Source organism: Paractinoplanes atraurantiacus, from assembly GCF_900215205.1.
Lineage (GTDB): Bacteria > Actinomycetota > Actinomycetes > Mycobacteriales > Micromonosporaceae > Actinoplanes > Actinoplanes atraurantiacus.
The window spans coordinates 64,233-119,922 of sequence record NZ_OBDY01000024.1; the positions used below are offsets into that span (position 1 = coordinate 64,233).

Consider the following 55,690-nt stretch of genomic DNA (forward strand, 5'->3'; position numbering starts at 1 on the left):
GGGCGAGTTGGTGTTCACCTCCCTGACCAAGGAGGCGATGCCCATCATCCGCTATCGCACCCGCGATCTGACCCGGCTGATGCCCGGCACCGCGCGCCCCACCATGCGCCGGATGCAGAAGATCACCGGTCGCTCGGACGACATGATCATCCTGCGAGGGGTGAACCTCTTTCCGACCCAGATCGAGGAAATCATTTTGCGTACGCCCGGACTCGCCCCCCACTTCCAGCTGGTGCTCACCAAGCGCGGCCGCATGGACCACCTCGCCGTGCAGGTGGAAGCCCGCCCCGACTGCCCCGGCGAGCGGCGCGACGCCGCCGCGGCCGAGGTTTCCCAGACGGTCAAGGACACCGTCGGCACCAGCGTCGAGGTGGTCGTCGTCGAGCCCGAGACCCTCGCCCGCTCCGCCGGAAAGATCCAGCGGCTGGTCGACCACAGGGAGCGCTGAATGGCGGTATTCCGCATCCTCGAGGCCACCGCGCGGCCCGGCGCCGTGGCCCGCCTGTCCGACCTCGTGGTCCGGCAGGAACAGGACATCGTGGCCCGGGCGCCCGGCATTGTCTTCGTCCAGTCGCTGCGCAGCGGTGACCGGGTGATGGCGGTGTCGAGCTGGGCCAGCGTCGAGGACATGCAGCGCTACCTCGACCGGCCCGAGACCGGCGACTTCTACCGGGCGCTGCCGGAGCTGCTCATGGGTGTGCCCAGCGTGCGCACCTACGAGGTGATCAGCCCATGAGCTGGTACTACCCGAAGGGCTGGACCGACTCCGGCGACGGGGTCGAACAGGTCCTCATCCATTACGCGGCAACGCCTCCCGGCCAATGGCCGGACTGGAGCTGGGGCCACGAGGCGCGGGTGCTCCAGGACCTCGGCGGGTTTCCGCGGCAGCGGCTGAAGGTGCTGCGGATGCCGCGCTCGGTCTGGGACATGGAGAACAACCGGTCCACATCGGAGTACCGCTTCCACTACTACTTCGAGGTGTTCCAGGGCGGCCACCGCTGGACCACCGACCTGTTCTCCGAGGACATCGTCTACCGCGACCTCGTCTACACCGACGAGAACGGCTGGATCACCAACATCTGCATCTACTGGTCGGTGGGCGACTGGGTCGCGCCGGTCTACAGCCCCATGGAGGACCCGCGCATCCCCGCGGACAGTGAGTTCCAGGCGAGGAACTATTACACGTACGACGACAAGGACCGTTTCCACCACGAGAAATACCAGATGTTGTACGGGCTGGACCTCCCGCACCGCTTCCAGTCGCGGATGTGGGGGCCCCGCGGGGCGACCCTCGTGCAGCAGTACCACGTCGGGCGCATGTATCCGCCGGAGGAGAAGAACGAGACGTGGCTGGGGCCGGACGGTGCGTCGGCGCCGGGAGGGGGCAACTGTTGGTACCACCACCTGTGAGCGTCTTCGGCCTGCGCAAGAACTGGACCGACCCCGGGCCGGGCATCTCGCTGGTCCAGGCGCACTACGTCTGCTCACCCACGGGCGCGCCGCCCGACTGGGCCGGGGCCGAGCAGGTCGTGCTGGCCGTCGAGCAATGGCCCGCACGGACGGCGGTCTTCGAGATTCCACGGACGGTCGACGGGTCGGCGGAGTTCTCGCTGCACCACTTCTTCTTCGTGGTGGGCACGAACGACCGTACGACCTCTCCGGTCTTCACCGAGGACATCGTCGCGCGCGAGGTCGTGTTCGACGACGCCGCCGGGACGTACACCTCGGTGGGTTTCGTCTGGAGCACGGTGGAGGCGCCGGTGCCCAACTACACGAGCGGGGCGATGGACGGTTTGCCGTTCGAGTCACCGGGTACGGCGCCTTCCGAGGGTGACGTCTACGAGTTCGTGCGCGCGCAGCCGCTGCCGCACGTGTTCCGGGGGATGGTGTGGGGCGTGCGCGGAACCACCATTCGCTACGGCTATCACCTGCTGCGGCAAGGGTTGCCGGACCCGGCCTCGAACGACGAGCGCTGGGACGACAACGGCGGTCACGGCTGGACCATCTCCCTGTGAGGCGCTATGACCGGCCGTTCCGGTGGGCCGGCCGGGGCTTGATCCGCTACACCGGGCCTCTGTCCTTTCCGGTGCTTCATTACGGGTACGACGGCTGGTCCGCCCCGCAGGACCTGCCCATGCAGCGCGACGACGCCGGTTGGGTCGCCGCGATCCCCACGGCCGGGCGCCATGTCGTCGACTGCGTGGTGCGCTCGGCGCGCTCGCAGGAGTGCGACAACAACGACGGGGCCGACTACCGGCTCTGGATCGGGCTCGACCCGGTCGACGCGCACACGCACGTCCGCGCGCCCGGCGGCGGCACGCTGGGCTTCGACAGCCTGCGCACGGCCGCCTTCTCCGGCGGCATGACGCACGCGCTGGTCTCGTGGACCGACAACGACCTGGTCGAGATCGTGGCCGAGGCGACGCCGTGGCTCACCCCGCTCGTCTGGGTGCGCCCCGGCGGTCCCGATCCGGCCGATGTCCGGCGCCGGCTCGCCGCCGGCGGCGCCGGTCTCAAGCTCCATCCGGCGTACGACGGATATCCGGCCGACACTCCGGGGCTGGATCCGTATCTGCGAGTGGCGCAGGAGGCCGGGGTGCCGGTGACGGTGCACAGCGCGCCCGGCCCGGCCGATCCCGACCTGATCCGGCGCCTGGCCGAGCGGTTCCCGGCGGTGCGGTTCGTGCTCTACCACACCTATCTGGGGCCACCGGAGGGCCGCAAGCGCGCGCTGCGGCATGCCGCGGCGCTGCCCAACCTCTACCTGGAGACGTCCTGGTGCCGGTCGGCCGAGGCCGAGCGGCTGCTCGACGAGCTCGGGCCGGACCGGGTGCTCTTCGGGTCGGACGCGGCCACCGACGGGCCGGACCACTACGTCCGGCGTCCGCCGAACATCGAGATGACGGAGAACTACAACACCGGGTTGCTACGGCTGGCTCAGCGGCTTGCACCTGACGTCTTCCGGGCGTTCATCTCCGGAAACGCGCGCAAGCTGTTCTCGCTCCCGCCCGCCTACCCGCAACGACGTCGGCGTCTTTTCCGGCGGCCGTCACTCTGACGTGGCGGTGTGGCGCGCCGGGCAAGATCTCCCATGAGTCGCTATGTTGGTACGCATGACGACGGCCGACGCACGCAGGATGCTCCTGCTGCGTTCGTTGCTGTCCATTCTGCTGTTCGTGTTGCTGGCGCAGGTCGCCACGCCGCAGCGGTCGTCCGCCGCTTCACCGCCCCGGGCCGCTGTTTCCTCCTCCGCCGTTCCTGAGTCCTCGTCGCCGGAAGAGTCCGGCGAGGACGCGGAGTTCGAGCAGGCGCCGCTTGACCGCGCCACCGTCCTCAGTACGCAGTTCACCGCGGGTGTCCGCGGTTCTCGCGCGCCTCCGGCCGCGTCCCTCTGATCACTTCTCAGTGATCGCAGCCCTGTTGCGAAGAGTGGACGTGCCGACTGGACGGATTGACCATCATGAATGTTGTAGCGGAAATGCTCGTTTCCTCGCCGGCGCCGGCGGCCATCTGGGCCACGCTGATGCTGCTCACCCTGCCGGCCCTGCTCCTGCTGGGCAGCCCGCAGGCGATGCGCCACCCGCGGAGGGCGGCGCAGGAGACCGTCGCGGCGCTGCGGGCGCACACGGTGGCCAAGCAGCAGAAGGCGACGGAAGCGGCCCGGGCGGCCCAGTTCGCCTCGGAGATCGAGGTGGCGGCCTCGCGGGCGGCGGCGAGCGCGGCCCGCTGGCAGGAGGTCTGGGAGCAGGCGTCGGCCGCGGTGAACACGGCGTACGACGCGTGGCTGGAGGCGGACGCCCGGGTCCGGACGGCGGCCTCGGCGGCGGCGTGGGGCACGCCGTGGTCGGTGCGGACCTGCGAGGAGTACGCGGCCCGGGAGCGCTTCCTGCACCAGGCGGTCTCGGCGGCGGTCAGCCGCGGTGAGCTGCCCGCGTCGGCGATGGCCGACGTGATCGCCGGCGCCAACGGCTGGGACGCCCGGCTCCACCCGGTCGACCAGGAGCTGGTGATCGCGCGGGCCTCAGCCGCGTGGCTGCGGCAGCGCTACGAGCTGGCGGTCGAGGCCGAGGCCACGGCCTGGCACGACGCCTCGCTGGCCCAGCGCGCCGCGAGCAGCCTGCGCGAGGAATCGCAGGCGGCCGCGGTGCTGGCGGCGGCCCCGGCCCCGGTGCGGGGGAACACCGAGGTCCGGGCACACCGCCGGGTCGTTTTCGGCGAGCTCGCTCAGATCGCGATGCGCTGACCCGGGAAGATCAGGTTCGGGTCGTCGATGATGCTCTTGTTGAGCTCGGCGAGCCGCTCCCAGCCACCGTCGATCTGGTAGCGGTTGGCGATCTTGGCCAGGGTGTCGCCGGCCCGGACGACGTAGAAGTCACCGGTCGTCTTCGTCGTCGACTTGTGGGTCGTCGTGGTGCTCTTGGTCGTCGACTTGTGCGTGGTCGTCGACTTCTTCGAGCTGGTCGACTTCTTGGCGGTCGACTTGTGGCTGCTCGACGACTTCTTCTCCGAGGCGCCGCTGGTGTTGGTGCCCTTGTAGCTCTTCGACGAGCCGGCCTTCTTGCCGCAGACCGGCCAGGCGCCGATGCCCTGACCGTCGAGGACCTTCTCGGCGATCGCGATCTGCTCGCTGCGGCTCGCCTTGTTGGCCGTGCTGGCGTACTTGCCGCCGCCGTAGGCCTTCCAGGTGCTCTTGGTGAACTGGAGGCCGCCGTAGAAGCCGTTGCCGGTGTTGATGCTCCAGTTGCCGCCGGACTCGCACTGGGCGACGGCGTCCCAGTTGACGCTGCTCGCGGCCTGGGCGGGCTGGGCCGCGCCGAAGAGGGCGAACGCTCCGGCCACGCCGGCGGTGGTCAGGCCGAGCGCGACGGTGTGCTTACGGGTTTGTGCCATGGAAGAACAACCTCCACGCCTACGAGGTGAGCTGTCGGGTTCGGGCTGAGGTGCCCGGCCGCGCGTGGCGGCTTCACCCCGAGGCACGCGCGGTGGCGTGCCGAGGAACGTGTGGGTCCCCCGCTCCATGCCTGAGTTGAATTCCGTCGGGCGGCGGCAGGACTCGGCGTTCCGCCCGCGGTGCCCACGATCGTGGGACCGGCCGACCGTAACCACGCCCCGCGACCCTCGGCAAAGCCCCGAAGGGCGATCGTGACGTTGTTCTCAGTACGCCCGGGCGGGGAATGTGCCCGGTTTCGCCCCACTTTGCGGCGGTGATTGATCAAGGCTGCGACCAGGCCCGATCAGTCCGGCGTTACCAGGCCCTGGAGGCCGACGACAATCGCGATGATGCCGAAGATCGCCAGCAGCAGCCCCCGCCCGAACGGCGCGGTGCCCGGTTCGACGGGTTTGCGGCCGGTCAGGCGGTCCCACAGCAGGGCCACGCCGACGGCGATGCCGACCACTTCGAAGTGGAAGACGTGCGGCCCGTCGAACAGGTGCACCAGCAGGTAATACCCGCCGGCGACCAGGGCCACGACGCCGACGATCCAGCCCCACGGCCCGACTTTGCCGGCGAAGCCACCGATCCCGCCGCCGACGCGCGGAATCTGCCGCAGCAGCGCCGCGGCCAGCAGCAACCCACCGAGAATGTTCGCGAGATCCAGCAACAGCGCCATGAGCATGCCTCCCACGTACCCATACGGGAGCGCTCCCATGTCCGGTTCAGCGTCAGCGGATCGAACAGTCGGCACACAGACGCTGATGCGGGATCGTGAACGCGAGACAACAGGTCCGGCGGCGGACCCGCTCGGCGTTCCACTCGACCAGCCCCTCCACGCCGAGCGTCCGCAACACCTGACCGGTCATCTCCCCCGGCGGCATCCCGGCCACGACGGAGGCTCGCTGGGCCGCGTGGGCGACCCCGGCCGAGAGAGACCCCAGCAGCAGGCGGCGACTGACCCGGGTCGCACCCAGGACCGTGTCGAGCAGGGGCGTGACATGCTCGTCGAGCAGCGTCCGGCGCAGGGTCGCCAGCAGCGCACCCTCGTCACCGGCCACGCAGACCCGCGGCTCCCCGCTCCCGGCCAGCGGATCGCCCGGCAGCACCGACACCGGCACGTCCTCGCGCAGCCCGAGCCGGGCCGGCGCGTACCGGTCGTCGAAACGCACCAGCACCTGCGCCATCGTGAGATGAGGCACCCGGCGCGCCGCCACCCAGCCGAAGATCGCCGGAATCCCGAGCCAATAGGAGTACGCCTTCCACATGAGCGCCGCCGACACGTGCGGCGCCGCCGCCGGCCACCGCCGCCGGCCCGCCTCGAGCAGCACCCCGACACCGTCGGCGGCCAGGCTTTCCGCGGGAATCCAGCCGTCGAGATCGCTCACCAGCAGATCGGCCGCGAGCCCCGGCACCCGGCTGCTGGAGCCGAAGCCGCCCGCGATCGCGGCGAGGATCGGCGCGTCCACGAGATCTCCCACCACCGCTGTATACCCTCCCGGCCGCTTTTCAGTGCTGCGTCCGGAGTGGACGGTAGGGTGGGCCCGGTGAAACTGGGTGTGAACCTGCCGCAGACCACCACGTACGACCTCGCGCACGACGTGACGGCGTTCGCCCGGGAGGCGGAGCGGATCGGCTTCGACAGCCTCTGGGCGTACGAAAGAGTGCTGACACCGCAAGACCAGAGCGGACCCCACGGGTTGTACGGAATTCCGGGCGTGCCGTGGCCGGACAGGTACGGCTACACGACGGATCCGCTGGTCACGCTGTCGATGGCGGCCGCCGTGACGTCACGGGCGGAGCTCGGCACCGGGGTCCTGGTGCCGCCCCTGCACCTGCCGGTCCGCCTGGCCAAGACGCTGGCGGCCCTCGACACCGCCAGCGGCGGCCGCCTGATCGCCGGCCTCGGCGCGGGCTGGTCGATCGACGAGTTCGAGGCCACCGCCCCGCGCCCGCTGACCGAGCGGGGAGCGGCGCTGGACGAGTTCCTCGACGTGGCCGAGGCGGTCTGGGGCCCCGACCCGGTGTCGTTCGACAACGGCCGATACGCCATCAAACCATCCCGTATCAACCCGAAACCGGTACGCCGCATCCCGATCGTCCTCGGTGGCCGCGGCGAGCCCGCCCTGCGCCGCATCGCCCGCCGAGCCGACGGCTGGCTTCCCACAGCCACACCGGCCGACCAGGTCGGCGAGACCCTGACCCGCCTGCGCGACATGGCCGCCGCCGAGGGCCGCGACCGTTCCGCCATCACATGCGTCTTCCAGCTCGGCGTGGCCACCACCCCGGCGATCCCGAAGATCGTCGAGGAAATCGAAGCCCTGGCCAAGGTAGGAGTGGACCACGTCTACGTCACGCTGCCGTCGGCCCTGTCGTCGCTGAACGAGCTGATCGACACCGCGGTCGCCCTGATGTCCGCCGCCGAGGACGCCGGCCTCCACTGACACGCCGCACCGGCGCCGCACTCCCCCACCCATCACCGCGCCGTCCCCTAAGGCGTCACGCCCCGCCACCGCACCACGCCCTCCACCGCGCCGTCCCCTAAGGCGTCACGCCCTCCGCCGCGCCACGCCCTTCCACCGCGCCACGGCCCTCCACCGCCACGCCCCTCCACCGCCACGCGGCCCCTCCGCGGAAAGCGCGTCTGCGCCCGCGCGTCCGATCGGCGACGCTGGCGGACGATGATCGCGATCGGGGCGGGGCGCAACGGCGCGCGCGTCCAGGACGAAGCGCAAGGGCGCGCGGGCACGTCGAGGCGCAAGGGCGCGCGCGGCAGGGACGAGGCGCAACGGCGCGCGCGGTCACGGCAAGGCACAACCGCGGACGCGGGCACGGCGAGGGCGCGACGGCGGGCGCGGGCACGGCGAGGGCGCGACGGCGCGCGCGGGCACGGCGAGGCACAACGGCGCGCGCGGGCACGGCGAGGCACAACCGCGGCGCGGGCACGGCGAGGCACAACCGCGGCGCGGCCGCCGCGAGGCGCAACGGCGGGCGCGGGCACGGCGAGGGCGCGACGGCGGGCGCGGCCAAGACGAGGCACAACCGCGGGCGCGGCCAAGACGAGGCACAACCGCGGGCGCGGCCAAGACGAGGCACAACCGCGGGCGCGGCCAGGACGAGGCGCGACGGCGGGCACGGTCGCGGCGAGGCGCAACGGCGGGCGCGGCTAGGACGAGATGCGACGGCAGGCGCCGTCAGAGGGGTGGGTTGCGGTGAAGGCGGCGCATCGCCAAGGCCACCTGGAGGCGCAGGCGGCCTTGGGGGTCGCGCGGATCCCAGCCGAGCAAAGGGTGGGAGTGGGCGAGGCGGTCCTGCAGGGTGGAGTGGTGCACGCGCAGTGCGGAGGCGGCCGCGCGCAGGCTGGCGGCCTCGGCGACAGCGTCGAGGGTGCTGAGCATCCAGGGCGCCGCGGCGGCGGCCCTTTCGAGGGCGCGCAGGTCGGGGTGCGGCTCGGCGCCGGGCAGGATCGCCGAGGCCAGCAGGACCAGTCCGCCGAGCTGATCGGCGTGGACGATGCGACGGCCGGGGTCCCGCTCGTCGCCCTCCGCGGTGAAACGCAGGGCGATGCGCGCGGCATCCCAGGAGTCCGGCAGGTCCTTGACCGTGACGGCGGGACCGATTCCGGCTCGCCCGGCGACGTCCGGCGCGGACTCGGCATGGAGGAGACGTGGAGTGCCGTTGTCGAGCGCGACGGCTCGTACACAATCGGTGGGCTGGAAACCTAGGCGGGCCGCTGCTCGGAGACGCAGGGACTCGGGGGCCTCGCGATCCACGACGAGCTCGGCGGAGGCGGGGTCGGTGCGGGAGGCGTGGCCCCGGGTGCGGTCGAGGACCGTGCGGGCAGCCGCCGCGGCCCGTTCGAGGACCATCGCCTCGATCTCGCCGGGGGTGCCGGGGCGTTCCAGGGTCAGCGTGGCGGCGGCGTCGATCGGCGCCGACATCCAGGCTTCGTCCGGAGCTTCGCCAGCGGTCGTGGAGGAGCCGTCCGGCTCGACGCGGACGCTGACGTGGCGCTCGTCGTCGCGCAGGCGGGCCGGGCAGCCGGCCAGGACGGCCGCGCCGCGGACGATGGCCCGCAGCCCGGCGCGTTCCTCGACGAGACGGTCGAAGTAGGCGATGACGCGCAGGGCCGCCCCCGCGTCGGGGTCGAGGGCGGCCAGCCGGACGGCGAGGTCCTTCACCTCGTCATCCTCCCTCGCGTCACCGGTGGTGGCTAGGCGCCGAGGAGGCGCTTGAGCCAGCGCAGGCGGGCGGCCCGGGCCTCCTGGGAGATGGCGGCCTGTGGGGCCAGGCCGTCGAAACCGTGGAAGCCGCCGGGCCAGACGTGCAGCTCGGCTCGGCCGCCGGCCTGCCAGATGCGGCCGGCGTAGGCGACGTCCTCGTCGCGGAAGGTCTCGGCCGAGCCGACGTCGATGAAGGCCGGGGGCAGGCCGGAGAGGTCGGTGGCGCGGGCGGGGGCGGCGTACGGGGACACGTCCGGGCCGCCGCGGGCGTCGCCCAGCAGCGCCGTCCAGCCGGTGTCGTTGGCGGTGCGGTCCCAGACGCCCAGGCCGGCCATCTGCACGGCCGACGGGGTGTCGTTACGGTCGTCGATCATCGGGCAGAGCAGCATCTGGCCGGCCAGGGTGGGGCCGCCCCGGTCGCGAGCCATGAGGGCCACCGCCGCGGCCAGGCCGCCGCCCGCGCTGGCGCCGGCGATGACGAGCTGGGCCGGGTCGATGCCGAGCTCGCCGGCGTGGGCGGCGGTCCAGACCAGGCCGGCGTAGCAGTCCTCGACCGGGGCCGGGTGCGGGTGTTCGGGGGCGAGCCGGTACTCGACCGACACGATGACGGCGGGAACCTCGGTGGCCCAGTCCTGCAGCGCGTCGACGCCGGAGCGGTTGTTGCCGACGACCATGCCGCCGCCGTGGGTGTGGTAGAGGCCGGGCAGCGCGGTTCCGGCGCCGGCCGGCGTCAGAATGAGCAGCTCGATGTCGGGGTCGCCGGCCGGGCCGGGCACGAGGCGGCGGTCGACGGTGAAGGCGCCGTCGCGGGCCAGCTGCTCGTCGGTGAGGTCGGCCATCACGCTGCCTTCGCGCATCGGCTGGATCATCTCGGCGGTCAGCGCGGACGGCAGCTGCTGTCGGATCACGTCCAGCGCGGCGGCCAGCTCGGGATCGAAGGGTGGAGGCGGCAGAACGGTCGTCACGAGGACCCCCATTTGTTACGGAGATGTTTCGACCATCCTCAGGTCCGGCGGCCCCGATTTCGAGCGCCGGGCGGCGGAACTTTCCCGCCACCCGGCGGACGGGTCTCATGGCGGAACACGCCTTCGGGGTCGTACGCGGCATGAAGCCGCCGAAGCCGGTCGGTGTTGGCCAGGTAGTACGCCTCGGCGCCGAGACCGGGCTCGGGAAAGTTGGGATAGGCGCCGCCCGTGCCGTAGGGGTGGGTCAGCGCGTACGAGTCGTCCAGCCACGGCCCGGGGCGCCGGCCGGCCCGTACGGTGGCGGTCTGTTTGAGCAGGAATCGTGCGTCGCGGTGCGGGAACGCGGTCGCGCCGGCCGGCGGCCGGTTGTAGGCGCCGCCCCAAGGGGTGAAGTCGAGCTCGCGTTCCTCGCCGGGCCGCCGGTCTGCGGTGAGCCGTTCGAGCAGCTCCGGCGCGGGAACCGTGGTGCGGAAGAACTCCGAGTGCAGATGGGCGAAGCGCGGATCGGCGCTCTCCGGCCCGGCCAGCCACCGTTTGACGACCGGCAGGGAACCGTGGTGCCGGTCGTCCGCGCTCGGCCGCTGCCCGAGCCGGCGGCGCAGGAGGACGACGGCGCCGTCGTCGGGCGCGGCACCGAAGACAGTGACGCGCGGGGACTCGCCCGCGACGGTGACGGTGAGGCTGGGTGCGGTCGCCTCGTCGAGACCGGGCAGCGCGTGCTGCCAGGCGTCGAGGAGGTCGGCGGCGCCGGCGGCGGGATAGCCGAACCGGAAGGCCGTGCGGGAGGGCGCGGGCACGGTGGCGAAGGTGAGGGAGGTGACCACGCCGGGCGCGCCGCCGCCCCGTAGCGCCCACAGCAGGTCGTCGTCCGCTTCGACCGTCCGGCCGTCGGCGCGGACCATTGTCGCCGCGAGGAGGCTGTCGCAGGTCAGGCCGTACTGGCGGCCGAGGATCCCGAGTCCGCCGCCGAGCGTCAGTCCGGTGATCCCGACGGTGGGGCCGCACCCGGCCGGGAGGGCGCGGCCGTGCGCGGCGAGCCGGTCGTAGACCTCGGCGAGGCGCGTGCCGGCGCCGATGACGGCACGGTGGCCGTCGAGCCGTACCCCGGCCATGGGTGTCGTGTCGATCAGGACGCCGGTGGTGCTGGACCGTCCGGCGAAGCAGTGGCCGCCGCCGCGGACAGCCAGGGGAAGGCGTTGCCGTCGTGCCGTGGCGAGGGCGGCGGCGACGTCGGCGGCCGTGGCGCACGGCAGCACCGCGGCCGGCCGGATGTCGGCGAAGCGCGGGAGAACCACGGCTATCCGATGTGGCGGGCCCAGTTCGGGCGGCGCCCGTCGACGTCGTACAGGCCGTAATGCTCGGCGAGATCCCACGAGGTGAGGACCTCACCCGCGCGGTCGGCGACCTTCGGATCGGCGGCGAGCGCGCTGATCGCGCGCCCGATGTAGCGCGGCGTCTCGGAGGCCAGGAAGTGGGGATCACGCTCGCCCCCGTCGCGCCAGTTGTCCTCGGTGACGCCGAAGATGTCGAGCATCGCCTCGGAGCGCAGGAAGCCCGGCGTGACGGCCAGGGCGGTGATCCCGTGCTCGCGCAGCTCCTCGGCCTGGGCCAGCGCGATGCGGTTGACGGCGGTCTTGGCCAGGTCGTAGGCGAGGTTGCCGCGGTACTCCCGGCCGAGCCCGTCGGTCACCTCGACGATCAGCCCGGCCCGATGCCGCATCATGAGCGGGACGGCGTGCCGGCTGGTGATGAGATGGGTCAGCACCGCGCGGTCCCACATGGCCCGGAGCTTGGCCAGGTCGAGCTGCCAGAACGGTGTGCCCCACTCGGTCAGCGGGTCACCGCCCCAGATGTCGTTGATCAGCACGTCGAGCCGCCCCTGCTCGTCGCCGACGCGGCGCATCAGCTCCGCCACCTGGCGCTCGTCGCTGTGGTCGCAGCGCACGGCGATGCCCTGCCCGCCGGCCGCGGTGACCAGTTCGGCGGTCTCCTCGATCGTCTCGGGCCGGTCCATGTCCGACCGCCCGTTCCTCCAACTGCGCCCGGTGACGTAGACCCGGGCGCCCGCGGCGCCGAGTTCCACGGCGATGCCCCGCCCGGCCCCACGGGTGGCCCCAGCCACCAGGGCGACGGTGTCTGTCAAAGTCTGCACGGGGTTAGTGAACCACGATTTACTAATGCGGGCGACCCGCTATCGTGCAGCCATGGCTCGACCGCGGACCGTCTCCGACGCCGCCATCCTCGCCGCCGCGGCCGACGCGGTCGCGCACACCGGCCCCGCCAACGTCACGCTCGCGCAGATCGGCGACCGGGCCGGGCTGACGGCGGCCGCGCTGCTGCGCCGGTTCGGCTCGAAGGACAGGCTGCTGCTGGCCCTCGCCCGCGACGCCGCCGAGGCCGTGCCGGCCCGCCTCGCCGCCGCACAGGCCGCCGAGCGGCCCTTGGCGGCGCTGATCGACGCCTTGGTGGCGATGGCGGGCACCGTCCGGAACGCGGCCGAGTTCGCCAACCACCTCGCGTTCCTGCTCATGGACCTCTCGGTTCCGGAATTCCAGGAGGTCACCCGGCAGTACGCGGCCGGGGTCGAGAACGCCATCGCCGCGGTGCTCCGGGCCGCCGCGGCCGCGGGCGAGCTGAACGGCGACCACGCCGGCCGCGAGACGGCGGAGGCGATCCACGCCGCCTACAACGGCGCCCTCATCACCTGGGGCATGGGCGGCCACGACGGCAGTCCCGCCGAGCACGTCCGGCGGCATCTGCTGCGGGTCACCGGCCCCCTGGTCAGCTGAGGGCGATCTCGGCGTCGGTGAAGGGCGTGACGGCCGGGTTGACGTCGGTTTCGCCGGCGCGGCCGTCGCAACCCCGGTTGGGGTCGAACAGTAGGTAGGTGCCCGCGCCGCAGGCCGAGGCCAGCTCCGCGTCACCGCCCACGACGACGGAGCCGGAGAGGTTGGCCCCGCCCTGGATGAGGGCGTTGTCCTTCACCACCGCGTTGCCGCTGACGCGGGCGCCGGAGTTCACCCACGCCAGGCCCTCGATGCGGGCGTTGCCGCTGACGGTGCTGGAGCCGTAGACGGCCGCGCGCGGGCCCACGTAGGCGGTCGAGGCCACCGCGGCCCGGTTGTCGACCCAGCCGCCGCCGTTGCTGTGCCAGTGCCCGCCGCCCGTCGCGGCCGGTTTCGTATATCCGGGCTCGAAACCCGAAGGCACGGCGCCGGCGAGGGCAAACTCGTACGGATAGTGATAGTTCCTGGTGTATCCGTCGAGGAAGCCGTAGTGATGGACCGCCGCGGGCGCCCCCAGCACGACCAGGTAGAGCTCCCGCTCCCCGCCCTGGAGCGTGAACGAGATCTGCCCGTCCGCCGCCGTCGACACCGGCCCGTAGCGCGGCACGCCGTTGTTCACCGCGACGAACCCGTAGCTCCAGCCCGATCCGGCGGCCGCGTTGACGTGGCCCTTGAAGCGCATCCGCACGGTCGAGCCCGACGGCACGAGCTTGATTTTGTTGTAGCCGTAGTCGGAAGGCGCCAGCGCGGCCGGGATCGCGTAGTGGTTGCCGACCGCCTGCACCGGCACCCCGTTGTAGGCGTTGATGAATCCCGCGCCGTAGACCGTGTCCACGAAGCGCTGGAAGTGGCTCTTGTTCGTGTAGTCGTAGGTCACCTGGCGCTGGGCGTAGCCGGCGAGGTCCGTGTTCAGCTGCTGCTGGCTATATCCCATCAGACGCCGATAGGTCTCGAGCGGGTGCTCGCCGCCGCGCGCCTCGTTCCACAGCCGGTTGAAGATGGACACGCCGCCGTTGCGGTCGACCAGATATTGGATGAGCATCCAGGCGCCGTAGTGGTGCCGGCTCGACGAGTAGGCCAGGTTCTCGGTGCGCAGGAAGCGGGTCAGGTCGCCGGCGCCACCGTCCGGATAGACCTGCATGGCCATGTATTCGGCGCTCGCCTCCCAGAACGTGCCGGCGGAGGCGTCGGTGAAGCCGTACCCCGGCCGTCCCAGGAACGTCAGGTTCTGGAACACGTGGCCGAGCTCGTGGGCCAGCCCCCACGATCCGGGCAGGGCCGCGGCCGGCGCGATGTTGATGACGCCGACCTTGCCGTCGGCGCTGCCGCCGGTCGCCCACGCGTTCAGTTCGGCGCGGTTCCAGGTCTGGGTGACTATGACATCGATTTTGTACGTCGCGAGCGCACCCGTCTCCGGCGTGAACTTCATCGTGTTCACGTAGTACGCGTACAGCGATTCGAGCTGGGACAGGATGTTGTCCGGGTCGAAGTTGTACGGCGAGGGCGCGCTGACCGGGTTCGTGCCCGACTTCTCGCCCCACAGCAGGATGAAGTTGGCCGACTCCCGCGTGCGGTCCTGACTCCACGGCACCTCGCCGGTGCTCTTCCACGAAGCAGGAATGTAAACCGTTTTCGCGGCGGCCGAGGCCGGCTGCGACAAGCCGGCGACGGCAAGGATCACGACGGCGAGGAAGACGAACACGCGGGACATGGGGTAGCCCTTCAGAACAGAACAAAGGCCCCCACGACGGCCATCGAGCCGCCATCATCCACCCATCAATCGACAAGTGTCAATGCGGCTTCGGTCGCCCGGTCGGCGATCTCGTCGAGTGGGCGGTCCTTGAGCGCGAAGAACCCCTCGGCGAACAGCGACACGTAGCCGTGCGCCACCGCGAGCGTCGCCTCGAGCAGCCGGGTCGCCGCCGGATAGCCGGCCGCCGCCGACGCCAGGTCGAGCAGCGTCGTCATCAGCGCCCGCGTCTCCGAGCGGCGCGCGTCGTCGGCCACCTCGTACAACTCCGCCGCGAAAATGACGCTCATCCCGGCGCCCGTCCGCCCCACATAGCGCACGTAGGCGCCGGCCACCGCCGCCATCCGGGCTCCGGGTTCCTCTGTTTCAAAGACAACGGCTTCGATTGCCGTACGCAGGTCGCGCGCGGCCGCCGCCGAGACGGCGCTCAGAAGATGGGCGCGGTCGGGGAAATGCCTGTACGGCGCGGCGGTGCTCACGCCTATGCGCCGGGCCACCGCCGCCACCGAGAAGCGCTGCAATCCGCACTCGGCCAGCACCTCGAAGCTCGCCTCGACCAGGGCGGCCCGGAGATCGCCGTGGTGATAGCGCGTCACGGTTGCCTCCATGTAAGGGGCCTCTTACATTACCAAGTGAGAGCCCTCTTACATCTCATGCGCTCCGGGAGACATCGTGACCATCCGGCTCGGCTACCAGATCCCCAACTTCACCTATCCCGGCGTGCCCGTCGAGAACCTCTTCGACACCGTCGCCGCCCAGGCCCGGGAGGCCGAGGCGTCCGGCTTCGACACCGTGCTGGTGATGGACCACTTCTACCAACTGCCCGGCATCAACACGCCGGACAACCCGATGATGGAGGCCTACACGACCCTGGGCGCGCTCGCCGCCTCGACGTCGACGGTGCAGCTCTCGACCCTGGTCACCGGTAACACGTACCGGAACCCAGCCTTGCTGGCGAAGACCGTGACCACCCTGGACGTGATCGCGAAGGGCCGGGCCATCCTCGGCATCGGCGCCGGCTGGTTCGAGCGGGAGCACCACGACTTCGGCTTCGAGTTCGGCACCTTCGGGCAACGCTTCGAGCGGCTCGAGGAGGCGCTGACCATCATCGCGCCCATGCTGCGCGGCGAAGAACCCACAGTCGAGGGCAAGTGGTACACGGCGCGCGGCGCCATGAACCACCCGCGGCTGCGCACGATCCCGATCATGCTGGGCGGCGCCGGCGAGCAGAAGACGTTCCGCCTGGCCGCCCGCTTCGCCGACCACATGAACATCATCTGCGACCTGGACGACCTGCCCCGCAAGGTCTCCGTGCTCCGGCAGCGCTGCGAGGAGATCGGCCGCGACCCGGCCACGCTGGCCACCAGCTTCCTGGCCACCGGCGTCGTCGGCGAGACCGATCAGGAGGTCAAGGAGCTCGACGCGACCCTCGACGACGCCCGCCGCGCCCGCGCCTTCGTCGGCAGCCCGGCCCAGGTCGCCGAGAAGATCCAGGAGAAGGTGCTGGGCGCCGGCATCGACGGCATCTGCATCAACCTGATCCGCAACGGCCACCGCCCCGGCGTGGTGACGGCGGTCGGCCAGGCGCTCAAGCCGCTAGTGACTGCTTGACGAGAACCCGGAGGTTGTCTGCCCCGACAACCTCCTGAAGGAACACCACGCGGTAGATGACGTAGCCCAGCCAGGCCTGGGCGGTCAGGTGGACGGGGAAGTCGGGCGGCAGCTTTCCCGTTGCCACCGCGCGGTCGAGGATCGTGACCAGGCCCTCGAACCAGGGGTGCAGGATGTCGCGCAGGTCGGCCAGGCCGGCCTCACCCCGGGAGCTCATCGCCCCGGCGACCACGCTGGCATCCCCGTACAGCGTAAGGGTTTGCAGTAAAGCCTCCAGTTGCGCCAAAGCGTCGGCCGCGATGTCTCCGGTGTCGGGAACGGCAGTCGGCGCGAGGCGCGTGCGTACGGCGTCCGTGACCACCGCGGCCTTGTTGGGCCACCAGCGGTAGAGGGTCATCTTGGCGACGCCGGAGCGCTCGGCGATCCGCTCCATGGTGACGCGGTGGTAGCCGACCTCGTTCAGCAACTCCTCGGCCGCGGTCAGAACGGCCCGATGGGCTTCGGGGTCACGCTTGCGGCCCGCTCCAGGGCGGGCTCCTCCTGCCGGCATACCGCCATTCTTCCCCAGAGGCGCAGATCACAGGATCCTGAAACCTATACGAGACGTATCGTTTAAGTATCAACAGGTTTTCGGGAAGGAACGATCATGGCTCGACTGGATGGCAGGACCGCGCTCGTCACCGGCGGCGCGAGCGGCATCGGCAAGCAGACGGCCCTGCGGCTCGCGAGCGAAGGTGCGAACGTCGTCGTCGCCGACGTGCAGGACGGCCTCGGCGCCGAGGTGGCCACCGAGATCGAGAAGAACGGCGGCGAGGCGCTCTTCCTGCACCTCGACGTGACCGACGAGGCGGCCTGGACCGCGGCCGTGGAGACGGTGAAGGAGAAGTTCGGCGGCCTCGACATCCTGGTCAACAACGCCGGGATGGGTCACGCCGACACTCTCGAGGAGACGTCGCTCGCGCTCTACGAGAAGATCGTCGCGGTGACACAGACGAGCGTTTTCCTGGGTACGAAGGCGTTCGCCCCGCTGCTGAAGGCGTCATCGCACGGCGCGGTCGTCAACACCAGCTCCATCTTCGGCGCCTCCGGCGGCTTCGGCGTATCCCCCGCCTACCACGCGGCGAAAGGCGCCGTCCGTACGCTGACGAAGAACATCGCCATCGAATGGGCGCCCCTGGGCATCCGCGTCAACAGCGTGCACCCCGGCTTCATCGAGACCCCGATGATGGGCGACACCGACCAGGCCCCGTACATCGCCACCACCCCGCTCGGCCGCGTCGGCCGCCCCGAGGAGATCGCCTCGGCCATCGCCTTCCTGGTCAGCGACGACGCCTCGTTCATCACGGGCGCCGAGCTGTTCGTCGACGGCGGCTACATCGCCCGCTGAAGCTGTCTCACACTGAGACACCATCCCGCCCGCACGGCGAGTGAGATGACCGTATGGAAGCGACGACGTTCGGCGAGGTGGCCGCCCTGGTCCTCCGGCTGGGCCTGCTGGGAATCCTGGTCGCCGTGCTGAACGCCGTCGCCCTGCGCGTGGTCCGCATCGACGAGGTCCCGGGCTGCGCCCGGGGCCGCATCCGCTGGTGGGGAGCCCACAACCCGGCCCTGTTCCTGAGCAGCCTGGTAATGACCCTCTTCGGCCTGGCCGGCGTGATAGCCGCCTGACGGCGTCGCCCGAATACGATGATCGTCATGGCGGGACGATCACCGCGTCCTGTCCACGCTGGCGGTGGAGGTCGTCCGGCGCCACCACGGCTTGATCTCCCTCGACGGGATGCTTCCGGTGCCGGGCCCATACGAAGGAAGCGACGACCGCTCCCGGGCGCTGATCGCGACGCTTCCGGGCCGCTGGCACGAGAGAACCAGAACTCCTATCACGTCGTCGACGTGGAATTCCTCAGCGCATGGCTCAAGCACCCACATTTCCGCATGGTGAAGTAGGCCGCCGGTCAGAGGATGAAGGTCTCCAGCAGCAAGTAGGCGTTGAGGCCGATGATCAGGGCGGCGGCGGTGGCGGCGGCCGCGTTGGTGGCGCGGTTGTTGACGAAGACGCCCATGATGTCTTGGCGGCGGGTCAGTAGCAGCAGCGGGATCAGGGCGAACGGGATGCCGAACGACAGGACCACCTGAGAGATGACCAGGCTGTCGGTGGGTGGCAAGCCCAAGCCCAGGACGACCAGCGCGGGGGCCATCGTCACCGCTCGGCGGATGAACAAAGGGATGCGGCGGCGGATGAAGCCCTGCATCACGATCTGGCCCGCGTAGGTGCCCACGCTGGACGACGACAGGCCTGAGGCCAGCAGGGCGACCGCGAAGGCCAGGGCGGCGCCGCCGCCGACCATCGTGGCCAAGCCGTCGTGGGCCGACTGGATGGCGTCGCCCTCGGCGAAGGGGACGCCGTTGTCGTGGAACAGGGACGCCGCCACGACCAGCATCGACAGGTTGATCAGGCCGGCCGCGCCCAGGCCGATCAGGACGTCCAGGCGCTGGAAGCGGAGCAGCTCGGCCCGTTCGGCGTCGTCCTTGCAGGCGACCCTCGACTTGGTCAGGGCCGAGTGCAGGTACACCACGTGCGGCATGACTGTGGCGCCGATGATGCCGCAGACCAGGAGCACGCTGTCGCCGCCGGCCAGGCGGGGGATCAGGCCCGCGGCGATGCCGGCGGGCGAGGCGCCGACGACCAGGAGGTCGTACAGGAAACCCAGCAGGACTATGCCGAGCAGGCCGATGATGGCCAGTTCGAAGCGGCGATAGCCGCGCTGTTCCAAGGCCAGGATGGCGAAGGCGACCACCGCCGTGATCAGGCCGGCCGGGAACAGCGGCACGCCGAAAAGCAGGTACAGGCCGATGGCCGCGCCCACGAACTCGGCCAGATCCGTTGCCATGGCTACGATTTCGGCCTGCATCCACAGGCCACGGGACACCGGCCGCGGAAAATGAGAACGGCACAGCTCGGGCAGGTCGCGGCCGGTGGCCACGCCGGCCTTGGCCGACAGGTACTGCACGAGCATGGCCGTCAGGTTGGCGGCGACGATCACCCAGATCAGGGTGTAGCCGAACTTGGCGCCCGCCGTGAAGTTGGTGGCGAAGTTCCCCGGGTCCACATAGGCCACCGCGGCGACGAAGGCCGGGCCCAGCAGCGCGATCGTGCCGCGGACCCGGCCCCTCGACAGCAGCACCCGCAGGTCGGAGGAGGCGACCGGTGCCATTCTCCTAGCCGACCGACGGTCCCAGGCCCAGCGACTGCGGGGTGCTCGAGTCGGGCGACGGCTGGCGCAGGCCCTCGTCGAGCTCGCCGATCTCGGTCATCAGGGCGGGACTGCCGCCCCACGGCGTCTGTTCCTCGGCGACCAGGGTGTTGGTGGTGAGCAGCAGGCCGGCCACCGACGCGCCGTTCTCCAGGGCCGAGCGGACCACCCGCAGCGGGTCGACCACGCCCATCTCGATCATGTTGCCGTAGCGGCCCTGCAGGGCCTCGAAGCCGTCGTCGCGGCCGAGCTCGGCGATGCGGGCGACGGTCTCGGCGCCCGAATATCCGGCGTTGGTGGCGATCAGGAAGGCCGGCTCGGTCAGCGCTCGCCGCACGATCTCGACGCCGATGCCGTAGTCGTCCTTGAGGTCCATGCCGTCCACCGCGTCCTGGGCGTGCAGCAGGGCCGCTCCCCCGCCGGCGACGATGCCCTCGGCCATGGCGGCCCGGGTCGCCGACAGCGCGTCCTCCACCCGGTGCTGCAGCTCCTTGAGCTCGGTGTTGGTCGGCGCCCCGACTTTGATCAGGGCGACCTTGCCGGAGAGGGCGCCGATGCGCTCGGTCAGCACGTCCTCGTCGGCGCCGAAGGTGGCCCTTTCCAGCTCGGCCCGCATCTGGGTGAGCCGGAACGCGACGGCCTCGGTCGAGCCGCCGCCGCCGATGATGGCGGTGTGCTCGGCGTCGACCCGCACCTGCGTGGCCCGGCCCAGCTGGTCGAGCGTCATGGTCTCGAGGGTGAAGCCGGAGTGGCGGCTGTGCACGGCGCCGCCGGTGATCGCGGCGATGTCCTCGAGCTTGTGCAGGCGGCGGTCGCCGAAGCCGGGTGCGCGCACCGCGACACAGGTGAACACGCCGTTGACGTGGTTGTGGGTGAGCATCGACAGGGCGGTGCCCTCGACGTTCTCGGCGATGATGATCAGCGGCCGGGGCGCCCGCATGATCTTGTCGAGCAGGGGCATGAGCTGCTGGACCTTGGTGATCTTCTCGCTGCTGAGCAGGATGTACGGGTCGTCGACGACCGCCGTGAGCCGGGCCGGGTCGGTGACCATGTAGGGCGACAGGTAGCCGTTGTCGAACTCGAAGCCCTCGACGAAGTCGACGCTCATCCCGTTCAGCGGCGACTCCTCGACCGTGACGATCCCCTCGTCGCCCACAGTGTGCAGCGCCTTGGCGATGACCGCGCCGACCGTGTCGTCGTCGTTGGCCGAGATCGCGGCCACGCGCGAAAGCTCCTCTTCGGTGTTCACTTCACGCGCGACCGAGCGCAAACGCTCAACCAGACGTTCAACGGCCAGGTCAACCCCTCGCTTCACCAGTACGGGGTTGGCGCCCGACCCGATCGCGCTCATGCCCTCCCGCACGATCGCCTGGGCCAGCACCGTGGCCGTGGTCGTGCCGTCGCCCACGACGTCGTTCGTCTTGATGGCCGCTTCCTTGACCAGCTGGGCGCCCATGTTCTCGAACTGGTTCTTCAGGTGGATCTCCCGGGCGATGGTCACGCCGTCGTTGGTGACCACGGGCGAGCCGGTGATCTTCTCGAGGATGACGTTGCGGCCCTTGGGCCCGAGCGTCGACTTGACCGCCTCGGCCAGCTTGTCGACGCCGTTGAGCAGCAGGGTCCGCGCGTCCGCGCCGAATCGCAGTTCCTTGGCCATCAGGTCTCCTCAGACGAAGCCGGGTAGCGGTGCCGCAGCATGCCGCGGCAGATGGAGGTGTTGGCGTCGAGGCTGGTCCGGGTGAGCCGGGCCTTGCGCAGGTGCAGCGGCACGCCGTCCACGCCCACGGCCTCACCGGTCGCCGGGTCGATCAGCAGCGGCGCGCCGTCGCCGGCGGGCAGCCCGAGCTCACGGCGCCGCCGGCGGAGCCGGGCCAGCGCCGGGGAGTGCGGCACGCCACCGAGCACGACGGTGGCCAGATCGGCGGGCGTCGCTCCGGCGGCGACGAGCGGCCGGCACACGACGTCCGTGCCCGCCATGACCGATTTGCGCAGAAAATCCCCGCGCAAATGATCAAGCTCGTCCACGGCTTCATCACCGAAGGAGCCCACGAATCCGGCCCGGGCCGCGACCCCCTCGTTGATCGCCTCAGCGGCGAAGTGATCGTCCAAGATGATCTTGGCGGCAACGACCTCGTCCAGCGCGGAGACCTGGTCGTAAGCGTCGGCCACCATCAAGTACGCGAAGTTGGGCGCGCAGAAGTAGGTGGGCAGTCGCAGGTGCACCTCGGCCACGCCGTCGACCACGGAGGCGGACGCCACGAAGCCCAGCACGGTGATCGGCTCGTCCAGCTCGGGATCGCGCACCTCGGCCAGCGCGGCCAGGATGCGCGACCCCGTCACGGCGGTGGTCATCCCCCGAGGGAGGCGGCCGGCGACGCGGAGCTGACCCCGACCGAGGCGTCCCGGGACGCGGGCTCCTCGTCGGGCAACCGGAGTTCGGCCGGCACCTCGATCCCGTACAGGCGGGCCGCATTGAGCCCCAGGATCTTCTTCTTGGTCGCCGTGGTCACCCGCGGGTAGTCGGAGAACTCGTCACCCGGGTAGTCCCAGTCGACGAAGCCCTCGATCTGCCACTTCGGCTCCCAGATGCCGTAGTCGCTGCCGAAGGTCATCTTGTCCTCGCCGACCCAGAACAGCAGCTCGCCCATCACCTTGGCGAAGAACCGCGGCCGCGCGTGCATCAGCCCGCCGATCACCACCGACAGCCCGGCGTACACGTTCGGCTCCTGCGTCGCCATGAAGCAGAAGTCCTCGATGCGGGGCAGGCCGACGTGCTCGACGATGAAGTTCAGCTCGGGGAAGTCGGTCGCCGCGTGGTCGACGTCCGAGACGTCGAAGGCGTCCTTGTCCAGGGGCCAGATGGTCGGGCCCTTGTGCACGTGGATGTTCTTGATCCCGAGCTCCTGGCACTTCTCGAGATAGCGGTACGCCCCCGGGTCCTTCAGCGTCCAGCCGCGCGAGCCGTTGTTCCACTCGGCCGTGTAGAGCTTCACGCCGATGCTGCCGTAACGGTCGACGTTTTCAGCGAGCCGCTTGAGCCCGTCGTCGCCGTCACGCGGGTCCCAGCGGGTGTTCGCGATGAACTTGCCGGGGTGCTTGGCGCCGAGCGCCGCGTTGCGCTCGGTGGTGTTGAAGCCCTCGCGGTACCACTCGGTCAGATACGTCGGCTGGAACACGGCCACATCGACGTACCCATCGGTGAAGACGTCCTTCATCAGGTCGTCCTCGGTGTAGCTCATGAACTTCTCGATCGGCCAGTGCGTCGACTCCGGCGCGAGGCTCTGGTAGGCGTGGAAGCACTCGATCCAGCCCTTGGCGTACTTCTCGGCGCCCGGCACCCAGTTGTCCGGCCCGGCGCTCCAGTAATGCATGTGGCTGTCGACGACGAAGTACTTCTCCCCGTCCTTCTCGTACACGTTTACCTCCCCGGCTTGAGGTCAAATCCGATGTACTCCGCGGCGTCCTCGGGGTTGGCGAACATGATCGTCCGGTCGTCCTCGTGGATCATGCGGCCGTAGTGGGTGGACATGCTCTCCTCGAACTGGGCCATGTCGAAGAAGCCCGGCTCCTCCCCCAGCGCCTCGGAGACCTCGTCGTAGACCACGTCCATCCGGTTCGTGGCGTCCACGCGGATCATCGAGGGCAGCGGCGTCACCCGTACACCCGGCTTGCTCTTCATGACCTCGGCCACCACCACGCCGATCTGGTTGTTCATCAGCGTGAAGCCGCACATGTTCGAAGGCGTGTTGTCCGACTTGAACGGGCTCTCCGCGACCTTGAACTGCTGCGTCATCGCTCCAGCTCCTTCGGGATCTCCAGGCCCAGGTCCTCGGCGATGCCGGCGAAGCGGCTCTTGACCCGGTCGAACGCGTCCTCGAAGCGGACCGGCTTGGCGTCCGGCTGCGACCACAGCGGTTGCAGGGCGCGGGCGGCCGGCACGGTCAGCCCGACCCAGTTGGCGAGCCAGCCGTTGAGGATCCGGCAGTTGTGCTCGGCGAACTCGCGGTCGTTGGTGAGCAGCTCGTACAGCGCCTTCGTGTAGCGCAGGTCGCGCTCGGAGAAGTCGAACTCCTCGGCGCCGACGATCGTCGGGGTGACGAAGTCGCCGTTGCGCGGGGCCGCCTGCATGACCAGCTGGCTGCGGAACAGCTCGCCGATCAACGGCTGGAAGACCACGTTGGCCGCGAAGATGGCCTCGCCCCAGTCGTCGATCGCGGTCAGCCGCTCGGCCACCTCGCGCACGCCCTGCCAGGCCGGGTCGGCGTTCCAGGCCTCCAGATGCGCGGTCCCGTCGAAGCCCTCGACCTCCTCGCTCAGCGTGAGCTGGTAGAGCGCGAGGTCCTGGGCGGCGCGGATCAGGTGCATGCTGTTCACCGCGATCGCGGTGTTGTGCATGTTGGTCGGGCCGCGCCGGTTGGCGTTCGCGAACAGGTAGAGGCCCAGGCCGTGGTCGACGTGCATCCAGGCGCCGACGTGCTGGCTGACGAAGCGGGTCCAGTTCGGCGACCACTGCTCGAACGCCTTGGCCTGCTTGGCCGCTTCGACGTTCGCGTTCACTTGGCGTACGACGTTGGCGTTGTACCGGTACAGCGAGAGCTCCCACTCCTCGTTGGGGTCGCGGAACTCGTGCCAGCCGTGCGCCGGCCAGTCGTAGCCCTTGCCGCCCGAGCCGGGACCGCGCTCGGGAACCGGACGGTCGCTGCCCCAGGCCTTCAGCACGGTCCAGTCCAGCGGATAGCCGCCCCGGCCGTCGGCGAAACCGTAGAGCCAGCCCTGGGAGAGGTAGTGCCGCGGATCCGGCTGCACCTCGACCGTGACGTCCTCGTAGTGGGTCTGCTTGCGCTTCTGCGGGCTGTAGTAGTTGAACTTGCGCGCGGTCGAGTCCGGGAACTCCTTGGCGCCGGCCTCGGCGTCGGTGAAGACGGGCTTGGGAACGCTGCGTTCCGTCGCGGTCGTCATCAGTCCTCCCCACCTGTGGTCGTGAACTTGTCGTAGTAGATGTGCTTCTCGGGCGTGCCCAGCGAGGCGAGCAACGGCATGGCCGCCTCGACCATCGGCGGGGGTCCGCAGAGGTACGCGTGTGCGCCGCTCAGATCGGCCTCGTACCGCTTGAGCACGTCGGTGATGAAGCCGACCTCGCCGTCCCACGACTCGCCCTCGGCGGGTTCGGAGAGGGCGGGCACGAACCGGAAACCGGGCAGCTTCTCCTTGAGCGCTTCGATCTCGGAGACGAAGCAAAGATCCTTGGCCGTACGGGCGCCGTAGTAGAACACTGCTTTGCGATCGATTCCGCGCTCGGCCATCGATCGCAGCAACCCGAGGATCGGGGCCAGCCCGGCCCCGCCGCCGACGAAGATCAGGTCGCGATCCGGGGCGTCCCGGAGCGTGAAGACGCCGAACGGCCCGGTCAGCTCCAGCCTGTCTCCGGTCGTCAGCTGCCCGTCGAGGAAGGACGAGAAGACCCCGTCCGGGTAGACCTTGATGACGAACTCGAGCTCCCGGCCGTTGGTGCTCGCCATGGAGAAGGAGCGCGTCACCTCCGTACCGGGCACCTTGATGTCCATGTACTGCCCCGGGAAGAAGGTGATCTCGGAGGGCTCGATGAGCTTGAGCACGAGGTGGCGGAGGTCGTGTGTCACTTTCCCGATCGACACGACCTCGGCCACCGCGTTCACGATGGGCAGCCCCGAGCGGATCATCTCCTCGTCGAAGTTCAGCAGCTCGATCGTCACGTCCTCGTACACGTGCGCCCGGCACAGCAGGGTGAAGCCCTCCTCCTTCTCGTAGTCGGGCAGCGCGAACGTGGAGTAGCGGTCGAGCTCGATGTCGTCGCCGTCGAGCACGAACGACTTGCAGGCCGCGCACTGGCCCTCCTTGCACCCGTGCATGAGCATCAGCCCCTGCTCGGACGCCTGGCGCAGCACGGTCTGCTCCTCGTCGACCTCGATCTCGATGCCGACGGGCTCGAACCTCACCCGGTGCTTGTCGCCCATGTTCTATTCCGGCCGGGCGAAACGTCCGGCGGGGCCGCCCCGCACGTAGGAGGCGTGGAACGCGGCGCGCTCCTCGTCGGTCATCTGGTTGAGCAGCACGTTCGGGCTTTGCAGGTTCGGCATGCGGCGCAGGTGCTCCAGCGTCCACATCTTCTTGGGGTCGTCGAGGTTCAGGTGCGGCTGCGCGACCATGGTCTTGCCGTCGTCACGGACGAAGCCCATGTCCTGCACGACGTCGGCCCAGTTCCAGCCGTGGTAGAGGGTCTCCCACTCGCGGGAACCGATCAGCTGGCCCATGTTCGGGGTGTTGCGGCCCTGGTAGACCGGGCGGAACGCCTCGGCGTCGGTCCAGCGGCAGGCCTCGTGGCAGTAGGTGCGCCACTGGCCGTCGACCTCGGCCATGACCATGTCCTCACGGACCAGGCACGGGACCATGCAGGTCCAGCAGCGGTGCGGGTACTGGTAGTCCACGTCCTCGGCGACGATCGGGTGGTGCCCATTGGGCGTACTCAACCGGTTGTAGTTCTCCCACCACTTGCCATAGCGGTCGTACCAGCCCGGGTACTTGTACTCGAACCACTCGAAGTCCTTGTCGGTCATCGGGTCGATCCGCCAGTAGTTGGCCAGCCAGCCGGTGGCGAAGAACTGGGCCACCTCGTGCACGTAGCCCTTGTTCCAGATCTGGTTCCACGCCTCCTCGATGAGGTCGTGCGGGATCACCAGGCCGTACTTCTCCAGCGGCACCAGGTAGCTGCGGTAGTAGTCGTCGTAGATCCAGCGGCGCCACATCTCGGCGTACGACTCGCGGTCCTTGCGGCGGTCCTTCGTGCCGTACTCGATGAAGGTGCCGATCGCGGCGTCGACCACGCGGTGGTTGTTCCACCAGGCGTACCGCAGATCGCGCTCCAGCAGTTGATGGTTGCCCTCGTCGGCCAGCGCCATGAGCAGGGTGGCGTAGCCGTTGCTGATGTGCCGCGACTCGTCCGACTGCACCGAGTGGAAGACGGTCGGCAGCAGGTAGTCGCCGTTGGCGGCGGCCTCGGCCGGCATGGCCACGAACAGCGTGTTGGTGAACGCCGTCTCGGCCACGATGGTCAGGTAGATGCTGGCCGCGGTGATCGCGTCGCCGGTGATGAAACCCTCGGCGAACTGGCGGCCGATCGTGCCGCAGTAGTCGTTCTGGAAGTTGCGCAGGCTCGAGTTGAAGCCGGCCGGGTCGATGTAGTTGTTCATGTACAGGCGCTTGAGGTTCTGCTGGATCGTCGAGTGCCGTACCTCGTCGATCATCTGAATGGCCTGGCCGTTGTGCAGCTCCGGGTTGGGCACGTTGCGGAACAGCAGCGGCATGGCCCGCGCGGCCGAGATCTCCGGCAGCGGGATGATCGAGAGGAACAGCTTCTGCCACTCCAGCCAGCGCTCCTGCACCTGGCGGAACATGTTGCCGCGGATCGCGCCGTCGGAGGCGCCGTAGACCCGGTGGTCCTTCTCCTCCTGCATCGGGAAGTAGGACCGCAGCACCTGCTTGAGCGGGTCCTTCTTCTGTGCCTTGCGGAACGTGTAGTCAGTTCCGTAGTGCGAGACCGGCGTGTGGTACATCGGTTCCCAGGACAGCTCCTGGATCTTCTGATGAGCCCTGGCCACGCTCTGCCGACTCATGAGTCAACTCCTCACCTGTGGCTTTGTCTTCAAAGTTCCTTTCACAGGTCCGCACACCTCGCGGTCTCACATTGAGTCAGGCGGCTCCCCGAGCACCGCCGCCCGCAGTTCCGCCAGGTGCGCCCTGGACCGCTCGCCGACCTGACGGTCGCCCTCGGCGGCGGGCTGGATGCCCAGCGCGCGCAGAAGCTCGGCGGCCGGCGCGCCCGGATCAGCGCCACCCAGCGTGGGGTGCAGGCCCTGCGCAGCCAGATGGTGAAAAACGACGTTCACGACAGTCCACGGGTTGAACGTCTCCTCCATGACCCGAGTCCATCGCGCGATCGGGGAATCGGGGTCTCAACATGAGACAGGTCCCCTGGACCCCTCGCGTAACGTGTACGTAACGAGCGTCTCCCCGGGACAGGGGGACCCCATGTCTCAGCAACCCGACCCGCCCGAACTGGCCAAGACGCGAGAGCAGTTCCTCACCACCGAAGAGATCGACCCCCATGGCGTACGGGACGCGATCCTGGCCTCGTGGTGGCGGTCCCGGCGATGGAACGTGGCCGCCGACCACATAGCCCTGCCCTACCAGCGCGATCCCGACGTGGACACGCCGCTGACCCGCAGCGCGCTGCCCGTGCTGCGACACCTGCGCGAACACCTGGACGGCCAGCCTGTCAGCATCATCCTGACCGACCCGACCGGCCTGGTGCTGACCCGCCTCGACGCGGGCCGCGACCTCGACGCCCACCTGGACAAGGTCAACCTGGCCCCGGGTTTCAGCTACGCCGAGGAATACGTGGGAACGAACGGCATCGGAACGGCGCTCGAAGGCGGCCGGCCGATGCATGTGTTCGGGCACGAGCACTACGCGGAGCACCTGGAGGACCTGGCGTGCGCGGGCGTGCCGATCCACCACCCGATCACGGGGAAGACGGTGGGTGCGGTCGACCTGACATGCTGGCGCCGGGACGCGGATCCGCTGCTGCTGGCGCTGGCCAAGTCGACGGCCGGGCAGATCCAGCAGGCCATGCTGGCCGACAGCGGGGTCCGCGAGCTGGCGTTGCTCCAGGAATATCTGCGCACCTGCCGGCGTACGGCGGGAATCGTCTTCGCCCTGAACGACGACGTCGTGATGATGAACGACAACGCGCGGCACGCCCTCGACTTCGCCGAACAAGCGGTGCTGCTGGCCGAGGCGGCCGAGACGTTGTCGGGCCGAAACCCGACGGCGCCGACAGTGGTGGAGCTGCCCAGCGGCGTGAAGGCCCGGCTGTTCTGCCGCCCGGTACCCGTCTCCGGCGGCGTGGTCCACGTCAAAATCGCCGAGCGGCGTACGGGTACGACGGTGCCGGCCCCGGTCCGATTCCTGCCCAACCTGGTCGGCGCCGGCGGCCTGTGGCTGCGGGGATGTCAGCAGGTGCGGGCGGCCTACGCGGCGGGTGAGTGGCTGGCGCTGGAAGGCGAGCCCGGCGTGGGAAAACTGGCCCTGGTCCGGGCGATCCACGAGCCCGGCGCGCACTTCGCGGTGGTCGACGCCGCCGGCCGCACCTGGCTGAACGATATCCGGCGGGAGCTCCAGGAAGGCGAGGGCACCCTGGTCATCCAGCACGCCGACAAGGCGGGGCGCGCAAGTCTGCGCACGCTGTGCCGCCTGGTCGAGGAGGCGCCGGGGTCGCTGTGGATCGCGGTGACCTTCCACCAGGCCGTTCCGGAGCTGGCCGACCTGCTGCGCTTCTTCCCGACCACGGTGGAGTTGCCGCCGCTGCGCTACCACTTGGAGGACGTGCCGGCCCTGGTCCAGTTCTTCCTGGGCAAGCTGGTCCCGGACGGCCGCCTGGTCTGCTCCCCCGAGGCGATGCAGATGCTGAGCCGATCGAGCTGGCCGGGCAACGTGGAACAGCTGTGGCAGGTCCTGCGCAACATCGTCCAACATCGCCGAAGCGGCATCATCCTGCCGGCCGACCTGCCCCCGGAGTGCCGCACGGTCAGTCGGCGCTTGCTGAGCCCGTTGGAGGCCATGGAGCGGGACGCGATAGTCCGGAGCCTGCTGGACTGGAACGGCAACAAGGTGAAGGCGGCGGCGGCCCTGGGCATGTCCCGGGCCACCATCTACCGCAAGATCCACGACTACGGCATCGTGCACAATCCTGGGCGTGAATGAGCGTTTTCTCGTAGTCCACGATTACGGCATGGGTGGCCTGTGGTGGTGGATCCATGCCCGGTCCGCACAGCAGATCATCGACACGTTCGCCGAGGTGGAGGTCGTCGAGGACCCGGAGATCGTGGCGCAGTTCGCCGACGACAACCTGGACGAGGTGGACATCGACGCTCCGGCCATGCCGCCCGGCCTGGACGGTCTGCGAGAGCAGCGCACGGCGCAACGCGGCCGCCCCGGTTACGGCGCGTTGGCCGGCCGGGAGCTCGTGTACTTGAGGCGCCCCTGGGACGACGAGCCGCACATCTACTTGGAGGAACTCGGCCCGGACGGCCGCCGGCGGCGCCAGGTCGAGGTGTACCGCGACGGCACCGCAACCAGGAGCACCCCCGACGATTGGCCCCTCAACCCGCCGATCGATCTCCACGACCCCGATCTCGCACAATGGGAGATCAGCGCGGACGAGTTCGAGCGGGCATGGCAGCAAGCAAGAACCGAGAGCTGACACCATGCGCCATCACCGCAGTACGCCTGACGCTGAGTGCCTGCGTCCGGACCGCCCTGGCATCGAAACGCACACGCTCGCCGGCATTCCGGCTGTCCTGATCTCCCACGGGATCGAGGCTCGGACGACCCGTTGCCCTCACCGGCCCGGCGATACGGTGGTCACGACGAAGGTAAGACTCCTGGCTGCGGGCAATGCCGCAAACGGCGGAGACGCTCGACCTTCGCGGTCAACGCACTGACCTGAGAGTTAGTCCCAGAAGTCGGATACGCCGAGTTGGCGTGCGGCGTTCAAGGCTGCGCGGCCGAGGACGTTGGTGTAGGTCGGGAAGGACAGTGGGATCCGGATGAACTGCTCCACCGGCATCGCCGCGGCCACGGCTACCGCTGCTACCTGGGCGATCTCCACCGCGCGCTCGCCGACGATGTGGCAGGCGATCATCTGGTGGGTGGTGGTGTCGACGATGAGTTTGCAGAAGCCGGCGGGGCGGCCGTCGATGATCGGGCGCACCACGTCGGCGAAGTGTTCGGTGGCGACGACGACGTCGCGGTCGTGGCGGGCCTGCGCCTCGGTGGGGCCGATCTGGGCGTACTCGGGGTCGGTGAAACTGCCGATCGGGTTGGCCGGTGGGCTGAGCCGGGCGCCGCGGCCGGTCACCGCGTTGGTCGCGGCCAGGTAGCCGTCCTGCACCGCGTGGGGCACCAGCATCAAGCGGCCCGTGACGTCGCCGGCCGCGAAGACGTGCTCGGCGCTGGTCCGCAGCTCGGCGTCGACCTGCACGTAACCGCGCGCGTTGGTGTCCACGCCGGCGGCGCCCAGGTTCAGACCCGCCGTGTCGGCCAGCCAGCCGATCGCGGCGACCGCCAGGGACGCCTCGGCGGTTTCCACCACGCCGTCCTTTGCGTAGACCATCCGTACGCCGGCCGGGACCTTTTCGAACCGTTCTATGCGGCCGAAGCCCTCGCGCACGTCGATGCCGGCGGCGCGGAACGCTTCCGCCATGACCCGTGAGACGTCCTCGTCCTCGGTGGCGAGGATCCGCGGGCCTGCTTCGAACAGCGTGACCCGGGTGCCGAGCTCGGCGAAGACCGACGCCACCTGCGCGCCCGTCGCCCCGGCGCCGATCATCAGCAGGGATTCCGGCACCGAAGTCACCGCCCACGCGTCGCGCTGGGAGCCCACCAGCTCCGCGCCGGGCACCGGCAGGACCCGGTTCGTGCCACCGGCACAAACGATGACCTTGTCGCAGTGCAGGCGCAGCCCCGGCTCCGCTTCGATCGTGTGCGGATCGGTGAACCGGGCGGTCCCGGCGTGCTCGACGATGATCACGCCGGCTTCCGCAAGCTCGGCGCGCATCATGGAGTGCTCGGCGACCTCGGCCACGACCTCCCGGACCCGGCCGAGCAGCCGGGGGAAGTCCAGGACGCTGTCGCCGACGTCGATGCCATAGCGGTGCAGGTGCCGCGCCTCCCGGCGCAGCCGGGCCGCCTGCGCGAGCGCGCGGACCGGGACCGGGCCTTCGGCGGCGGCCATCCCGCCCACCGCGTCCCGGGTGACGAGCACGGTCCGGGCGCCCAGGCGGGCCGCCCGCAGCGCCGCCGACAGGCCGGCCGGCCCGGCGCCGAGGACGCAGACGTCGGCGTTTTCCTCTGAGGTCATGTGACGCTCCCCGAATTGGAATCCGAAAGGACCTGAAGGAACATGAACAGGAGAATGCCCAAGGCCACCGCCAGGACGATCACGGCGACGTACGGCAAGAATTCTTTTTTGTTCATGTCTCGGCTCGTTTCTTGCGGGCGACGAGGTATTCGACGCCTTTCATCGTGAGGAATGACGTGATGACGGCGATCAGAATGGGCGCGGTCTGCAGCGCACCGATCTGCGTCATGAACGCGGCCAGCAGCACCATCGAGAACGGCGCGGCCACGACCCCGCCCGGCACGGCGGCGAGCAGACAGGTGAACGCCAGCCCGAGCGGCACCTCCGGGATCACCTGGTGGACCAGCACCCCGGCCGCTCCACCGACGAACAGGGCCGGGAAGATCGGGCCGCCCACGAAGCCGCTGGCCTGGCTCACCGCGAAGGTGAGCATCTTCGCGATCGGCACGACGATGAGCAGCCCGAGGCCCAGGCTCGCGGCGTCGCCGAGCACGGTGTCGAGCTGATCGCTGCCGGTGAACATGGTCAGCGGCAGCGCCACGCCGACGAGCCCGAAAACGGCACCGCCCAGGGCCGGCTTCACCACGGCCGGCACCTTCAGCCGGGCGAACAGCGCCGCCGCGGCCTTGACGATCAGGCCCATCAACGTGACCACAAAAGCCGCGAACAGACCCAGGGCCACCGCGGCGAGCATCAGCCAGTCTTTGAACTCGTATTGCGGCACCTGGTAGGCGTCCAGGAAGACCGATCCGGCGATGACGAAGTAGACGCCGAACGAGACGCTCGAGGCGACGATCGTACCGAGAAGGGCCTTGACGTACCGCTGCCCGCCGGGCCGGGCGATCTCCATGATCATGGCCACCACGATCACCGTGCTGGAGAACAGTCCGCCGTACGCCCCGGCGAACCCGGACAGCGTGCTCAGGCGTACGTCATCGTCGCTCAGCCCCCGCCGCCGCGACGCCCAGCCACCCGCCCCGCCGCCGATGGAGCCCAGGGCCTTCTCCGGCCCGAGGCTGGCCCCGCCGATCAGCGACACCGCCGACACGGCGACGACGCCGGGCACCAGCTTCGCGTCGACGTGCTCCTCCTGGAGGTCGGCGATCAGCCCCGGCAGTTGCTCGGGCAGCCGGGCGAGCCGCCGCAGCAGCCCGACCGCCGCCCCGGCCCCCGCGGTGACCGCGATCCACCACCAGGACCCGCCGAACCAATGCGGATCCGTGCCGTCGTACCACTTGCCACCGGCCTCGGTCGCGCCGACGAAGACCAGGCCGGCGAACGCGCCGAAGACCCCGAGGACGACCGCGTACGCGATGAGGACCCAGAACTCGCGCCGATGAGTGAACGGCGGCGCCACGACCGGTTCGCTTGTCGCGCTCACGTCACGAGCGTTCCCGGCGTACGCCCAGGGCACCTCACCCGGCGCGGATGAAGGCCGCGATCAGTGGCTGTCGTAGGCCTGCCGGGCCCGTTCCACCTCGGGCAGGCCGGTGTCGGCCCAGGTGGCCAGTTGGGCGAAGAGGGGGCCGAGGCTGGCGCCGAGCGGGGTGATCTCGTACTCGGCCCGGGGTGGCATCTCGGCGTGGTACGTGCGGGCCACGAGGCCGTCGCGTTCGAGCTGGCGCAGACGCTGGGTGAGCACCTTCGGCGTGATGGTGGGCAGCAGGCGTTCCAGCTCGCCGAAGCGCTGCCGGCCGTACTCGTGCAGGGCCCAAAGAATGGGCGTCGTCCAGCGGCTGAAGACGATGTCGACGACCGGCGCCACCGGGCATGCCAGCTCGGGATTCGGTGAGCGTTCCACGTGCCCTCCGTCACTTTCCTCTAGGTAACCAATATGTCGGCGCCATTAGCGTTTCCTCAACTGAATGGGGGAACGAATATGTTCGTCGTGGTCGGAGCGACCGGAAATGTCGGCTCCACGCTAACGTCTCTTCTCGCGGCGTCGGGGGCCGAGGTGACGGCGGTGTCCCGGGGGCGCCGTCCCGCCTCCGTGCCGCACGGGGTTCGCCATCACCGCGCGGACCTCGAGCGGCCGGACAGCCTGCCGCTCGACGGTGCCGAAGCCGTGTACCTGATCGTGGAGGGCGCCGGGGCGCATCTCGACATGCCCGCGATCCTGCGGGCCGTCACGGCCGCCGGCGTGAAGCGGGTCGTGCTGCAGTCCTCCCAAGCGGTGGGCCTCCGGGCTTCGCACGAGCCTCTGCGCGCCATCGAGGATCTCGTACGCCGGTCCGGGCTCGGCTGGACGATCCTGCGCCCCGGCGGGTTCGCCTCCAACGCGTTCGCCTGGGCCGAGTCGATCCGGGCCGGGCGGGCGGTGGCCGCGCCGTTCGGTGACGTCGGCCTTCCGGTGGTCGACCCGGACGACATCGCGGAAGTGGCGGGCGTGGTCCTGCGCGACGGCTCGCACGACGGCCGCACGTACGAGCTGACCGGCCCGGCGCTGAGCACGCCGCGGGACCGGGCCGCCGATCTCGCGGGCGCGCTCGGCGAGCCCGTCGCATTCGTCGAACAGACGCCCGGCGAGGCCCGCGAACAGATGCTGCGATTCATGCCGCCGCCGGTGGTCGAGGGCACGCTGGCCATCCTGGGCACGCCGACCGAACAGGAGCAGCGGATCAGCCCGGACGTCGCCGCGGTGCTGGGCCGGTCGCCGCGGCCGTTCGCGGCCTGGGCGGAGCGGAACATCGACGCCTTCCGCTGACCCGTCGCGCGGGCGTGGGACCCTCCTCGGGTGGACTACTTCTTCTACTGCCGGGACCGTGACGGCGCCCAGGAGTTGCGGTGGCAGCTCGTCGAGGAGCACTGGGCCTTCATGGACCGGTTCGCCGAGGGAATGATCGCGCGGGGTCCCACGCTCACCGAGGACGGCGAAGGGGCGACCGGCAGCGTCCACATCGTCGACCTGCCGGACGCCGCGACGGCGCGGGTCTTCGCGTACGAGGAACCCAACTACCTGGCCGGGGTCTACCGCCATGTTCTCGTCCGGCGCTACGTCGACCTGCTGGGCCGGACGATGTGGGACTTCCCGGGCCGGGACGAGGAACGCCCGCGCCATCTGATCCTCGCGCACGCCAAGCCGCTGATGGACTGGCCCGGCACCGAGCCCACCCTCGACCGGGAGCGGCTCATCGCGTACGGGCGACTGCTCTCGGAGAACACCGAGGACTGGGAGGGCGCGGCGGTCATCGGCGAGTTCGACGAGCCTTCGGCCGTACGGGATCTGTTCGCGGCGACCGGATCGTACGAGAAGATCGAGGTTCATCCCTGGACCTTCGGTGGGCGCCGGTAATCTCGGGCCATGGTCAGCTTCGAGGTCACCCCGATCGGCACGGTCCGCAACGAGCGGACGGACGTGCAGAACTCCGACTACTGGGGCGCGGTCCGCAGCACGATCACGGTCGACGAGCGCTTCGGCGACGCGTGCCTGCAGGGCTTGGAGGGCTTCTCCCACGTGGAGGTCCTGTTCGTCTTCGACCAGTTGGAGGAGCTCGACGACTACCGCGAGCCGCGCCCGTACCGCGGCCGGGCCGACCTCCCACCGGTCGGCATCTTCGTCACCCGCGGTCCGCGCCGCCCCAACCGGATCGGCGTGACCACCTGCGCCATCGAGTCGGTCAACGGCCGCGAGCTGACCGTGGTGGGCCTCGACGCGGTCACCGGCACCCCGGTCATCGACCTGAAGCCGGCGATGCAAGAGTTCACCCCGGCCGACGTCAAGCAGCCCCAGTTCGTCACCGACCTGATGTCGAACTACTTCCGGCACTGAGAAAAATTGGGTTGGTGAGCGCCGCCATCCGCCCGCCGGGGTGACGCACCTCGACCCGCACGAACGCCGACTCCGCCGCGCTGGTCGACCATCTCGCCCCTCCTGAGGTCCGGCCGCGATCGGTGTGAAAGGTGACCTCCGCATCCGGGACGCCGCGCACCTCGGCGCTCACCAGAACCGTCCGGCCGCCCGTTTCCAGGCGATCACCGACCTCGGCCCGACAGTCGCCGGCGGTGATGGTGAAAGACAGCTCGACGGCGGCCGACTCGGCGATCCAGCAATGACCCTCGCGAAGGCCGGCGAGCACCGCGTCCGTGCTGAGCTGCTCAGCCCGTACGACCGAATGGGGTGTGCCGATCTGGTCTTTCAGATGAACGTCGCTGTTGCCGATCGCGGGCCGCCACCGGCCGTGGGCCAGATCGGCCGCCCACCGGGCCAGGGCCGCCTCGTTGTCGGCGTTCCAGGGCAGATCCGAGCTCCACCGGCCGTTCCACACCTCGACCGCGTCGAAGCCGTCGAGCGCATGCCGGAAGGTGCCGGACGGGTAAGGCGCGAACGGGTGGGCGACCACGCACAGCCCACCGCCGCGATGGACCTGGTCCGGGCCGTCGACTTCCTCACCGAGACCCAGACCGAGCGCGAGCCAATGCCCGCGATCGGTGACCACCTCTTGGCCGAGGACCACGAGCAGATCTTCTTCGCCGTACGCCTGGAAGTGCTCATGGGTCTGCGAGGTGTTGTGCTCGGTGACGGCGATGAAGTCGAGCCCGGCCGCCCGCGCCGCCGTCACGAGCTCGCCGGGGGTCAGCTCGCCGGCGTGGGAACGCTCCGAGTGGACATGGCAGTCGCCGCGGTACCAGGGCATCAGCTCAGCGACGCGGTGGCCGCACGCAGTTCGGTCAGGGCGGTCAGGGCGTACGGCGCCAGGCCCTGCCCGTCGTCGCGGTCGCCCTCGGACCACCGGGCGTAGCCGCGCTTGAAGGCCAGGACCCCCAACTCGGCGGCGACCTGAGCGACCGGTTCCGGCACGCCCCGGCCGGCCAGGGCGCCCGACATGGCGGCGGCCAGGCCCACGCTTTTGAGGGCGTCGCGCTCCTGGAGCTCGGTGCTGGCGGCCACGGCGGCTTTCAGGCGGGGGCCCAGCTCGCGGTTGGCCGGGCCCATCGCGCTCGACGCGCGGGCGAGGCCGGCCGCGACCGCGTCGAGCGGGCCGGCTTCGGGCGGGGCGTCGGTGATGCCCTCGGCCAGCAGCGTGGACAAGGTCTCCTGGCCGGCGACGAGCAGCTCGCGCTTGTCGGAGAAGTGCCGGAAGAAGGTGCTCTTGGTGACTCCGGCCCGCTCGGCGATCTGGGCCACGGTGGTGGCGTCGTATCCCTGCTCGGTGAACAGGTCGACGGCCGCGACGACCAGCCGCTGCGTCGTCTCCGGTTGCCATCGCGCCATGAGGTCCATCATAGGCGACGGGACAATGGTCCCATCACGCGCTACGGTGATGGGACACAGGTCCCATCACTTCGTCAGGAGCACCCCATGCACGTCTTTGTCACCGGCGGCACCGGCACCATCGGGTCGGCCGTGGTCGCCGAGCTGCTCGCCAACGGCCACACCGTTCTCGCGCTGGCCCGCTCGGACAGCTCGGAGCGGATCCTCACCGACGCCGGAGCCGAGGTGCTGCGCGGCGGCCTGGCCGACCTCGACGTCCTGCGCGCGGGCGCCGCGCGGGCCGACGGCGTCATCAGCCTGGCCTTCGGGCGCGACTACGGCACCCCGGAGGCCCTGGTCGCCTCCATCGCCGAGGAGAGCGCCGCGATGGCCGCCCTGGGCTCCTCGCTGATCGGCAGCGGGCGCCCGCTCGTCACCGTCTCCGGCACGCCGTGGGTGCCGGGCCGGCCGTCGACCGAGGCCGACCCGGTCCCGACGGACGGCCCGGTGGGCGCCCGGGGCCGTTCGGTGAACGCGTTGCTGGCGCTGGCCTCGCAGGGCGTCCGGGCCACGTCCGTACGCATGCCGCGCACGGTCCACAACAACGGCCAGGGCGGCTTCGCGGGCCTCCTGACCGACGCCGCCCGCCGCACCGGCATCGCCGGCTACCCGGGCGACGGCGCCCAGCGGTGGCCGGCCGTGCACGCCCTCGACGCGGCAGTCCTGTTCCGCCTGGCCCTCGAATCGGCCCCGGCCGGCACGGCCTGGCAGGCGGTGGCCGACGAGGGCGACGCGGTCCGCGACATCGCCGCCGTCGTGGGCCGCCGCCTGGGCCTGCCGGTCGAGTCGGTCCCCGAGTCGGCGTTCGGCCCGTTCGGCCCCATCTTCGCCATGGACCAGCCGGCGTCCAGCGCACACACCCGCGAGGCCCTCGGCTGGGAGCCGAAGCACCCGAGCCTGCTCGACGACCTCGAAAACCTCCAACCGTGAGACTCGATGTCGCCGGCTTCCGGCCGGTAGCCTCCGCCCGGAAGCCGGCGACGACGGAGGAGTTGCCTTGCGCGCGAGGATCGCCTGGCGGAGTGACGATCCGGGAATGGTCGTCACCTGTGACGAGGAGCTCCGATGGGCGCCGGCCGAAGCGGAGGGCGATGCCGGCCGTCGGCCGTTGATCGCCGAGGTCGTGCATGAGAACGGCGATTCACTTCTCGTCGGCCTCGGGCGAGAGATCTCGGTCCTGAGTTACGTGGGAGCGTCAAAGAATCCGCCCTACTTCAGCAGCCGAGGGTCGTCACGGTCCCAGGACGGCGAAGCCGTGGTCTTCTTCTACTTCGGGCACTGGTCAGAGTTCCCGGCGTCCGCCACGGTATCGGCCGAGGAGGCCGTCGAAGCGGCCCGTTTCTTCATTGAGTGCGGCGAGCTGTCGCCGCGGGTGGACTGGGTTGAGGTGTGAGGACGAGTTTGCCGTTCTTTGCGCGGGGCCAGGCCTGGTATTGGGAGGAGTAGAGGCTCTGGCCGACCCACTTCGCGTCGGTGCGGACGGGGTTGCGCGGGGTGGAGGCGATGAAGTTCGAAGCGTCGTCGGTGCTTCCGGTGCCGTCGTAGCGGGCCACGACCGGATAAGGGAAGACCGGGCGGGTGCGGGCGGCGCCGGTGGCGACGATGCGGTTGGGCTGGTGGCCCGACTCCACCCAGTTCATGACCGGCGTGAGGACGTCGAAGCTGTTGGGGCCCTCGCCGCCTGCGCAGTGGGCCAGGCCGGGGAACATGTAGAGCTTGGCGAAGCTGTCGGCGTCCTTGACCGTCCTTCGCAGGGCGTCGTAGTAGATGAGCGTGCCCTGCGGGGAGATGTGCTGGTCGTTCCAGCCGTGCCACAGGATCAGCTTGCCGCCGCTGCGCTTGAAGGCGCTCAGGTCAGGGTCCAGGGCCGCCATGTACGACGATGACGGCATCACGGTCTTCCAGAACGACTCGACGGTGAGCTTCAGGTCGGTCAGCTTGTAGGCGGGGCGCGGGTTGTTCGGCTGGGCCAGGTACCGCAGGTACGACAGGGCGAAGTTCTCGCTCGCCACCGTCTGGCCCTGGGCGGTGGGCACGAACAGGGTCCATTCGAGCTCGGAACCCCATTCGTGGGAGATGTACGGCTCCAAGCGGTTGCCGCGGGAGTCGGTGGCGCCGTCGTGCAGCTTGCGGACGACCGCGGCCTCCGCCGGGGACAGACACGTGGCCGGGTTGTCGCAGACCAGTGTCGAGGGGTTGAAGTGGCACCGACGAGGGTCGTCGATCAGGCCGTCGGAAAGCCCGTCGAGGCCGTCGCAGGCCGCGAGCACTGCGGTGTGGATGAGGGGCAGCTTGTCGGCCAGCAGGATGTAGTCGCCGTTGGCGTCCTTGTTGGCCAGCACGTTCCACGCGTGGTGGAAGGTGTTCTGCACGGCCATGTTGTTGGCGGGTGCCCCGGCGGCGATGCCGTCGAAGTCGCCGGGTAGCGCTGGGCCTCCATCAGGGCTTCGCGGCCGCCGTCGGAGCAGCCGGTGAAGTACGAGTAGCGGGGCGCCTTGCCGTAGAAGGCTTTGATGAGCGCCTTGGCGGTCTGCGCGGTCACGTGCACGCCGCGGTAGGCGAAATCGATTTGTGCCTGGGGATTGCCGGCGGCCCAGGAGCCGTCGTTCTGGCCCTGGTGGCCCATGTCGGTGGTGGCGCTGGCGACTTCGCCGTTGACGACGGGCTCGCAGCCGGCGGCCTGGCCGTAGTTGATGTTCGCGCTGCCGCAGAGGCCGCCGCAGCCGGTCTGCACGTAGCGCTGGGTCCAGTCCTTGAGCGGCAGCCGGGCCACGATCGTGTTGGCGGGGGCGATGGTGCCCCGTACCTCGCAGTTGGCGCCGACGACGGTGGCCGACGTGATGGTGACCGGGGCGTCGGTGGCCCGGCTCAGGTCGACGTCGCGTAACTCCGCGCAATTGATCCGGGGTTGAGTGTCGGCGGTGAACGCGAAGGCGGAGGCGGCCACGAGGACGATGGCCAGCAGGAGGGAGGACGGACGGCGCATGGGCTTCACCTACTCTGTGCGAGACGATGAGTCGCGGGGAACGGAGAGCCGCGGGAAGACACGGTGGGCGTTGCCTTCGTAAACCTTGAAGCGGTCCTCGCCGGAAAGGCCGAGCGCGTCCACGTAACGGCGCGTGTCGTCGAAGTACTGGCCGGTCTCGGGGTCGATGCCTCGCACAGCACCCACCATCTCCGATCCGAAGAGGATGTTGTCAACACCGATCACCTTGAAGAGGAGGTCGATGCCGGGCTGGTGATAGACGCACGTGTCGAAGAAGACGTTGCCCATGACGGTCTCGCCGAGCGGCGGCCGGCCGAGCATGTCGGCCAGGCCGCGGAAACGTCCCCAGTGATACGGGACCGCTCCCCCGCCGTGCGGGATGATGAACCGCAGGCCGGGGAAGCGCTGGAACAGGTCCGACTGCAGGAACTGCATGAACGCGGTCGTGTCGGCGTTCAGGTAGTGCGAGCCGGTGGCGTGGAAGTTGGTGTTCGTCACCGCCGACACGTGCACCATCGCGGGCACGTCGAGCTCCACCATCGCCTCGTAGAGCGGGTACCACGACTCGTCGGTGAGCGGCGCCGAGGTCCAGTGGCCGCCGCTCGGGTCGGGGTTGAGGTTGCAGCCGATGAAGCCGAGGTCCTCGACGCAGCGGCGCAGCTCGGCCACCGAGCGGGCGATGGGCACGCCGGGCGACTGCGGGAGCTGGCCGACGCCGGCGAAACGGCCGGGGTAGAGCGTGGTGACCCGGGCGATGAGGTCGTTGCAGGCGGTCGTCCAGGCCCGGCTGACCGCCTCGTCGCCGAAGTGGTGGCCCATCGCGGAGGCGCGCGGGGAGAAGACGGTCAGGTCGACGCCGCGTTCGGCCATGAGCCGGAGTTGGCTTCCCTCAACGGATTCGCGGATCTCGTCATCGGAGATTCGGGGGTACGCGGGTGTGCGGCCCCCGGTCTTGAACGCCTCCTGCTGCTGCGTGCGCCAAGCCGTGTGCGCGGCCGGGGCGGTGGTGTAGTGGCCGTGACAGTCGATGATCACTCGGAGTCCTCCTCGACGGGCACGACCGGGGTGCCGTGGGTGTGGAAGGTGTCGATGGTCTTGAGGCCCCAGGCCTGACCCTTGGCGCGCTCCTCGCGGGTCCAGCTGATGGTGCGCCAGTCGGGGGCGAGGATGAGGCGCGCGCCGGCGTTGCAGATCTCGATGCGGTTGCCGCCGGGCTCCCAGACGTACAGGAAGAAGGTCTGCTGAATGGCGTGTTTGTGGGGACCGGTCTCGATGTGGACGCCGGCGTCGAGGCAGACGTCGGCGGCGCGCAGGATCTCCTCGCGCGTGTCGGTGGCGAAGGCGACGTGGTGCAGGCGGCCGCTGCGGCCGGTCCAGTCCTCGGTGTAGACGAGGTCGTACGTCTTGTTGCCGAGCGAGTACCAGATGGCCTGCGGCTGGCCGTCGTCCTTGACGATCTGTTCCGTGCAGCGGGCGCCGAGCGTTTCGCTCAGAAACGTGCTCGTTTCCCGCACGTTCGCGGTCAGGTAGTTCACATGGTCGAGCCGGCGCAGGTTGGCGCCGCGGCCGGGGTACTTGGCCGCCTGATTCTTCAGTGCCGGTTCGTCGGATCTATCGGACTCGTACCAGTCGACGTCCCAGTACAGGCCCATCTCGTGGCCGTCGGGATCTTCGAACAGGTGGACCTCACCCAGACCGGGGACGTCTGAGGTCGATTTGCCGGCTTTCACGGCGATACGCAGGCGATCAAGAGCCTGCGGACTCGCCGCCCGCAGATAGGTGCGCCCGATTCCGGCGTCGGCATTTCGGACAAGCCGGATCGTCCAGGACTGGTAGTCATCCCATGTGTGCAAGTAGATCGAGGAAGCGTCGCGGTGCACCTCGCGCAGGCCCATGACGTCGACGAAGAAGTCGCGCGACTCCTCCAGCACCGCCGTGCGCAGCTCGATCGGCCCCACATGGGCGATGTCCCGGCGCCGGTCCGGGTCATGCGTGACGCTCATCCGATTGCCTTTCCGCTGCGCGGCCACACCAGGCCGTCGGACAACTTGCGCGCGGTGCGCAACACGCTGCTGCGCACCAGACGGGCCTGCGGCCCTTCACCTTCGAGATCGACGTACGCGTCGAAGTAGCCGCTCGGGTGCTCGACGCGCACCAGGCGATCGCTCGCCTCACCCCGCGCGCGCAGGGCGGCGGCCACCGACACCGCACCGAGGACACCGATCGCCGCGTGCACACGATGAGGGATGAACGTGCGCGTATGAACAGTTCCGTCCATGCGAGCGCGGGAAATGATGCTGATTTTCGGGACGGTCGTGTCGCGGACGTCGCCGAGCCCCATGGCCCGGCCCGCCTCCAGCCGGATCGCCTCGACCTTGGCTCGCAGGGCGTCGTCGGCCTCGAGCTTCTCGGGCGGTTCGTCGCCGTCGAGGCCCAGATCCGCCGCGCGGACGAGCACCACGGGCATGCCGGCGTCGACCGCGGTCGCCCCGACGCCGGCGAAGACGTCGACCACCTCGCCGGTGGGGAAGAGCGGGGCGTCGCCGCCGGGAAAGGCGATGTCGATCGGGGCCGCGGGGAACGGCGTACCGGCCATCACGGTGTCGCCGTCGTACTCGACTTGGCCGGCGGGCGTTCGCACTGTCGCTTCGGCGAGGCTGACCGTGGGGTTCATGATGCGGATCCGCACGGTGGTGGTCTCCCCCGCCGCGGCCACCAGCCCGCGCTCGATGGCGAACGGACCGACGCCGGCGAGCAGATTGCCGCACGTCTGCGCGTCCGTGACGATCGCCTTGTCCGGCACCACTTGCAGGAAGAGATAGTCGACGTCGGCGTCCGGTGACGCCGAGGGCCCGACCACCGCGACCTTGCTCGTCAGCGGATGCCCGCCCCCGATCCCGTCGATCTGCCGCTCGTCGGGCGACCCCATGACGCGCAGCAGCAGATCGTCGCGCTCCGCCGGATCCGCCGGGAGGTCCGAAGCGAGGAAGTAGGCGCCCTTGGAACTGCCCCCACGCATCTGCATGCAGCGAATGCCGTCAGACGTCACGACGGTGCCCCCTCACCCATCGTGCGCACTGACTGCGCGTTCGCGCGCGCTCGTTCACATTCGAGCGCGCGGCTGAACGGCGCTGGACGCCGGCGGTCACGGGAGGTCGTCCACGTACTCGACGCCGAGCTCGGCGAGAAGAGGGCGCAGGTGGTAGAGGTCGACGCCCAGCGTTCCCTCGGCCAGGGTCTTGCGCTTGGCCTCCTCGTTGGCCAGCCGCTTGCGGGCGGCTTCGACGGTTGCCGCGCCTTGGGCGATCGGCAGGGCGAGCACGCCGTCGTCGTCGGCGACGATGATGTCGCCCGGGTGTACGAGCTGGCCGTCGGCCACCACCGGCACGTTCACCGAGCCGGGGCTGGCCTTCACAGTGCCCTGCGCGTGGACGGCCCGCGACCAGACCGGGAAGCCGATCTCACGCAACGTGGCGATGTCCCGTACACCCGCGTCAATGACCAGACCCACGACGCCGCGCGCCATCAACGACGTGGCCAGCAGGTCGCCGAACATGCCGTCGGTCGACGGGGAGGTCGTGGTCACGACCAGGACGTCGCCGGGGCGGCAGACCTCGACGGCCGCGTGGATCATCAGGTTGTCGCCGGGGTGGCAGGAGACGGTGATGGCCGAGCCGGCGATCGCCGGCCCCTGCTGGCGGGCCTGGATCGCCGGGCCCAGCAGGCCGATGCGGCCGGCCGCCTCGTGCACTGTGGCCACTCCCGCGTCGCGCAGGGCCTCGATGGTCGCGGGTTCGGCCCGGCTCACGTTCCGGACGACGTAATGCGATGCCACTCGTGCCTCCTTCGTTGCAGCCATGTCTACGGCTCGTGAAGAACGTAGTCAAGATTGTCTTCCAAATTGTTGACAATATGGGTAACGTCCGCGGCGTCGGCCCGCTTCGTCGGCTTCTTGGAGGACTTCATGCTCCGCCGTTCATTCGCCATAGTCATCGCCTCCGCCCTGTTCGCGACCGCCGCGTGCGGTGGCGACGGCGGGGACGCCGCCACTTCTTCCGACGGCACCACCGCGCTCAAGGTCGGCGTCATCCCCATCGTCGACGTCGCGCCGATTTACCTGGGCGTCAAACAGGGCTTCTTCAAAGAGGAGGGCCTGGAGGTCACGCTCGAGACCGCGCAGGGCGGCGCCGCCATCGTGCCCGGCGTCGTCAGCGGCCAGTTCCAGTTCGGCTTCAGCAACACCACCTCGCTGCTGTTGGCCTCCTCGCAGGGCCTGCCGCTGAAGGTGGTCACGGCCGGCGTCGCCTCCACCGGCGAGGCCGACAAGGACTTCGGCGCCGTCATCGTCAAGAAGGACAGCCCGATCACGACCGCGGCCGACCTCGCCGGCAAGCGCATCGCCGTCAACACCCTGAAGAACATCAACACCACGACCATCAACAAGGTGGTACGCGACGCCGGCGGCGACCCCGCGACCATCAAATACGTGGAGCTCGGCTTCCCCGACATCGCCGCCGCCGTGGCCAAGGGCGACGTCGACGCCGGCCAGGTGGTCGAGCCGTTCCTGACCATCGCCACCGGCCAGGGCGACCGCCAGGTCGTCTCCAACTACGCGGGCACCGATCCCGACCTCATGGTCGGCATGTACTTCGGCTCGCAGCAGTTCCTCGACAAGAACCCCGAGGTGGCCAAGAAGTTCACGGCCGCCATGACCAAGTCGCTCGAGTACGCGTCGAGCCACGGCGACGAGGCGCGGGCGGTCCTCAACGACTACACGAAGATCGACCCCGCGGTGCAGAAGAGCCTGGTGCTGCCGAAGTGGCCGGGCACCGTCGACAAGGACTCCGTGCAGGTGCTGTCGGACCTGGCCCTCAAGGACGGCCTCATCACCAAGCAGCCGGACCTCGGGACGCTGCTTCCGTGACGGTCGTCAGCCTTCCCGGCCGGGCCTCGGCCCGGCCGGTCTCCCTCGGACTCCTCGGCCTCGCCGCCGCCGTCGCCCTTCTCGAGCTGCTCCCCCGTCTGGGCATAGTGGACAGCCGGTTCCTGCCACCGTTCAGCGCGATGGTCCGCTCGCTCGCCGAGCAGGCGACGACCGCCGCCTTCTGGACCGCCACCGGGCAGACGTTGCGCGGGTGGGCGCTCGGCCTCGCGATCGCCATGGCCGCCGGCATCGCCGCCGGCGTGGTGGTCGGCAGCGTCCCGCTGCTGCGGGCGCTGACCGCCTCGACCATCGAGTTCCTGCGCCCGATCCCGTCGGTCGCACTCATTCCGCTGGTCGTGCTCATCTACGGCAGCGAGATGCCGTCGGCGCTCGTGCTGGTCGTCTACGCCTCGTTCTGGCAGGTGCTGGTGCAGGTGCTGTACGGCGTGGCCGACGTCGACCCGGTCGTGCGGGACACCGCCCGGTCGTACCGCTTCTCGCGGCGCGCGATCGTGCGGACCGTCGTCTGGCCGACCGCGATGCCGTACGTCGTCACGGGTTTCCGCCTCGCGGCCTCGGTCGCCCTGATCCTCGAGATCACCGCCGAGCTCATCATCGGCGTGCCCGGGCTGGGCCGGTCGATCGGGCTGGCGCAGAGCTCCGGCGCCGTCGCCGAGACGTACGCCCTCGTGTTGGTCGTGGGGGTCATTGGCGTGCTCGTCAACGTGCTCGCGCGGGCGGTCGAGAAGCGCGCTTTGCGATGGCACACCTCAGTCAGGAGGGATCTGTGAGACGCGTACTGCCGGCTCTGGCTCTGCCCGTGGTCCTCATCGCCGCCTGGTGGGTGGCGTCGGCCGGCAGCACCAGCTTCTTCTGGCCGCCGCTGCGCACGATCGTCGAGGCCTTCCCGCGCACGTGGACGGCCGACCCGCTGGTCAACGACGTCCTGCCCAGCCTGGCCCGGCTCGCGATCGGCTACCTCGCCGCGGTCGTGGCCGGGGTCGCGCTCGGCGTGGCCATCGGGTCGTCGCGCACGCTCCGAGAGCTCAGCGAGCCGCTGCTGGAGTTCTTGCGCGCGGTGCCGCCGCCGGTGCTCGTCCCGGTCATCGCGCTGTTCGCCGGATACACCGGCTGGACCTCGAAGATCATCACGATCGCGCTCGGCTGCGTGTGGCCCGTCCTGCTCAACACCATCGAGGGAGTGCGCTCCCTCGACGAGGTGCTGCGCGACACCGCCCGCTCCTACCGGTTCGGCCGGGTGGCGACGCTGTGGCACGTGGTGCTGCGCGGGGCCAGCCCGCGGATCGTCACCGGCGCCCGGCAGGCGCTGTCGATCGGCGTGATCCTCATGGTGATCAGCGAGCTGTTCGGGGCCGACCGCGGCCTCGGCGCCGCCATCGTGCAGTTCCAGCGGGGCTTCGCCATCCCGCAGATGTGGACCGGCATCATCCTGCTCGGCCTGATCGGCGTCGCCCTGTCCGGGCTGTTCCGCCTGGTCGAGCACCGAACCCTGGCCTGGTACCGCGGGCTGCGCCAGGCCGAACGAGGAGCCTAGAGAAATGACCGTCATCCTCAACGTCGACGGCCTGGCCAAGACGTACACCGGGCACGGCCGCGAGGTCGAGGCGATCCGCGACCTCACCTTTCAGATCCACAAGGGAGAGCTGGTCTGCATCGTCGGCCCGTCCGGCGCCGGCAAGACCACGCTGCTGCGGTGTGTCGCCGGCCTGCTCGACTCCTCGGGCGGCGAGATCGAGCTGGACGGCGCCTCGGTCAAGGAACCGCCGCCCGGCATGGCGGTGGTCTTCCAGGAGTACGGGCGCAGCCTGTTCCCCTGGCTGACGGTCCGCAAGAATGTCGAGCTGCCGTTGCGCGAGAAGGGCCTGGGCAAGGCCGACCGCCGCGCGAAGGTGGAGGCGGCGCTGGACGCGGTGGGCCTGCGCGACAGCGCCGACGCCCACCCCTGGCAGCTCTCCGGCGGCATGCAGCAGCGGGTGGCCATCGCCCGCGCCGTCGCCTACGAGCCGAGCGTCCTGCTCATGGACGAGCCGTTCGCCGCGGTGGACGCGCAGACCCGCGCCGACCTGGAGGATCTGGTCCGCCGGCTCTGGCTCCAACTCGGCGTCACCGTGCTGTTCGTGACGCACGACATCGACGAGTCGGTCTATCTGGGGCAACGGGTCCTGGTGCTCTCCAACCGCCCGACAGTGGTCCTGGAGGACGTGCGGATCGACCTGCCCGACGAGCGGGACCAGCTCGGCACCCGATCGTCAGCCCGCTTCTCCGAACTGCGAGGCCACGTCTACGAGCTCATCCAGCTGGCGAAGAAGGGACATCGCCCAGCTTCGCCACCGTCAGCAGGATGACGCTGTCCTCGAGCGCTTCGAGGCTGTGCCGCGCGTTCGGGATGATGACGAGCTCGCCCGCCCCGGCGTCGCCCGCGTCGTCTCCCGCGGCCAGTCGCACGCGCCCGCTGAGGATCTGAAGGGTCGCGTCGCCCGGACTGTTGTGCTCGTGCAGCAGTTGGCCGGCGGCGAGCGCGATGACCGTCTGCCGCAGGGTGGTCGTGTGGTTGCCGAAGACGGTGTGCGCGCCGCGGCCGCTCGTCGCGTCCCGGGCGGTGATCGTCTCCTTGGCCGCCAGCTCCGTCAGCGAGATCTTCTCCATGACTCCACTCTGCGGGCCGTACGGACCTTCGCGCAGAGGCGAAGGTCCCGACCTCAGCAGTCATTCGACGGACGGCTCGGGGGCGCGACGAACGCAGGCTCGGTCACGGAGGAGGTGCGGGGCCGTCCCGCACCGGTGAAGGAGCTTTCCGTGTTGAAGTGGAAGTCGCTGGCGCTCGCGGGCGCCGTGGCCGTGTCCGTCCTCGCCGTCGCCCCGGTGGGCGCGTCGGCCGAGACGGTCACGTCGAAATCGCACACCGTCAAGCCGACCGTGGTGCTGGTGCACGGGGCGTGGGCCGACGCGTCCGGCTGGAACGGGGTGACCCAGCGCCTGCAGGCCAAGGGCTACCAGGTCATCTCGCCGGCCAACCCGCTGCGCGGCGTGGCCGAGGACAGCGCCTATCTCAAGAGCTTCCTGTCCACGATCAGCGGCCCGGTGGTCCTGGTCGGCCACTCGTACGGCGGTGCCGTCATCACCAACGCGGCCACCGGCAACGAGAACGTGAAGTCGCTGGTCTACATCTCGGCGTACGCCCCGGCCCAGGGCGAGACGATCGCCCAGGCCGGCGCCCTGGCCGGCGGCGACAACTCGGTGCTGGTGTCGCATCTGGTGAAGCGGCCGTACCCGAACTCGGGCGGCTACGCCGACACCACCGTCGACCCGGCCTGGTTCCCGAAGCTGTTCGCGGCCGACGCCCCGCTGAGCGAGACCCGGCTGATGGCCACCCAGCAGCGCCCGCTCTCGACGGCCGCCTTCGAGGGCACCACCGGCGTTCCGGCCTGGAAGAGCATCCCGGCCTACTACATGGTGGCGCTGAACGACCAGACCATCCCGCCGGTGGCCGAGAAGGCGATGGCGGCCCGCGCCGCCAAGGGCCGCACCGTGATGATCCACAGCTCGCACGCGGCGATGGTGGCTCACCCGGCCGCGGTCACCGATCTGATTCTGCGCGCGAGCCGCTGAGGAGGCGTTCGGCCGCCGAGACCCGGTCGCGGATAGCGCCGGGGGCGCCGAAGATGCTGTCGCCCGCGCCCTCCAGGAGCTCACGCAGAGCGTCCAGGTCGGCGCGGGCTTCCTCGTCGCGGCCGAGCGAGGCGAGGATGAGGGCCCGCCGGGACAGGGTCACCATGTCGCGGGTGGGCGAGTACTCCATCTCGGCCGCGGCCGCGGCGGCCGCGTCGATCTGGTCGAGCGCCTCGTCCCAGCGGCCGGCCGCGACGGAGATGTCGGCCAGGATGTTGCGCACGCTGATCTGCATGAAGAGGGCGATGTGGGCCGGCGGCGCGATCGCCGGGTCGGTCAGGTCGCCGAGGGCGCCGTGCAGGAAGGTCTCCGCCTCCTCGTCGCGCCCGGCGTCCTGGAGCACGGTGGCCACCATGATGACGGCGTTCGGCAGGCCTTCACGGTCGCCGGCGCGCCGCATCGCCTCGGCCGCGGCCCGCGCGTACGGCAGCGCGTCCTGAGGGCTTCCGGCCTGTTTCAGGGCCCAGGCGACGTAGTAGTTGGACCAGCCGATCAGGCTGGGGTCGCCGAGGCGCCCGGCGAGCCGGACGGCCTCGCGGGCGTACTCGACCGCCCGTGACGGCTCGGCCAGGCAGATGACGTACACCCAAGCCAGATAGCCCAGATGGACGGCCTGGAGGCGCTCGTCGCCGAGCCGCCGGGCCGCTTGCACCGAACGGGAGTAGACGTCCTCCCAGTGCGGCCAGAACGACCAGGTGTCGGAGAACCAGTGCAGCGCCTCGGCCACGTCGACGACGCGTCCATCGTCGGTCGTATTGGTGAAGACCGGTAGCCAGTTCCCGGCCTCGGCCCGCAGCCACGGCCCCGCCTCGGCCAGGGGGACGGCCGAGTCGTGGCCGGGCTCGTAGGCCCGCCCCGCCTCGATGGTGGCGTCGAGCAGCCAGGCATCGCGGCGCTCGACGATCGCGGCGACGTCGCCCTCCTCGTCGGTGAGCGCGCTCGCCGCGTACGCCCGAAGCAGGTCGTGGAAGCCCAGCCGGCCCGAGGCCTCCTGCTGGAGCAGGCACAGGTCGACCAGTTCGTCGAGCAGGTCCTCGGTCGCGTCCGCCGGCTCCCCCGCGAGGACGGCGGCCAGATCGACCCCGAACGACGGGCCCGGCACGAGGGCGAGCCGCCGGAACAGGCGCCGCGCCGGGTCCGAGAGCTGCTGGTACGACAGCGTGAACGCGGCCTTGACCTGGTCGAGCGCGTCGAGGTGGTGCGAGGACAGCCGGGCCGCGAGGTCGCCGGTCGTCCACTCCGGCATGCTGGCCAGGCGGGTGGCGGCGATCCGCAGGGCCAGGGGCACGTTGACGCAGAGCGAGGCGATGGCGGGCAGTCCCTCGCGGTCACCGGCGATGGCGGCGAGCAGCGCGACGGCGTCGCCGTCCGGCAAGGGGCCGAGGTGCAAGCGGCGGACGCCCTCGAGGCCGCCGAGCGTGCGGCGGCTGGTGATCAGGACGGCCGCCGGTCCCTCGGCGGGAAGGGCGGGACGCACCTGGGCCTCGCCGATCGCGTTGTCCAGCACGACGACCGCGCGCCGGTCCCGGATGAGCGCCTGCCAGTGCGAGGCGGCCTCGTCGACGTCGCGCGGCAGGACCTTCGCGGCCGGGTCGGCGGCCCGGATGAGCGCGGTGAGCACGTCGACCGGGGCCAGCGGCGCGTCGTCGAGACCGCGCAGATCAACGAAGATCCGCTGATCTGCTCCCTGCGCGGCCAGCGCGAGCGACGTCTTGCCGAAGCCCGGCGCCCCGGTGATGACCACGATCTCGCCGGCGGCCGTCCACGCGGCGATCCGGGCGAGCTCGTCGGCCCGGCCGACGAAATCGGGCGGCGACTGGCGGCCACCGGACCGGCGGGTGCCGGTGCGGCCGGCCCGGGCCGCCGCGAGCAGGGCCGCGCGATCCTCGCCGTCCAGGGCCAGCCCGTCGGCGAGCGCCTCCACGGTCCGTACTCGCGGCCCCCGGCTGACTCCGCGTTCCATGTCGCCGATGCCGCGGTCGCTGACCCCGGACGCCGCCGCGAGCTGCTCGAGCGTCATCCCGGCCGCGAGCCGCAGCCTGCGCAGCAGCGCACCGAACGATTCCACGTGATCAAGGGTGGCACGGCGCAGGTGCGGTCGTTTGACGGACGGCGGAGGCGCCGCACCGGGCGACGATCGACCGCATGACAACTGTTGTTCTGGTTCACGGCGCTTTCGCCGACGCGTCCAGCTTCGCCAAACTCATTCCCGAGCTGCTCGGCAGCGGCATCAAAGTGATCGCCCCCGCGGTGCCCAACCGCAGCCTCGTCGGTGACTCCGCCTACATCGCTTCCATCGTGCGCGGCATCGACGGCCCGGTGCTGCTGGTCGGCCACTCGTACGGCGGCGCGGTCATCACCGTGGCCGGCGCCGAGGAGAACGTGAAGGGGCTCGTCTACCTGTCGGGCTACGCGCTCGACGAGGGCGAGAGCCTCGGCGAGCTCCAGGGCGGCTTCCCCGACTCGGATCTGGCCCAGGCGCTCGTCTACACCAAGTTCCCGATCCCCGGCGCCGAGGACGGCACCGACGTCTCGGTCGACATCGAGAAGTTCCCGGCTGTGTTCGCCCACGACATCGACCCTTCACTGGCCCGGGTGCTCGCGGTCTCGCAGCGCCCGCTGACGGCCCTCGCGTTCGGCGAGCCGGCGCCGGTCGCCGCCTGGAAGACCACGCCCTCGTGGGGCGTCGTCTCCACCTCCGACCACACCATCAACCCGGACGTGGAGCGCTTCGGCTACCAGCGCGCCGGCGCCAAGGTCACCGAGATCGACTCGTCCCACCTGGTGATGCTCTCGCACCCCCAGCAGGTCGCGGAGATCATCCGCGAGGCCCTGGCCTCGATCTAGGGCCGTGCCGGCGCCAGCCGCAGGTGCAGCTGGCGCCGGCTGCGCACCCCGACCTTCCGGTAGACCCGCGACAGGTGGGTGCTGACCGTGCGGGCCGAGATGAAGAGCCGGTCGGCGATGACCCGGTTGCTCAATCCTTGCGCCGCGAGCTCCGCCACCTGCCGTTCCTGCGTGGTCAGCTCGACCTTGCCGGTGGTCTGCGCGCCGACGGCCGTCTCGCGGGACGCCAGCTCGGCGAGGCCGGTCGCGCCGAGACCTTCGAAAACCCCTTGGGCGTACGAGAGAAGAGCGCGCGCCTCCCGTGGCGAGCGATGGCGCCGCAGCCAGACGCCGTAGTGCAGATGCGTCACCGCGTGCTCGTACGGCCACTCCGAAGCCGCCGGATCGCCAACCGCCGCGCGGAAGAGAGCCTCGTCGTCACGCAGGAGCGCGTCGCTGAAGTGGAGCAGAATCCGCATGCGGTCGCTCGGTTCGGCCCCGGCCGACCTGCGCACTTCCTCCACCACGGTCAGCGCGTCCTCGTGCCGCCCGCAGCGCACGGCGGCGACCACGAGCTCGGCCACCGACCGGGGCGAGTGGTACGGGTGCGACGGGCGGCCGTCCGGGTCGAACATCGACCGGAAGTAGCGGTAGCTGTTCTCGTGATCCCCGTCCGCGGCGGCGGCCAGGCCGACGGCCCGCAGCAGCCGCATGTGCCCGGCCCGGTGGCCCTGAACGTCCATCCGCTGCCAGGTCTCCCGCGCCAGGCGCCGTGCTCCGTCCCCGTCGCCGCGCAGCGCGCACAGCTGGGCCCGCAGCGAGGCCAGGCTCAGCTCCATCGTCAGCCGCCCGGCGGCCCGATCGGCCCGGGCGTACTCGTCGGCCTCGCCCCAGGATCCGGTGTCGATGAGCGAGCCGACCAGCGCCGGAAGCGTGGCGAAGGCGGGCGCGGGCGTCCCGGGACCGTCCCGCATGCCCCGGAGCAGCAGCCGCGCGGCCGGCCCACTGCGATCCTCGAACCAGGCGACGGTCCCGAGCGCGGTCAGATGGTTCCAGTCGTCCGGTGTCAGCGGCGTCCCCACCGGCGGCACCCCGGGCACGGGGTCGACGACCTTCCGCCCCGGGTGCGCGGCGGGGTCGATGACCTCCTGGACGTAGGCGACGACGGCGGCGTCGGGCACCTCGCCCGCCGACTCCAGCAGAGACACGAGGCCGAGGCGGTGCTCCTCGTCGGCGGTCAGCTCGGCGACCCCGGTGGCGATCATCGCCAGGTGCAGGGCGGCCTTGCGGCGGCGGGGCGGGCCGGCGCGGTGGGCGGCGGCGATGATGCCGTACGCCTCGTGCTGGCGTCCCGCCCACAACATGGCCGTGGCCGCCGGCCGGGCCGCCTCCGCGAGCACATCGGGATCGTCGGTCACCTGCCACACCCGGTCGTGCAGCTCGGCCACCCACGCCGCGTCCCGCAGATCCCGCGCGTCGGCGATCGCCCGCACGAGCCGCCGTGCGGCGTCCTCAGGCCGGTCCGACCGCTCGGCCGCCTGCTGGATCGCCTCGGTGGCCTCGTAGAGCTCGCCTCGCGCCCGGAAGACGGCCGCACCCTCTTCCAGCGCCCGCGCGATCGCTTCACTCGGGCCCGGCTCGGCGGCGGCCACCTGCAAGGCCCGGCGTTCCGGGTACGCGTGGAGCAGCTCCGCCAGCCGCCGATGCGCCCGGAGACGCCGATGGACGGGCGCCGCCCGATAGGCGGCCTCCGCCGCGAGGGGATGCGTGAAGACCGCGGCTGTCACGAGCCCGGCTTCCTCCGCGGGCTCCCAGGCGGTGACGGGCACCTCGGCGGCCGCGCACAGCAGGGCGGGCTCGGCCGGGAAGGCGGCCGCCGCCGCGTAGAGCAGCAGGGTGCGGGTGGAGGGCGGAAGTCCGGCGATCTGCGCGCCGAAGGCGGTCGACAAGGTCGGCTGGGCCAGACCCGCGAGTTCGGCCAGCGCCGCCGGGTTGCCGCGGGCCCGTCGCAGGATGCCGGCCCGGGCGCGGGCGGTCAGCGCGGGATCGCGGGCGGCGAGCAACCCGGCCGCTTCCTCGTCACCGAGCGGAGCCATCGCCAGGACCGGAAGCCCGTCCCACTCGACCTTCTCCGGCCGGGCGACGGGCGGGGTGACCGCGGCCAGGACAGTCACCGAGGGGAGGACGGCCAGGCGGGCCAGTATGGCCAGCGCTTCCGGGTCGAAGCGGTGAGCGTCGTCGGCGACGATCAGGACCGGCTTGGTTTTCCCGACGGCGGCCACGGCCTCGACGACGGAGGCGGGGTGCGAGGGGCCGGCCAGGTCGTGGCGCATCGCCACCAAGAGCTGCCGCATCGGCCCGGGCACGGAACCGTGCAGCATCACGACGCGGTGGCGAGCCGATGACCGGGCCGACTCCACGGCGGCGGCGAGAAGCGTGGACTTCCCGCTGCCGCGCGGGCCGGTGACCACCAGGGCGCCCGCCCCGGCCTCGAGCAGGCGGGCGATCCGGGCTCGTTCTGCGGACTGCACGGTCAGACCTCCGGGACGCATGTCAGGCGCTCAGCGGCACGAGGGCCCGGAGCTGGTGGCGGTTGCCCACGCCGAGTTCGGCGTAGATGCGGTACAGGTGGGAGCCGACCGTGCGCGGCGACAGGTAGAGCCGCTCGGCGATCTGGCGGTTGGTCAGGCCCTCGGCCACCATGCGGGCGATCAGCTGCTTCTGGGCGGTGAGCCGGCTCAGCGCGCCGGCCTCGGGGGTGGGATCGCCGGCCGGCCGCAGGCCCACCGGGAGGCTGCGGTGAGCCTGGTCGGCGTGCGCGTGGGCGCCCAGGCGCAGGAAAGTGTCGCGCGCGGCCAGCAGGTGAGGGCGGGCATCGTGCAGGCGGCGGCGGTTGCGGAGCCACAGGCCGAGGTTGAGCTGGGCCTCGGCGTACTCCAAAGGCCAGCGCAGCGCCCGCCGAGGATCGGAGACCGCTTCGAGGAAGCGCTCCTCGGCGGCGCCGGTGGTGTCGAGCAGGGCGGTGGCGTGGGCGACCAGCATGGCCATGCGATCGGTGGAGACTGTGCCGCACCGCTTCAGGACGTCCAGGGCGTCGGCGCCGCGCCGGGTCTGTGCGGCGGCGAGGGCGAGCTGCGGAAGCGAGCGCGGGCCGAGGAAGTAGTGCCGGGGCACGCCTTCGCCGTCGAACATGCGGCGGAAGTGGAGATAGGCGGTGTCGTAGTCGCCGGCGTGCAAGGCGGCCAGGCCGGCCGCGCGCAGGGTGAGACCGGCGGCCAGGGAGGTGCCTGGTGGCGCGGGCAACGGCGGAGGATCGGGCGGTGTGCCGGTGCGGAGGGCGTGCAGGGTCGCCCGGAAGACCGGCACGACTTCGCGCAGCAGAGGTACGGCGCGGATGGCGGCGGTGCGGTCGGCCGTGTCGAGCAGGCGGTCGGCGTCGGACCAGCGGCCGCTGTCGATCATCGCCAGCACGGTGTGGGGGAAGGCGGTCAGAGCGGATCCGGTGGCGCCGAAGCGGGGGCCGACGTCCCACATGGCGCGCAGCTCGGCGGCGCAACGGGCCGAGTCGTCCAGCATGAAGGCCAGGGCGCCGGTGAAGAGCATCCGGGTCAGGTTGGCCGGGCCGATCCCGGAGGGTTCGGGCAGCGGCGTCCCGGCGTGGGCGTCCGGGTCGGCGATGGCCAGGACCGTGGCGCGGGCGAGGTCGTTCTCGGCGCGGGGGATCAGCGTCCCGCCGGCGGCGGCCGGGTGGACGTCATCGCGTACGCAAGCAAGCAGTTGAGGAAGTTGGCGGCGATGGCCGGGATCGCCGGAGAGCAGGACGGCCGCGGCGGCGACCACGGCGGCCGCCAGGGCCGCCTGGCCGTCGCGGGGACGGCGCCGCACGGCCTGCGAGGCGATGTCGAAGGCGCGCCCGGGCTGCGCGCGGTGCAGCAGGGCGAAACCCGCGCCGGCGGCGGCGAGGCAGACCGTGTCCGGGTCGGTGGTGCGCGCGAGAGCCTTCTCGTACAGCTCCACCGTCCATTGCGGATCGCCGCCGCGGTGCGCGGCGAAGACGGCCCGGGCGTAACGGCGGGCGGCGCCGGCGGCGTCCGGACTGCGCTCGGCGGCCAGCTCCAGGGCGTGCGCGGTGGCGAGATAGGCCGAGCCGGCGGGGGTTCCGAGCCCGGCCGCGATCCGCGGGTCCGAGCCGGCGGCCGCCGCCAGGGCCGCGGTGGCCCGGCCGTCGGGACCGGCGGCCGCCTCGAGCGCGGCGGCGACGCGCTCGTCGGGTCCGGTGCCGGAACAGGCGAGGTGTTCGGCCTGCCGGTAGGGGTCGGGGGTGGCCAGAGCGAGGTTGCGATGGGCCCGGGCGACGTCACGGGGGCCGCGGCCGGCGGCGCAGGCGGCCTTGACCAAGGGGTGCCGGAAGCGGACGAAACCGTCCCGCACGACGACCAGCCCGGCCTCCTCGGCCGGCGCCCAGCCGCGCAGGTCGGGCGAACCGCCGGCGGCGAGGGTGATGGTGGCGACGGCCTCGGCGTCACCGGCGGCCGCGGCGT

General features: G+C 70.7%; 57 protein-coding genes, 2 pseudogenes and 1 riboswitch (2 of these 60 only partly in view). Of the genes and pseudogenes, 26 read left to right on the top strand and 33 right to left on the bottom strand.

The window, feature by feature from the left end; all coding sequences use genetic code 11:
- The 7 genes from paaK to CRP55_RS37585 all read left to right on the top strand — a co-directional run.
- Window positions 1-448 carry the end of a phenylacetate--CoA ligase PaaK gene (gene paaK / locus CRP55_RS37555; protein ID WP_097326755.1) on the top strand. 827 nt of this gene lie to the left of the window's left edge, so only the last 448 of its 1,275 coding nucleotides appear in the window; its start codon lies beyond the left edge, outside the window; the stop codon is at window positions 446-448.
- Window positions 449-736 carry an antibiotic biosynthesis monooxygenase gene (locus tag CRP55_RS37560; protein WP_097326756.1) on the top strand — a complete coding sequence of 96 codons (288 nt, stop codon included), beginning with the start codon at window positions 449-451 and terminating at the stop codon, window positions 734-736.
- On the top strand, window positions 733-1,410 hold the full coding sequence (locus tag CRP55_RS37565) for a hypothetical protein (protein ID WP_097326757.1): 678 nt from the start codon (window positions 733-735) through the stop codon (window positions 1,408-1,410). Before CRP55_RS37560 ends, CRP55_RS37565 begins: the two co-directional genes overlap by 4 nt.
- Window positions 1,407-2,015 carry a hypothetical protein gene (locus CRP55_RS53505; protein ID WP_097326758.1) on the top strand — a complete coding sequence of 203 codons (609 nt, stop codon included), beginning with the start codon at window positions 1,407-1,409 and terminating at the stop codon, window positions 2,013-2,015. Before CRP55_RS37565 ends, CRP55_RS53505 begins: the two co-directional genes overlap by 4 nt.
- A complete protein-coding gene (locus tag CRP55_RS37575; RefSeq protein WP_097326759.1) occupies window positions 2,012-3,058 on the top strand; it encodes an amidohydrolase family protein in 1,047 nt (348 codons plus the stop codon). The genes CRP55_RS53505 and CRP55_RS37575 overlap by 4 nt, the downstream gene beginning before the upstream one ends.
- A 55-nt stretch (window positions 3,059-3,113) precedes the next feature.
- Entirely contained in the window at window positions 3,114-3,395 is a 282-nt protein-coding gene (locus tag CRP55_RS37580; RefSeq protein ID WP_143235201.1) for a hypothetical protein, read from the top strand.
- 65 nt (window positions 3,396-3,460) lie between these two features.
- On the top strand, window positions 3,461-4,243 hold the full coding sequence (locus CRP55_RS37585) for a hypothetical protein (RefSeq protein ID WP_143235203.1): 783 nt from the start codon (window positions 3,461-3,463) through the stop codon (window positions 4,241-4,243).
- On the opposite strand, the gene CRP55_RS37590 is transcribed toward CRP55_RS37585, so the two are convergent.
- The 3 genes from CRP55_RS37590 to CRP55_RS37600 all read right to left on the bottom strand — a co-directional run bounded on the left by CRP55_RS37590 (window position 4,225) and on the right by CRP55_RS37600 (window position 6,411).
- Window positions 4,225-4,890, bottom strand: a complete 666-nt coding sequence (locus tag CRP55_RS37590; RefSeq protein ID WP_097326762.1) for a LysM peptidoglycan-binding domain-containing protein — start codon at window positions 4,888-4,890, stop codon at window positions 4,225-4,227. The two genes, CRP55_RS37585 and CRP55_RS37590, sit on opposite strands and share 19 nt — an antisense overlap.
- 2 nt (window positions 4,891-4,892) lie before the next feature.
- Window positions 4,893-5,039, bottom strand: a riboswitch (cyclic di-AMP (ydaO/yuaA leader).
- 195 nt (window positions 5,040-5,234) lie between these two features.
- Window positions 5,235-5,609, bottom strand: a complete 375-nt coding sequence (locus CRP55_RS37595) for a hypothetical protein (RefSeq protein ID WP_245923626.1) — start codon at window positions 5,607-5,609, stop codon at window positions 5,235-5,237.
- 52 nt (window positions 5,610-5,661) lie between these two features.
- Window positions 5,662-6,411, bottom strand: coding sequence for a (2Fe-2S)-binding protein (locus CRP55_RS37600; protein ID WP_245923627.1), 750 nt, complete (start codon window positions 6,409-6,411; stop codon window positions 5,662-5,664).
- A gap of 66 nt (window positions 6,412-6,477) precedes the next feature.
- Here CRP55_RS37600 and CRP55_RS37605 point away from each other — a divergent pair, with 66 nt between their 5' ends.
- Window positions 6,478-7,374, top strand: a complete 897-nt coding sequence (locus CRP55_RS37605) for an LLM class F420-dependent oxidoreductase (RefSeq protein ID WP_097326851.1) — start codon at window positions 6,478-6,480, stop codon at window positions 7,372-7,374.
- A 750-nt stretch (window positions 7,375-8,124) separates the two neighbouring features.
- Here the strand turns inward: CRP55_RS37605 and CRP55_RS37610 are convergent.
- Genes CRP55_RS37610 through CRP55_RS37625 form a run of 4 tightly spaced genes read right to left on the bottom strand, consistent with a single transcriptional unit; the run spans window position 8,125 to window position 12,270 of the window.
- Complete coding sequence (locus CRP55_RS37610) at window positions 8,125-9,111, bottom strand: helix-turn-helix domain-containing protein (protein WP_097326765.1); 987 nt, start codon at window positions 9,109-9,111, stop codon at window positions 8,125-8,127.
- Between the two features lie 32 nt (window positions 9,112-9,143).
- The gene (locus tag CRP55_RS37615) at window positions 9,144-10,118 is read right to left on the bottom strand and encodes an alpha/beta hydrolase (RefSeq protein ID WP_218854805.1); all 975 of its coding nucleotides are present in this window, start codon (window positions 10,116-10,118) and stop codon (window positions 9,144-9,146) included.
- Window positions 10,119-10,156: 38 nt separating this feature from the next.
- Complete coding sequence (locus tag CRP55_RS37620; protein WP_179855497.1) at window positions 10,157-11,413, bottom strand: FAD-binding oxidoreductase; 1,257 nt, start codon at window positions 11,411-11,413, stop codon at window positions 10,157-10,159.
- 2 nt (window positions 11,414-11,415) lie between these two features.
- Window positions 11,416-12,270 carry an SDR family oxidoreductase gene (locus CRP55_RS37625; protein WP_218854806.1) on the bottom strand — a complete coding sequence of 285 codons (855 nt, stop codon included), beginning with the start codon at window positions 12,268-12,270 and terminating at the stop codon, window positions 11,416-11,418.
- A 52-nt stretch (window positions 12,271-12,322) separates the two neighbouring features.
- Here CRP55_RS37625 and CRP55_RS52445 point away from each other — a divergent pair, with 52 nt between their 5' ends.
- Window positions 12,323-12,907 (top strand): TetR family transcriptional regulator, encoded by a 585-nt coding sequence (locus tag CRP55_RS52445; protein WP_179855498.1) that lies wholly within the window; start codon window positions 12,323-12,325, stop codon window positions 12,905-12,907.
- Here CRP55_RS52445 and CRP55_RS37635 read toward each other — a convergent pair.
- Together CRP55_RS37635 and CRP55_RS37640 are read right to left on the bottom strand one after the other, a co-directional pair.
- Entirely contained in the window at window positions 12,900-14,615 is a 1,716-nt protein-coding gene (locus CRP55_RS37635) for a DUF6055 domain-containing protein (protein WP_097326768.1), read from the bottom strand. The genes CRP55_RS52445 and CRP55_RS37635 overlap by 8 nt on opposite strands.
- Window positions 14,616-14,680: 65 nt before the next feature.
- Window positions 14,681-15,250, bottom strand: a complete 570-nt coding sequence (locus CRP55_RS37640) for a TetR/AcrR family transcriptional regulator (RefSeq protein ID WP_245923628.1) — start codon at window positions 15,248-15,250, stop codon at window positions 14,681-14,683.
- A gap of 76 nt (window positions 15,251-15,326) precedes the next feature.
- Between CRP55_RS37640 and CRP55_RS37645 the strand changes: the two genes are divergently transcribed.
- Window positions 15,327-16,265 (top strand): LLM class F420-dependent oxidoreductase, encoded by a 939-nt coding sequence (locus CRP55_RS37645; RefSeq protein ID WP_097326770.1) that lies wholly within the window; start codon window positions 15,327-15,329, stop codon window positions 16,263-16,265.
- On the opposite strand, the gene CRP55_RS37650 is transcribed toward CRP55_RS37645, so the two are convergent.
- On the bottom strand, window positions 16,243-16,815 hold the full coding sequence (locus CRP55_RS37650) for a TetR/AcrR family transcriptional regulator (RefSeq protein ID WP_097326771.1): 573 nt from the start codon (window positions 16,813-16,815) through the stop codon (window positions 16,243-16,245). The two genes, CRP55_RS37645 and CRP55_RS37650, sit on opposite strands and share 23 nt — an antisense overlap.
- 96 nt (window positions 16,816-16,911) lie before the next feature.
- Between CRP55_RS37650 and CRP55_RS37655 the strand changes: the two genes are divergently transcribed.
- The 3 genes and pseudogenes from CRP55_RS37655 to CRP55_RS56355 all read left to right on the top strand — a co-directional run.
- Entirely contained in the window at window positions 16,912-17,652 is a 741-nt protein-coding gene (locus tag CRP55_RS37655) for an SDR family NAD(P)-dependent oxidoreductase (protein ID WP_097326772.1), read from the top strand.
- A gap of 53 nt (window positions 17,653-17,705) precedes the next feature.
- Window positions 17,706-17,933: a hypothetical protein gene (locus CRP55_RS37660; protein ID WP_097326773.1), complete on the top strand. Its 228-nt coding sequence runs from the start codon at window positions 17,706-17,708 to the stop codon at window positions 17,931-17,933.
- Between the two features lie 43 nt (window positions 17,934-17,976).
- Window positions 17,977-18,209 (top strand): annotated as a pseudogene (locus tag CRP55_RS56355) (DUF6368 family protein); the annotation flags it as partial.
- Between the two features lie 8 nt (window positions 18,210-18,217).
- Here the strand turns inward: CRP55_RS56355 and CRP55_RS37665 are convergent.
- From CRP55_RS37665 to CRP55_RS37705, 9 genes are all read right to left on the bottom strand, one after another.
- Entirely contained in the window at window positions 18,218-19,477 is a 1,260-nt protein-coding gene (locus CRP55_RS37665) for an Nramp family divalent metal transporter (protein ID WP_097326774.1), read from the bottom strand.
- A gap of 4 nt (window positions 19,478-19,481) precedes the next feature.
- Entirely contained in the window at window positions 19,482-21,173 is a 1,692-nt protein-coding gene (groL, locus tag CRP55_RS37670) for a chaperonin GroEL (protein ID WP_097326775.1), read from the bottom strand.
- Complete coding sequence (locus CRP55_RS37675) at window positions 21,173-21,868, bottom strand: iron-sulfur cluster assembly protein (RefSeq protein ID WP_097326776.1); 696 nt, start codon at window positions 21,866-21,868, stop codon at window positions 21,173-21,175. The genes groL and CRP55_RS37675 overlap by 1 nt, the downstream gene beginning before the upstream one ends.
- Entirely contained in the window at window positions 21,865-22,932 is a 1,068-nt protein-coding gene (locus CRP55_RS37680; RefSeq protein WP_097326777.1) for an amidohydrolase family protein, read from the bottom strand. Before CRP55_RS37680 ends, CRP55_RS37675 begins: the two co-directional genes overlap by 4 nt.
- Window positions 22,933-22,934: 2 nt before the next feature.
- The gene (gene mimD, locus CRP55_RS37685) at window positions 22,935-23,309 is read right to left on the bottom strand and encodes a propane 2-monooxygenase effector subunit MimD (protein ID WP_097326778.1); all 375 of its coding nucleotides are present in this window, start codon (window positions 23,307-23,309) and stop codon (window positions 22,935-22,937) included.
- Window positions 23,306-24,475 (bottom strand): ferritin family protein, encoded by a 1,170-nt coding sequence (locus CRP55_RS37690; protein ID WP_097326779.1) that lies wholly within the window; start codon window positions 24,473-24,475, stop codon window positions 23,306-23,308. Before CRP55_RS37690 ends, mimD begins: the two co-directional genes overlap by 4 nt.
- A complete protein-coding gene (locus CRP55_RS37695; RefSeq protein WP_245923629.1) occupies window positions 24,475-25,491 on the bottom strand; it encodes an FAD-binding oxidoreductase in 1,017 nt (338 codons plus the stop codon). The genes CRP55_RS37690 and CRP55_RS37695 overlap by 1 nt, the downstream gene beginning before the upstream one ends.
- A gap of 21 nt (window positions 25,492-25,512) precedes the next feature.
- Window positions 25,513-27,165 (bottom strand): ferritin family protein, encoded by a 1,653-nt coding sequence (locus CRP55_RS37700; RefSeq protein ID WP_097326781.1) that lies wholly within the window; start codon window positions 27,163-27,165, stop codon window positions 25,513-25,515.
- Window positions 27,166-27,231: 66 nt separating this feature from the next.
- A complete protein-coding gene (locus CRP55_RS37705; RefSeq protein ID WP_097326782.1) occupies window positions 27,232-27,468 on the bottom strand; it encodes a hypothetical protein in 237 nt (78 codons plus the stop codon).
- Between the two features lie 112 nt (window positions 27,469-27,580).
- On the opposite strand from CRP55_RS37705, the gene CRP55_RS37710 reads away from it, so the two are divergent.
- On the top strand, window positions 27,581-29,314 hold the full coding sequence (locus tag CRP55_RS37710) for a sigma-54-dependent Fis family transcriptional regulator (RefSeq protein ID WP_097326783.1): 1,734 nt from the start codon (window positions 27,581-27,583) through the stop codon (window positions 29,312-29,314).
- Window positions 29,307-29,813, top strand: coding sequence for a hypothetical protein (locus CRP55_RS37715; RefSeq protein WP_245923630.1), 507 nt, complete (start codon window positions 29,307-29,309; stop codon window positions 29,811-29,813). Before CRP55_RS37710 ends, CRP55_RS37715 begins: the two co-directional genes overlap by 8 nt.
- Before the next feature lie 249 nt (window positions 29,814-30,062).
- On the opposite strand, the gene CRP55_RS37720 is transcribed toward CRP55_RS37715, so the two are convergent.
- From CRP55_RS37720 to CRP55_RS37730, 3 genes are all read right to left on the bottom strand, one after another.
- On the bottom strand, window positions 30,063-31,472 hold the full coding sequence (locus tag CRP55_RS37720; RefSeq protein WP_097326785.1) for a dihydrolipoyl dehydrogenase family protein: 1,410 nt from the start codon (window positions 31,470-31,472) through the stop codon (window positions 30,063-30,065).
- Window positions 31,473-31,584: 112 nt separating this feature from the next.
- A complete protein-coding gene (locus CRP55_RS37725) occupies window positions 31,585-32,853 on the bottom strand; it encodes a chloride channel protein (RefSeq protein ID WP_179855499.1) in 1,269 nt (422 codons plus the stop codon).
- Between the two features lie 60 nt (window positions 32,854-32,913).
- A complete protein-coding gene (locus tag CRP55_RS37730) occupies window positions 32,914-33,273 on the bottom strand; it encodes a winged helix-turn-helix transcriptional regulator (protein ID WP_097326787.1) in 360 nt (119 codons plus the stop codon).
- A 78-nt stretch (window positions 33,274-33,351) separates the two neighbouring features.
- Between CRP55_RS37730 and CRP55_RS37735 the strand changes: the two genes are divergently transcribed.
- Genes CRP55_RS37735 through CRP55_RS37745 form a run of 3 tightly spaced genes read left to right on the top strand, consistent with a single transcriptional unit; the run spans window position 33,352 to window position 35,241 of the window.
- Window positions 33,352-34,176, top strand: coding sequence for an NAD(P)H-binding protein (locus tag CRP55_RS37735; protein ID WP_097326788.1), 825 nt, complete (start codon window positions 33,352-33,354; stop codon window positions 34,174-34,176).
- Window positions 34,177-34,206: 30 nt separating this feature from the next.
- Window positions 34,207-34,764: a YciI family protein gene (locus CRP55_RS37740; RefSeq protein WP_097326789.1), complete on the top strand. Its 558-nt coding sequence runs from the start codon at window positions 34,207-34,209 to the stop codon at window positions 34,762-34,764.
- Between the two features lie 9 nt (window positions 34,765-34,773).
- Entirely contained in the window at window positions 34,774-35,241 is a 468-nt protein-coding gene (locus CRP55_RS37745; RefSeq protein WP_097326790.1) for an SAM-dependent methyltransferase, read from the top strand.
- Here the strand turns inward: CRP55_RS37745 and CRP55_RS37750 are convergent.
- On the bottom strand, window positions 35,207-36,106 hold the full coding sequence (locus CRP55_RS37750) for a CehA/McbA family metallohydrolase (protein ID WP_097326791.1): 900 nt from the start codon (window positions 36,104-36,106) through the stop codon (window positions 35,207-35,209). The two genes, CRP55_RS37745 and CRP55_RS37750, sit on opposite strands and share 35 nt — an antisense overlap.
- Entirely contained in the window at window positions 36,106-36,684 is a 579-nt protein-coding gene (locus CRP55_RS37755) for a TetR/AcrR family transcriptional regulator (RefSeq protein WP_097326854.1), read from the bottom strand. Before CRP55_RS37755 ends, CRP55_RS37750 begins: the two co-directional genes overlap by 1 nt.
- 87 nt (window positions 36,685-36,771) lie before the next feature.
- On the opposite strand from CRP55_RS37755, the gene CRP55_RS37760 reads away from it, so the two are divergent.
- Window positions 36,772-37,653 (top strand): SDR family oxidoreductase, encoded by an 882-nt coding sequence (locus tag CRP55_RS37760; protein ID WP_097326792.1) that lies wholly within the window; start codon window positions 36,772-36,774, stop codon window positions 37,651-37,653.
- Between the two features lie 67 nt (window positions 37,654-37,720).
- On the top strand, window positions 37,721-38,116 hold the full coding sequence (locus tag CRP55_RS37765) for an Imm1 family immunity protein (RefSeq protein WP_143235205.1): 396 nt from the start codon (window positions 37,721-37,723) through the stop codon (window positions 38,114-38,116).
- Here the strand turns inward: CRP55_RS37765 and CRP55_RS56360 are convergent.
- The 5 genes and pseudogenes from CRP55_RS56360 to CRP55_RS37790 form a co-directional block, all read right to left on the bottom strand.
- Window positions 38,067-39,709: pseudogene (locus CRP55_RS56360) on the bottom strand (tannase/feruloyl esterase family alpha/beta hydrolase). The gene CRP55_RS37765 and the pseudogene CRP55_RS56360 overlap by 50 nt on opposite strands.
- Window positions 39,710-39,718: 9 nt before the next feature.
- A complete protein-coding gene (locus tag CRP55_RS37775) occupies window positions 39,719-40,744 on the bottom strand; it encodes an amidohydrolase family protein (protein WP_097326794.1) in 1,026 nt (341 codons plus the stop codon).
- Complete coding sequence (locus CRP55_RS37780) at window positions 40,741-41,712, bottom strand: VOC family protein (RefSeq protein ID WP_097326795.1); 972 nt, start codon at window positions 41,710-41,712, stop codon at window positions 40,741-40,743. The genes CRP55_RS37775 and CRP55_RS37780 overlap by 4 nt, the downstream gene beginning before the upstream one ends.
- Window positions 41,709-42,734, bottom strand: a complete 1,026-nt coding sequence (locus CRP55_RS37785; protein WP_097326796.1) for a PrpF domain-containing protein — start codon at window positions 42,732-42,734, stop codon at window positions 41,709-41,711. Before CRP55_RS37785 ends, CRP55_RS37780 begins: the two co-directional genes overlap by 4 nt.
- A gap of 120 nt (window positions 42,735-42,854) precedes the next feature.
- Window positions 42,855-43,544, bottom strand: a complete 690-nt coding sequence (locus CRP55_RS37790) for a 4-carboxy-4-hydroxy-2-oxoadipate aldolase/oxaloacetate decarboxylase (protein ID WP_245923632.1) — start codon at window positions 43,542-43,544, stop codon at window positions 42,855-42,857.
- A 129-nt stretch (window positions 43,545-43,673) separates the two neighbouring features.
- Here CRP55_RS37790 and CRP55_RS37795 point away from each other — a divergent pair, with 129 nt between their 5' ends.
- The 4 genes from CRP55_RS37795 to CRP55_RS37810 are packed head-to-tail and all read left to right on the top strand — an operon-like array spanning window position 43,674 to window position 46,999.
- Window positions 43,674-44,633 carry an ABC transporter substrate-binding protein gene (locus CRP55_RS37795; RefSeq protein WP_097326855.1) on the top strand — a complete coding sequence of 320 codons (960 nt, stop codon included), beginning with the start codon at window positions 43,674-43,676 and terminating at the stop codon, window positions 44,631-44,633.
- Entirely contained in the window at window positions 44,630-45,424 is a 795-nt protein-coding gene (locus tag CRP55_RS37800; protein WP_097326798.1) for an ABC transporter permease, read from the top strand. Before CRP55_RS37795 ends, CRP55_RS37800 begins: the two co-directional genes overlap by 4 nt.
- Complete coding sequence (locus CRP55_RS37805; RefSeq protein WP_245923633.1) at window positions 45,421-46,188, top strand: ABC transporter permease; 768 nt, start codon at window positions 45,421-45,423, stop codon at window positions 46,186-46,188. The genes CRP55_RS37800 and CRP55_RS37805 overlap by 4 nt, the downstream gene beginning before the upstream one ends.
- Window positions 46,189-46,192: 4 nt before the next feature.
- The gene (locus CRP55_RS37810) at window positions 46,193-46,999 is read left to right on the top strand and encodes an ABC transporter ATP-binding protein (RefSeq protein WP_097326800.1); all 807 of its coding nucleotides are present in this window, start codon (window positions 46,193-46,195) and stop codon (window positions 46,997-46,999) included.
- On the opposite strand, the gene CRP55_RS37815 is transcribed toward CRP55_RS37810, so the two are convergent.
- Window positions 46,944-47,300, bottom strand: a complete 357-nt coding sequence (locus tag CRP55_RS37815; RefSeq protein WP_097326801.1) for a cupin domain-containing protein — start codon at window positions 47,298-47,300, stop codon at window positions 46,944-46,946. The two genes, CRP55_RS37810 and CRP55_RS37815, sit on opposite strands and share 56 nt — an antisense overlap.
- Before the next feature lie 150 nt (window positions 47,301-47,450).
- Between CRP55_RS37815 and CRP55_RS37820 the strand changes: the two genes are divergently transcribed.
- A complete protein-coding gene (locus tag CRP55_RS37820; RefSeq protein WP_097326856.1) occupies window positions 47,451-48,263 on the top strand; it encodes an alpha/beta fold hydrolase in 813 nt (270 codons plus the stop codon).
- Here CRP55_RS37820 and CRP55_RS37825 read toward each other — a convergent pair.
- A complete protein-coding gene (locus tag CRP55_RS37825) occupies window positions 48,232-50,391 on the bottom strand; it encodes a helix-turn-helix domain-containing protein (protein WP_097326802.1) in 2,160 nt (719 codons plus the stop codon). The two genes, CRP55_RS37820 and CRP55_RS37825, sit on opposite strands and share 32 nt — an antisense overlap.
- Before the next feature lie 77 nt (window positions 50,392-50,468).
- Here CRP55_RS37825 and CRP55_RS37830 point away from each other — a divergent pair, with 77 nt between their 5' ends.
- The gene (locus CRP55_RS37830; RefSeq protein ID WP_097326803.1) at window positions 50,469-51,170 is read left to right on the top strand and encodes an alpha/beta hydrolase; all 702 of its coding nucleotides are present in this window, start codon (window positions 50,469-50,471) and stop codon (window positions 51,168-51,170) included.
- Here CRP55_RS37830 and CRP55_RS37835 read toward each other — a convergent pair.
- Window positions 51,167-53,680 (bottom strand): LuxR C-terminal-related transcriptional regulator, encoded by a 2,514-nt coding sequence (locus CRP55_RS37835; protein ID WP_179855500.1) that lies wholly within the window; start codon window positions 53,678-53,680, stop codon window positions 51,167-51,169. The genes CRP55_RS37830 and CRP55_RS37835 overlap by 4 nt on opposite strands.
- Before the next feature lie 22 nt (window positions 53,681-53,702).
- Window positions 53,703-55,690: the 3' portion of a helix-turn-helix transcriptional regulator gene (locus CRP55_RS37840; protein ID WP_097326805.1), read on the bottom strand. It continues 595 nt past the right edge of the window; only the last 1,988 of its 2,583 coding nucleotides appear in the window; its start codon lies off the right edge, out of view; it ends in the stop codon at window positions 53,703-53,705.

Coding starts and splice junctions, on each gene's coding strand:
- CRP55_RS37560 (WP_097326756.1), top strand. CDS start 449: ATGGCGGTATTCCGCATCCTCGAGGCCACCGCGCGGCCCGGCGCCGTG.
- CRP55_RS37565 (WP_097326757.1), top strand. CDS start 733: ATGAGCTGGTACTACCCGAAGGGCTGGACCGACTCCGGCGACGGGGTC.
- CRP55_RS37580 (WP_143235201.1), top strand. CDS start 3,114: ATGACGACGGCCGACGCACGCAGGATGCTCCTGCTGCGTTCGTTGCTG.
- CRP55_RS37585 (WP_143235203.1), top strand. CDS start 3,461: ATGAATGTTGTAGCGGAAATGCTCGTTTCCTCGCCGGCGCCGGCGGCC.
- CRP55_RS37590 (WP_097326762.1), bottom strand. CDS start 4,890: ATGGCACAAACCCGTAAGCACACCGTCGCGCTCGGCCTGACCACCGCC.
- CRP55_RS37595 (WP_245923626.1), bottom strand. CDS start 5,609: ATGGCGCTGTTGCTGGATCTCGCGAACATTCTCGGTGGGTTGCTGCTG.
- CRP55_RS52445 (WP_179855498.1), top strand. CDS start 12,323: ATGGCTCGACCGCGGACCGTCTCCGACGCCGCCATCCTCGCCGCCGCG.
- CRP55_RS37635 (WP_097326768.1), bottom strand. CDS start 14,615: ATGTCCCGCGTGTTCGTCTTCCTCGCCGTCGTGATCCTTGCCGTCGCC.
- CRP55_RS37650 (WP_097326771.1), bottom strand. CDS start 16,815: ATGCCGGCAGGAGGAGCCCGCCCTGGAGCGGGCCGCAAGCGTGACCCC.
- CRP55_RS37655 (WP_097326772.1), top strand. CDS start 16,912: ATGGCTCGACTGGATGGCAGGACCGCGCTCGTCACCGGCGGCGCGAGC.
- CRP55_RS37660 (WP_097326773.1), top strand. CDS start 17,706: ATGGAAGCGACGACGTTCGGCGAGGTGGCCGCCCTGGTCCTCCGGCTG.
- CRP55_RS37665 (WP_097326774.1), bottom strand. CDS start 19,477: ATGGCACCGGTCGCCTCCTCCGACCTGCGGGTGCTGCTGTCGAGGGGC.
- groL (WP_097326775.1), bottom strand. CDS start 21,173: ATGGCCAAGGAACTGCGATTCGGCGCGGACGCGCGGACCCTGCTGCTC.
- CRP55_RS37675 (WP_097326776.1), bottom strand. CDS start 21,868: ATGACCACCGCCGTGACGGGGTCGCGCATCCTGGCCGCGCTGGCCGAG.
- mimD (WP_097326778.1), bottom strand. CDS start 23,309: ATGACGCAGCAGTTCAAGGTCGCGGAGAGCCCGTTCAAGTCGGACAAC.
- CRP55_RS37690 (WP_097326779.1), bottom strand. CDS start 24,475: ATGACGACCGCGACGGAACGCAGCGTTCCCAAGCCCGTCTTCACCGAC.
- CRP55_RS37700 (WP_097326781.1), bottom strand. CDS start 27,165: ATGAGTCGGCAGAGCGTGGCCAGGGCTCATCAGAAGATCCAGGAGCTG.
- CRP55_RS37705 (WP_097326782.1), bottom strand. CDS start 27,468: ATGGAGGAGACGTTCAACCCGTGGACTGTCGTGAACGTCGTTTTTCAC.
- CRP55_RS37710 (WP_097326783.1), top strand. CDS start 27,581: ATGTCTCAGCAACCCGACCCGCCCGAACTGGCCAAGACGCGAGAGCAG.
- CRP55_RS37720 (WP_097326785.1), bottom strand. CDS start 31,472: ATGACCTCAGAGGAAAACGCCGACGTCTGCGTCCTCGGCGCCGGGCCG.
- CRP55_RS37735 (WP_097326788.1), top strand. CDS start 33,352: ATGTTCGTCGTGGTCGGAGCGACCGGAAATGTCGGCTCCACGCTAACG.
- CRP55_RS37745 (WP_097326790.1), top strand. CDS start 34,774: ATGGTCAGCTTCGAGGTCACCCCGATCGGCACGGTCCGCAACGAGCGG.
- CRP55_RS37750 (WP_097326791.1), bottom strand. CDS start 36,106: ATGCCCTGGTACCGCGGCGACTGCCATGTCCACTCGGAGCGTTCCCAC.
- CRP55_RS37755 (WP_097326854.1), bottom strand. CDS start 36,684: ATGGCGCGATGGCAACCGGAGACGACGCAGCGGCTGGTCGTCGCGGCC.
- CRP55_RS37760 (WP_097326792.1), top strand. CDS start 36,772: ATGCACGTCTTTGTCACCGGCGGCACCGGCACCATCGGGTCGGCCGTG.
- CRP55_RS37780 (WP_097326795.1), bottom strand. CDS start 41,712: ATGAGCGTCACGCATGACCCGGACCGGCGCCGGGACATCGCCCATGTG.
- CRP55_RS37785 (WP_097326796.1), bottom strand. CDS start 42,734: ATGCAGATGCGTGGGGGCAGTTCCAAGGGCGCCTACTTCCTCGCTTCG.
- CRP55_RS37795 (WP_097326855.1), top strand. CDS start 43,674: ATGCTCCGCCGTTCATTCGCCATAGTCATCGCCTCCGCCCTGTTCGCG.
- CRP55_RS37810 (WP_097326800.1), top strand. CDS start 46,193: ATGACCGTCATCCTCAACGTCGACGGCCTGGCCAAGACGTACACCGGG.
- CRP55_RS37815 (WP_097326801.1), bottom strand. CDS start 47,300: ATGGAGAAGATCTCGCTGACGGAGCTGGCGGCCAAGGAGACGATCACC.
- CRP55_RS37830 (WP_097326803.1), top strand. CDS start 50,469: ATGACAACTGTTGTTCTGGTTCACGGCGCTTTCGCCGACGCGTCCAGC.